Source organism: Streptomyces sp. NPDC043996 (assembly GCF_056435225.1).
Genome location: NZ_JBWKEY010000022.1, coordinates 1 through 57,400, shown reverse-complemented (window position 1 = coordinate 57,400; position 57,400 = coordinate 1). Strand labels below are relative to the sequence as shown.

General features: G+C 73.0%; 47 protein-coding genes and 1 pseudogene (1 of these 48 cut by a window edge). 15 read left to right on the top strand and 33 right to left on the bottom strand.

Annotation, left to right across the window (positions count from 1 at the left end):
* The 3 genes from AC07A4_RS39375 to AC07A4_RS39365 all read left to right on the top strand — a co-directional run.
* A protein-coding gene (locus tag AC07A4_RS39375) for an acetate--CoA ligase family protein (protein ID WP_478608863.1) crosses the window boundary here: on the top strand, positions 1-404 show its final stretch. The gene continues 1,783 nt to the left of window position 1, outside the view; only the last 404 of its 2,187 coding nucleotides appear in the window; its start codon lies off the left edge, out of view; its stop codon occupies positions 402-404.
* Between the two features lie 121 nt (positions 405-525).
* Entirely contained in the window at positions 526-1,914 is a 1,389-nt protein-coding gene (locus AC07A4_RS39370; protein WP_478608861.1) for an OFA family MFS transporter, read from the top strand.
* Position 1,915: 1 nt separating this feature from the next.
* A complete protein-coding gene (locus AC07A4_RS39365; protein WP_478608859.1) occupies positions 1,916-3,307 on the top strand; it encodes an OFA family MFS transporter in 1,392 nt (463 codons plus the stop codon).
* Between the two features lie 83 nt (positions 3,308-3,390).
* Here AC07A4_RS39365 and AC07A4_RS39360 read toward each other — a convergent pair whose 3' ends face one another.
* From AC07A4_RS39360 to AC07A4_RS39260, 21 genes and pseudogenes are all read right to left on the bottom strand, one after another.
* Positions 3,391-4,458 (bottom strand): sugar phosphate isomerase/epimerase family protein, encoded by a 1,068-nt coding sequence (locus AC07A4_RS39360; RefSeq protein ID WP_478608857.1) that lies wholly within the window; start codon positions 4,456-4,458, stop codon positions 3,391-3,393.
* A 259-nt stretch (positions 4,459-4,717) separates the two neighbouring features.
* The gene (locus tag AC07A4_RS39355; RefSeq protein WP_478608855.1) at positions 4,718-6,118 is read right to left on the bottom strand and encodes an alkaline phosphatase family protein; all 1,401 of its coding nucleotides are present in this window, start codon (positions 6,116-6,118) and stop codon (positions 4,718-4,720) included.
* Positions 6,115-7,323, bottom strand: coding sequence for a metabolite traffic protein EboE (gene eboE, locus AC07A4_RS39350; protein ID WP_478608852.1), 1,209 nt, complete (start codon positions 7,321-7,323; stop codon positions 6,115-6,117). The genes AC07A4_RS39355 and eboE overlap by 4 nt, the downstream gene beginning before the upstream one ends.
* Positions 7,324-7,326: 3 nt before the next feature.
* Positions 7,327-8,175: a TatD family hydrolase gene (locus AC07A4_RS39345; protein ID WP_478608850.1), complete on the bottom strand. Its 849-nt coding sequence runs from the start codon at positions 8,173-8,175 to the stop codon at positions 7,327-7,329.
* Positions 8,175-8,942: an EboA domain-containing protein gene (locus AC07A4_RS39340; RefSeq protein ID WP_478608848.1), complete on the bottom strand. Its 768-nt coding sequence runs from the start codon at positions 8,940-8,942 to the stop codon at positions 8,175-8,177. The genes AC07A4_RS39345 and AC07A4_RS39340 overlap by 1 nt, the downstream gene beginning before the upstream one ends.
* Complete coding sequence (locus AC07A4_RS39335; RefSeq protein ID WP_478608971.1) at positions 8,939-9,913, bottom strand: sugar phosphate isomerase/epimerase family protein; 975 nt, start codon at positions 9,911-9,913, stop codon at positions 8,939-8,941. Before AC07A4_RS39335 ends, AC07A4_RS39340 begins: the two co-directional genes overlap by 4 nt.
* A 473-nt stretch (positions 9,914-10,386) precedes the next feature.
* Positions 10,387-11,664, bottom strand: a complete 1,278-nt coding sequence (locus tag AC07A4_RS39330) for an SCO3242 family prenyltransferase (protein ID WP_478608969.1) — start codon at positions 11,662-11,664, stop codon at positions 10,387-10,389.
* Between the two features lie 286 nt (positions 11,665-11,950).
* Complete coding sequence (locus tag AC07A4_RS39325) at positions 11,951-13,156, bottom strand: inositol-3-phosphate synthase (RefSeq protein ID WP_478608966.1); 1,206 nt, start codon at positions 13,154-13,156, stop codon at positions 11,951-11,953.
* A gap of 21 nt (positions 13,157-13,177) precedes the next feature.
* Positions 13,178-13,633 (bottom strand): annotated as a pseudogene (locus tag AC07A4_RS39320) (inositol-3-phosphate synthase); the annotation flags it as partial.
* Positions 13,634-13,729: 96 nt separating this feature from the next.
* A complete protein-coding gene (locus AC07A4_RS39315) occupies positions 13,730-15,172 on the bottom strand; it encodes a ThuA domain-containing protein (RefSeq protein ID WP_478608845.1) in 1,443 nt (480 codons plus the stop codon).
* Positions 15,173-15,186: 14 nt separating this feature from the next.
* Positions 15,187-17,682, bottom strand: a complete 2,496-nt coding sequence (locus AC07A4_RS39310; RefSeq protein WP_478608842.1) for a PQQ-dependent sugar dehydrogenase — start codon at positions 17,680-17,682, stop codon at positions 15,187-15,189.
* Positions 17,683-18,005: 323 nt separating this feature from the next.
* On the bottom strand, positions 18,006-19,004 hold the full coding sequence (locus tag AC07A4_RS39305) for a sugar phosphate isomerase/epimerase family protein (protein WP_478608839.1): 999 nt from the start codon (positions 19,002-19,004) through the stop codon (positions 18,006-18,008).
* A 55-nt stretch (positions 19,005-19,059) separates the two neighbouring features.
* Positions 19,060-20,463 carry a Gfo/Idh/MocA family protein gene (locus AC07A4_RS39300; RefSeq protein WP_478608836.1) on the bottom strand — a complete coding sequence of 468 codons (1,404 nt, stop codon included), beginning with the start codon at positions 20,461-20,463 and terminating at the stop codon, positions 19,060-19,062.
* Between the two features lie 116 nt (positions 20,464-20,579).
* The gene (locus tag AC07A4_RS39295; RefSeq protein WP_478608833.1) at positions 20,580-21,623 is read right to left on the bottom strand and encodes a substrate-binding domain-containing protein; all 1,044 of its coding nucleotides are present in this window, start codon (positions 21,621-21,623) and stop codon (positions 20,580-20,582) included.
* A 13-nt stretch (positions 21,624-21,636) separates the two neighbouring features.
* Entirely contained in the window at positions 21,637-22,656 is a 1,020-nt protein-coding gene (locus AC07A4_RS39290; protein ID WP_478608831.1) for an ABC transporter permease, read from the bottom strand.
* Entirely contained in the window at positions 22,653-24,263 is a 1,611-nt protein-coding gene (locus AC07A4_RS39285; RefSeq protein ID WP_478608828.1) for a sugar ABC transporter ATP-binding protein, read from the bottom strand. Before AC07A4_RS39285 ends, AC07A4_RS39290 begins: the two co-directional genes overlap by 4 nt.
* A 123-nt stretch (positions 24,264-24,386) precedes the next feature.
* Positions 24,387-25,568, bottom strand: coding sequence for an ROK family transcriptional regulator (locus tag AC07A4_RS39280; protein WP_478608826.1), 1,182 nt, complete (start codon positions 25,566-25,568; stop codon positions 24,387-24,389).
* 318 nt (positions 25,569-25,886) lie between these two features.
* A complete protein-coding gene (locus tag AC07A4_RS39275; RefSeq protein WP_478608823.1) occupies positions 25,887-26,564 on the bottom strand; it encodes a GntR family transcriptional regulator in 678 nt (225 codons plus the stop codon).
* An 88-nt stretch (positions 26,565-26,652) separates the two neighbouring features.
* On the bottom strand, positions 26,653-27,600 hold the full coding sequence (locus tag AC07A4_RS39270) for a beta-ketoacyl-ACP synthase III (protein WP_478608821.1): 948 nt from the start codon (positions 27,598-27,600) through the stop codon (positions 26,653-26,655).
* Between the two features lie 124 nt (positions 27,601-27,724).
* A complete protein-coding gene (locus AC07A4_RS39265) occupies positions 27,725-27,883 on the bottom strand; it encodes an MFS transporter small subunit (protein ID WP_478608819.1) in 159 nt (52 codons plus the stop codon).
* On the bottom strand, positions 27,852-29,195 hold the full coding sequence (locus AC07A4_RS39260; protein WP_478608817.1) for an OFA family MFS transporter: 1,344 nt from the start codon (positions 29,193-29,195) through the stop codon (positions 27,852-27,854). The genes AC07A4_RS39265 and AC07A4_RS39260 overlap by 32 nt, the downstream gene beginning before the upstream one ends.
* Before the next feature lie 237 nt (positions 29,196-29,432).
* Between AC07A4_RS39260 and AC07A4_RS39255 the strand changes: the two genes are divergently transcribed.
* From AC07A4_RS39255 to fdhD, 5 genes are read left to right on the top strand one after another with little or no spacing between them, the layout of a single operon-like run.
* Positions 29,433-30,413: a 2-dehydropantoate 2-reductase gene (locus tag AC07A4_RS39255; protein WP_478608814.1), complete on the top strand. Its 981-nt coding sequence runs from the start codon at positions 29,433-29,435 to the stop codon at positions 30,411-30,413.
* Positions 30,410-32,374, top strand: a complete 1,965-nt coding sequence (locus AC07A4_RS39250) for a molybdopterin oxidoreductase family protein (protein ID WP_478608812.1) — start codon at positions 30,410-30,412, stop codon at positions 32,372-32,374. Before AC07A4_RS39255 ends, AC07A4_RS39250 begins: the two co-directional genes overlap by 4 nt.
* A gap of 6 nt (positions 32,375-32,380) precedes the next feature.
* Positions 32,381-34,348, top strand: coding sequence for an NADH-ubiquinone oxidoreductase-F iron-sulfur binding region domain-containing protein (locus AC07A4_RS39245; RefSeq protein ID WP_478608810.1), 1,968 nt, complete (start codon positions 32,381-32,383; stop codon positions 34,346-34,348).
* A complete protein-coding gene (locus tag AC07A4_RS39240; RefSeq protein WP_478608808.1) occupies positions 34,345-35,223 on the top strand; it encodes a 2Fe-2S iron-sulfur cluster-binding protein in 879 nt (292 codons plus the stop codon). The genes AC07A4_RS39245 and AC07A4_RS39240 overlap by 4 nt, the downstream gene beginning before the upstream one ends.
* Positions 35,224-35,228: 5 nt before the next feature.
* Positions 35,229-36,089 carry a formate dehydrogenase accessory sulfurtransferase FdhD gene (gene fdhD / locus AC07A4_RS39235; RefSeq protein ID WP_478608805.1) on the top strand — a complete coding sequence of 287 codons (861 nt, stop codon included), beginning with the start codon at positions 35,229-35,231 and terminating at the stop codon, positions 36,087-36,089.
* 184 nt (positions 36,090-36,273) lie between these two features.
* Here the strand turns inward: fdhD and AC07A4_RS39230 are convergent, their stop codons facing one another.
* A complete protein-coding gene (locus AC07A4_RS39230) occupies positions 36,274-36,711 on the bottom strand; it encodes a MarR family winged helix-turn-helix transcriptional regulator (RefSeq protein WP_478608802.1) in 438 nt (145 codons plus the stop codon).
* Positions 36,712-36,800: 89 nt separating this feature from the next.
* Here AC07A4_RS39230 and AC07A4_RS39225 point away from each other — a divergent pair, with 89 nt between their 5' ends.
* From AC07A4_RS39225 to AC07A4_RS39215, 3 genes are all read left to right on the top strand, one after another.
* Positions 36,801-37,724: a quinone oxidoreductase family protein gene (locus tag AC07A4_RS39225; RefSeq protein ID WP_478608800.1), complete on the top strand. Its 924-nt coding sequence runs from the start codon at positions 36,801-36,803 to the stop codon at positions 37,722-37,724.
* Positions 37,725-37,869: 145 nt separating this feature from the next.
* Positions 37,870-39,891 (top strand): exo-alpha-sialidase, encoded by a 2,022-nt coding sequence (locus tag AC07A4_RS39220; protein ID WP_478608797.1) that lies wholly within the window; start codon positions 37,870-37,872, stop codon positions 39,889-39,891.
* A 97-nt stretch (positions 39,892-39,988) separates the two neighbouring features.
* Positions 39,989-41,182 carry a DUF4185 domain-containing protein gene (locus AC07A4_RS39215; RefSeq protein ID WP_478608963.1) on the top strand — a complete coding sequence of 398 codons (1,194 nt, stop codon included), beginning with the start codon at positions 39,989-39,991 and terminating at the stop codon, positions 41,180-41,182.
* Here AC07A4_RS39215 and AC07A4_RS39210 read toward each other — a convergent pair.
* Positions 41,118-42,155, bottom strand: a complete 1,038-nt coding sequence (locus tag AC07A4_RS39210; protein ID WP_478608794.1) for a bile acid:sodium symporter family protein — start codon at positions 42,153-42,155, stop codon at positions 41,118-41,120. The genes AC07A4_RS39215 and AC07A4_RS39210 overlap by 65 nt on opposite strands.
* 175 nt (positions 42,156-42,330) lie before the next feature.
* Between AC07A4_RS39210 and AC07A4_RS39205 the strand changes: the two genes are divergently transcribed.
* Positions 42,331-43,206 carry a LysR substrate-binding domain-containing protein gene (locus AC07A4_RS39205; protein WP_478608791.1) on the top strand — a complete coding sequence of 292 codons (876 nt, stop codon included), beginning with the start codon at positions 42,331-42,333 and terminating at the stop codon, positions 43,204-43,206.
* 28 nt (positions 43,207-43,234) lie between these two features.
* Here the strand turns inward: AC07A4_RS39205 and AC07A4_RS39200 are convergent, their stop codons facing one another.
* Entirely contained in the window at positions 43,235-44,227 is a 993-nt protein-coding gene (locus AC07A4_RS39200) for an Lrp/AsnC family transcriptional regulator (protein WP_478608788.1), read from the bottom strand.
* Between the two features lie 114 nt (positions 44,228-44,341).
* Here AC07A4_RS39200 and AC07A4_RS39195 point away from each other — a divergent pair, with 114 nt between their 5' ends.
* Both AC07A4_RS39195 and AC07A4_RS39190 read left to right on the top strand, forming a co-directional pair.
* Entirely contained in the window at positions 44,342-45,847 is a 1,506-nt protein-coding gene (locus AC07A4_RS39195) for an MFS transporter (protein ID WP_478608785.1), read from the top strand.
* Between the two features lie 225 nt (positions 45,848-46,072).
* A complete protein-coding gene (locus AC07A4_RS39190) occupies positions 46,073-47,893 on the top strand; it encodes an AMP-dependent synthetase/ligase (protein WP_478608783.1) in 1,821 nt (606 codons plus the stop codon).
* A gap of 8 nt (positions 47,894-47,901) precedes the next feature.
* On the opposite strand, the gene AC07A4_RS39185 is transcribed toward AC07A4_RS39190, so the two are convergent.
* From AC07A4_RS39185 to pqqA, 9 genes are all read right to left on the bottom strand, one after another.
* A complete protein-coding gene (locus AC07A4_RS39185) occupies positions 47,902-49,497 on the bottom strand; it encodes a glycoside hydrolase family 28 protein (RefSeq protein WP_478608780.1) in 1,596 nt (531 codons plus the stop codon).
* Between the two features lie 34 nt (positions 49,498-49,531).
* Entirely contained in the window at positions 49,532-50,632 is a 1,101-nt protein-coding gene (locus AC07A4_RS39180) for a PQQ-dependent sugar dehydrogenase (RefSeq protein WP_478608778.1), read from the bottom strand.
* A 53-nt stretch (positions 50,633-50,685) separates the two neighbouring features.
* Complete coding sequence (locus AC07A4_RS39175; protein ID WP_478608775.1) at positions 50,686-51,480, bottom strand: Tat pathway signal sequence domain protein; 795 nt, start codon at positions 51,478-51,480, stop codon at positions 50,686-50,688.
* A 7-nt stretch (positions 51,481-51,487) separates the two neighbouring features.
* Complete coding sequence (locus AC07A4_RS39170; RefSeq protein WP_478608773.1) at positions 51,488-52,654, bottom strand: glycoside hydrolase family 88/105 protein; 1,167 nt, start codon at positions 52,652-52,654, stop codon at positions 51,488-51,490.
* Positions 52,651-53,964, bottom strand: a complete 1,314-nt coding sequence (gene pqqE, locus AC07A4_RS39165) for a pyrroloquinoline quinone biosynthesis protein PqqE (RefSeq protein WP_478608771.1) — start codon at positions 53,962-53,964, stop codon at positions 52,651-52,653. Before pqqE ends, AC07A4_RS39170 begins: the two co-directional genes overlap by 4 nt.
* Before the next feature lie 116 nt (positions 53,965-54,080).
* A complete protein-coding gene (gene pqqD, locus AC07A4_RS39160) occupies positions 54,081-54,353 on the bottom strand; it encodes a pyrroloquinoline quinone biosynthesis peptide chaperone PqqD (protein ID WP_478608768.1) in 273 nt (90 codons plus the stop codon).
* Positions 54,346-55,089, bottom strand: a complete 744-nt coding sequence (gene pqqC / locus AC07A4_RS39155) for a pyrroloquinoline-quinone synthase PqqC (protein ID WP_478608766.1) — start codon at positions 55,087-55,089, stop codon at positions 54,346-54,348. Before pqqC ends, pqqD begins: the two co-directional genes overlap by 8 nt.
* Entirely contained in the window at positions 55,086-56,012 is a 927-nt protein-coding gene (pqqB, locus tag AC07A4_RS39150) for a pyrroloquinoline quinone biosynthesis protein PqqB (RefSeq protein WP_478608763.1), read from the bottom strand. The genes pqqC and pqqB overlap by 4 nt, the downstream gene beginning before the upstream one ends.
* 9 nt (positions 56,013-56,021) lie before the next feature.
* Positions 56,022-56,153, bottom strand: a complete 132-nt coding sequence (gene pqqA, locus AC07A4_RS39145) for a pyrroloquinoline quinone precursor peptide PqqA (protein WP_478608760.1) — start codon at positions 56,151-56,153, stop codon at positions 56,022-56,024.
* A 326-nt stretch (positions 56,154-56,479) separates the two neighbouring features.
* On the opposite strand from pqqA, the gene AC07A4_RS39140 reads away from it, so the two are divergent.
* Entirely contained in the window at positions 56,480-57,271 is a 792-nt protein-coding gene (locus AC07A4_RS39140; protein WP_478608961.1) for an aldo/keto reductase, read from the top strand.
* The last annotated feature ends 129 nt before the right edge of the window (positions 57,272-57,400 follow it).

Sequence of the window (57,400 nt, the reverse complement as noted above, 5' to 3'; positions counted from 1 at the left end):
TGGACGCGGCGTTCCGCGCGTTCATCCCGCCGTTCGGCGCTGCGGGCAACCCCGTGGACATCACCGGCGGCGAGCCCCCGTCGACGTACGAGGCGACGATCCGGCTCGGCCTGGAGGACCCGCGCGTCCACGCGCTCGTCCTGGGCTACTGGCACACCATCGTCACCCCTCCCATGGTCTTCGCCGAACTAACGGCCCGCGTGGTCGCCGAGTTCCGCGAGCGCGGCATCGACAAGCCCGTCGTGGCCTCACTCGCGGGCGATGTCGAGGTGGAGCAGGCCTGCCAGTACCTCTTCGAGCACGGTGTCGTCGCCTACCCGTACACCACGGAGAAGCCGGTCGCGGTCCTCGGGGCGAAGTACCAGTGGGCTCGCGCCGCGGGGCTGTTGGGGGGCCGTCGATGAGGTGACCGGTGCTCGGGACGGACGGCGGTGCGTGTCGGCCGCCCCAGGACCCGTACGCGCACGAAGGAACGGACAGGGGGCGCTGGCCAGCTCTTTCGAACGCAAGGGGTGCAACACGACCATGACAACCACCGACCTCTCGACGTCCGTCCCCTTCAGGGAGGTGACGGACCGCAACGGCCGCCTGTACCGCATCGGTGAGACCGACCTGGACATCATGGGGCGGCCACGCCGCACCATGGTGCTCTTCCCCTGGATGGGCATGCTCGGCATCAGCTCGTCGGAGTACGCGTTCACCTCCGCCGAGGACACGCTGCACGACGCGCACCTGTGGAGCAGCGGGCACATCTTCTGGCTGATGGGCGTCTGGGTGTTCTTCCAGGCGGCCGTCGCCTTCCCCGCCGGGCAACTGCGCGAGAGCGGCAGGCTGCCCGCGCGGTACGCCATGTTCCTCGGCGCGCTGGGCACGGTCTGCGGCTATCTCGCCCTCGCGTACGCGCCGCACGTGACCGTCGCCTACATCGGCTTCGGCATGTTCAGCGGCATCGGCGCCGGCCTGGTCTACGCGACCTGCGTGAACATGGTCGGCAAGTGGTACCCCGAGCGGAAGGGCGGCAAGACCGGCCTGGTGAACGGCGGCTTCGCCTATGGCTCGGTGCCGTTCGTGTTCCTCTTCACGTCGTACATGGACGTGGGCAACTACCAGGGCGTCCTGGTCTTCGTAGGCGTCCTGTGCGCCTGCGTCGTGGCGGTCGCCGGATGGTTCTTCAAGGACCCGCCCAAGGGCTGGTGGCCGCCGCACGTCGACCCCCTGAAGGTGTCCGACGACCCCCGCATCCGGCGGGCCCTGGAGAAGAACCCGCCCGCCGTGAAGCAGTACACCCCTAGGGAGGCCGCCCGTACTCCTGTGCTCTGGATGATGTGGTTCTGCCTGTTGTGCACGGCCGGGATCAATATCTTCGGGATCGCCTTCCAGGTGCCCTTCGGCAAGGACATGGGGTTCGCGGGCGGCATCGTGGCCACGGCGATGTCCCTGAAGGCGATCGTCAACGGCACGGGCCGGGGAGTGATCGGCTGGATCTCCGACCGCTGCGGACGGCGCAACACCCTCGTCATCGTCTGTCTCGTCCTCGGCACCGCCCAGTTCGGCGTCCTGGTGTCGGGCTCCATGGGCAGCATGCCGTTCTTCCTGTTCTGCTCCATGGTCTCCGGTTTCGGCGGCGGGGCGATCTTCCCGCTGTTCGCCGCGATGACGGCCGACTACTTCGGTGAGAACAACAACGCCACCAATTACGGCATGGTCTACAGCTCGAAGCTGGTCTCCGGGCTCGTCGGCTCCGGCATGGGGGCCGTCGTGGTGGACGCGTGGGACTACGAGGGCGCGTTCGTCATCGCCGGGTGCATCGGCATCGCCTCCGCCGTGCTCGCACTGTTCCTGAAGGCGCCGGGCAGGCCCCACCCCCGGCGCGTCGTACCCAACCCACACCCTCTAGGTGAGGAGATGGCTTGACATGACGGCGGAGCCCTTCGCCGAACACCCCGCGTCCGGTCGCGCGGACGCGTCGTCACGACGGTATCGAGAGCTCACGGACGCGCGCGGCCGCGTCTACCGGGTCGGCGAGACCGACCGTGACATCCTCGGCCGCCCGCGCTGGACGATGGTCGCCCTCCCCTGGGTGGCCATGGTCGCCATCAGTGTCTTCGAGTACGCCTACGGAGCCGCCGAGGACACCCTGTCGGCGGCACACCACTGGACGTCGTCCAACACCTTCTGGGTGCTGAGCGTGTGGATCTTCTTCCAGGCGGGTGTCTCCTTCCCCGCCGGGAAGCTCCGCGAGAAGGGCGTCCTGACCAGCCGCGCGGCGATGCTCCTGGGGTCCGTCCTGTCGCTGCTCGGCTTCGTGAGCCTCAGCCACGCCCCCAACCTGGTGGCCGCGATGGCGGGCTTCGGGCTGCTCGGCGGCGTCGGCTCCGGGCTCATCTACTCGACGTGCGTCAACATGGTCGGCAAGTGGTATCCGGAGCGGCGCGGCGGCAAGACGGGCTTCGTCAACGGAGGCTTCGCCTACGGGGCGGTGCCGTTCATCTTCCTGTTCTCGTACGGCTTCGACACCTCCAACTACCGCACCGTGCTGGACCTCGTCGGCTTCTACGTGCTCGCGGTGACCCTGGTGGCGGGCCTGTTCTTCAAGGACCCGCCGAAGAACTGGTGGCCCGCCCACGTCGACCCGCTGCGGCGTGCGGCCGACCCGCGCACGTCCGTCTCGCTCGCGAGGAACCCGCCCGCCGTCCGGCAGTTCACCCCGGAGGAGGCGCTGCGCACCGGTGTCGTGCCGCTGATGTGGGTGTGCATGCTGTGCTGCGCCGGGGTGTCGATCTTCGGGATCTCCTTCCAGGTTCCGTTCGCCAAGGAGATGGGCTTCGGGCCGCTGATCGCGGCGTCCTCCATGGGCGTCATGTCGGTGATCAACGGAACGGGGCGCGGCGTCGTCGGCTGGCTCTCGGACCGTCTGGGACGGCGCCCGACGCTGACCTACGTGTGTCTGGTCCTGGCGGTGGCGCAGTTCGGTGTCCTGGGGGCGGGCGAGATGCGCAACGAGCCGCTCTTCCTGTTCTTCGCCTTCCTGTCCGGCTTCGCGGGCGGCGCCTTCTACCCGCTGTTCGCCGCTCTGGTGCCGGACTACTTCGGGGAGAACAACAACGCCTCGAACTACGGCATGGTCTACAGCGCGAAAGTGGTGAGCGGCCTGTTCGGCGGTGGCCTCGGCGCGATGGTCGTGCACTCCTGGGGCTACGTGGGCGCCTACACGACGGCGGGGGCGGTGTCCTTGCTCGCGGCGGCGCTGTCCTTGCTGCTGCACCAGCCGGGTGCGGCACGCGCGCGTGGAGCCGCGGTCCGGTAGGGCTGGCCGCGGCTCCCGGCCAGGGGAGGGGCCCCGGCCGTCCCTCGTGACGGTCGGAGCCCTCCCCCGCGCCGCGGCTCCGTTCAGTCTCCGCAGCGCTCGCGCAGCGCGTGCAGATGGGCACTCGACTTACGGGCGAAGGCGAAGGACTCGGCCGGGTTGTCGTGCTCGGCCTGCCAGTGGTGGTAGCGCCGGCCGCCGTGGGTACGGGCGGTCACCTTGGACAGGAACCTCTTGTAGTCGATGTCTCCGTCGCCGACGTCCACCATGCGGTACCCGTCGCGCGTGGAGTCGTCGCGGATGCCGTCCTTGACGTGGAACAGCGGGTAGCGGTGCGGGCGCCTGAGGACGTAGTCCAGCGGGTCGAAGGGCCGGGGTGTGCCGTCCGTCTGCTTGCCGAAGCGGAACTGCGCGCAGTACGCCCAGTAGATGTCCATCTCCAGGTACACGAGGTCCGGGTCGGTCTCGGCGAGCAGCACGTCGTAGAGGCGCACGCTCGGCTTGTCCGTGGCGAAGGAGAACTCCTCGGCGTGGTTGTGCTGGTAGAACTTCATCCCCCGCGCACGGGCCGCTGCTCCGTAGGTGTTGAAGTCCTCGGCGGCGCGCTTCCACGCGTCGACGGTGGCGCCGTGGCGAAAGGGCCCCGAAGCGGTGCCGATGTGCTTCAGTCCGAGGGCCTCGGCGTCGTCGAGCACCTTGGTGAGGTTCTGCGCGAAGGTGTAGGCGTCGGGGTTGCCGTTGTCGTAGTAGCCGACGTGGCTGCCGATGGGGCGCAGGCCGTGGTCGCGGGTCAGCCGCTTGAGCCGGTCGAGGGTGATGGGGCCCGCGGAGCCTTGGGTGTATCCGGCGAACTCGATCTCGTCGTAGCCGTACTTCTTCAGCTCGCCGAAGACGGTGGCGAAGCCGAGCGTGGAGACCTTGTCGCGGAGGCTGTACAGCTGGACGCCCAGGCGGCCGGGCGGCAGGACGGGTCGGCCCCGAACCTTGCCCGGTGCCGGGGCGGCGGAGGTGGTGGTGGCGGAGGCCGGGGTGGCAGCGGCGGCGCTGCCGACGAAGGCCGCCGCGGTAGTGCCCGCGGCGACGCCCAGCACGCCGCGCCTGCTGAGTCTGCGGTCGAGCTCGGCGTCGGCTGCTGTGTGCTTGCGGCTCATGTGGGTCTCCCGGATTGGGATGAGGGGGCGGGGAGGTCGGAGGGATGGTGGTGGACGGGGGATGGTGGTGGACGGGGCGGGTCAGGGTGAGGTCAGGGATGGGTTCGAAAGGCGCGTCGGGGTGAGGTCAGGGGTGAACCCTGATGGCAGGGCCGGCGCGCTCTGGTTGAGTGGATTGCACGCGGACGGGGCGGCGTGGACGACGTCGCCGCCGTGCGGGGCGCGGACGGTGCCGCGTCCGCGTGAGCGCTCGCGGGGCTCAGTGCAGTCCGGCGAGTTCGAGCAGCAGTGACTTCACATCGGTGGCCGCGACGCGGCCGGTGACAGCGCGGGGGGTGGAGCACAGAATGAGCGGTCCGGAATCAGCGTCCTCGCTCGTGGGGAGGCGGCCATGGCTGCCGCGAATAGGTGAGGGGTCGAGGGGCACGACCGCCATGCGGTAGCGCATGCCGAGCTTCTTGCGGGCCAGGGCGCCCGCGGCCTTGAGCCGCACATAGGGGTCCTCTGGGTCCATGAAGAGCTCGACCGGGTCGTAGCCGGGTTTGCGGTGGATCTCGACGAGCTGCGCGAAGTCGGGCGCGCGGGCGTCGTCGAGCCAGTAGTAGTACGTGAACCAGGCGTCCGGTTCGGCGACCGCGACGAGCTCCCCGGAGCGAGGGTGGTCCAGGTGGTGGGCCTTCTTCCCCTCGTCGTCCAGGAGTCGCTCGATGCCGGGCAGGCCGGCGAGGGCGGCACGGGTCGCCTCCAGGTCTTCGGGGCGGCGCACGTAGACGTGGGCGATCTGGTGGTCGGCGACGGCGAACGCGCGCGATGCCATCGCGTCGAGGTACTCCATGCCGTCCTGGGTGTGCACGTCGAGGAGTCCGGCGCGGCGCAGCGCGCGGTTGATGTCGACGGGGCGGCTGACGCGGGTGATGCCGTACTCGGACAGTGCGACGACGGTGCGCCCCTCGGCTCGGGCGTCGTCTAGGAGCGGCGCGATGACCGCGTCCAGATCGGCGGCGGCGCGGTGGGAGCGAGGGTCGTCGGGGCCGTAGCGCTGCAGGTCGTAGTCGAGGTGAGGGAGGTAGCACAGGGCCAGGTCGGGGTGGCGGGTGGTGAGGATGTGCCGGGTGGCGTCCACGATCCATCGGCTGGAGACGAGGTCCGCGCCGGGGCCCCAGAAGTGGAACAGGGGGAACGTGCCGAATTTCTCGGTGAGTTCGTCGTGCAGGGCCGGTGGGCGGGTGTAGCAGTCGGGCTCCTTGCGGCCATCGGCGTAGTACACGGGACGGGGGGTGATGGTGAAGTCGGTGTCGGCGCCCATGGCGTACCACCAGCAGATGTTGGCGACGGTGTAGCCGGGGTGCGCGCGGCGGGCGGCGTCCCACAGCTTGTCGCCCGCGACGAGACCGTTGTGCTGCCGCCACAGCAGGACCTCGCCGAGCTCGCGGAAGTACCAGCCGTTGCCGACGATGCCGTGCTCGGCGGGGGTGGTGCCGGTGAGGAACGTCGACTGGGCGGCGCAGGTGACCGCCGGCAGGACCGTGCCGAGCGCGGCGCGTGAGCCCGCCTCGCCGAGGGCGGTCAGGTGCGGCATATGGGCCAGGAGTTGGGGGGTGAGGCCGACGACGTCGAGGACGAGCAGCGGAGTCGGCCGCTCCGCGGATGGAGGTGTCATGGCAGTTCCTTCAGGCCGAGGTCTGTCAGCAGGTCGCGGGCGAGGGTGAGTTCGGCGGCGATGCCGTCGGCGAGCTGGGGGCGGGCGCGCGGGCGCAGCTCGGGCGGAAGGGCCTGCCAGGTGTAGGTCTCGACTTCGAGGTGGCGTGTGCGTGGGTGTGGTCCGCCGACGAGGCGGGCGAGCGTGTCGGTGAGGACCGGAAGGGTGGAGGTGAGGGGTGGAGCGGGTGCCGCGTGCAGCGGCACATGGAAGTGGGAGCGCCAGGGGGCCGTGTCGGGCAGGGCGTCGGCGGTGAGGGCCTCGCCCAGGTCGTCGGTGCCGCGCAGGGCGGTGGCGACGAGGGTTCCGCCGCTGGTCGGCGCGGTCCGGTCGCGGGGCAGGGTGCGGGTCTGGTGCAGGAAGCGGGGTTCGTCGAAGGCGGCGAGGGCCGCGCGTACTTCGGGGAGGTGGGGGTGTTCGGCGTGCAGAGCGGCGGAGAGCTGGGACTTGACGACGGGGATGCCCGCGGCGGCGAGGGTGTCGAGCGCGGTGCGCGGGTCCTCGAAGGAGGTGGCGAGGTGACAGGTGTCGACGCAGACGCCGATGCGGTCGTGGCCGATCGCGGTGAGGGGGGCGATGGCGTCGCTGGTGGTCTCCACCGTGCAGCCGGGTTCGGGTTCGAGGCCGACGCGGATGGACCGGCCGGTCAGCTCGGCGAGGGCGTCGAGGCGCTGGGCGAGAGTGATCAGGGCGCCGCGGGCCTCGGCCGCGCGGGCCGTGCCGAAGGTGGTGCGCCAGGCCAGCGGCAGCGTGGAGATGGTGCCCTCGGTGACATCGTCGGGCAGCAGCTGGGCGAGAACGCGGGCCAGGGAGGTGGTGTGCTCAAGGCGTTCGGGGTCGGCCCAGTCGGGTTTGTAGACGCGGTACTTGACTTCTCCGGAGCCGAAGCCTTCATACGGGAAGCCGTTGAGGGTGACCACTTCCAGTCCGCGCCGGTCGAGTTCGGTGCGCAGTCCGCGCAGGGCGGCCGGGTCGGTGACGAGGGCGTGGGCGGCGTCCTTGGCGAGCCACAGTCCGATGCCGATGCGGTCGCGGCCGAGGCGTCTGCGTACGGGTTCGCAGTGGTCGCGCAGCTGGGCGAGGACCCCGTCGAGGGTTTCGGCCGGGTGGACGTTGGTGCAGTAGGCGAGGTGGACGGTGGAGCCGTCGGGGTGGCGGAAGCGCATGGGTCACGCCCCTCCGCGCTGGATGGAGTTGCCCTCGTGGGTGGTGGCGGTGTCCACGACGTCGAGGTCGAGGCGGCCGCTGAGCCCGTAGAAGGCGACGGGGTTGCGCCACAGCACGCGGTCGACGTCGTCGTCGGTGAATCCGGCGTCAAGCATCGCGTCGCCGACCTTGCGGGTCTTGAGCGGGTCGCTCTTGCCCCAGTCGGCTGCCGAGTTGACGAGGACGCGCGCGGGTCCGTGCTCCCGCAGGATCGCGACCATCCGATCTTCGTCCATCTTGGTGTCCGGATAGACGGAGAAGCCGAGCCAGCAGCCCGCGTCCTTGGCTTCCTTGACGGTGGTTTCGTTGAGGTGGTCGATCAGGACCCGGTCCGCGGGGAGCGCGGACTCGGCGACGACGTCCAGGGTGCGGCGCAGGCCCGTGAGCTTGTCGCGGTGCGGGGTGTGCACCAGCGCGGGCAGCTCGTGGTCGGCGGCCAGCTGGAGCTGGGCCGCGAACGCCGAGTCCTCGGCGGGCGTCATCGAGTCGTAGCCGATCTCGCCGACGGCGACGACGTTGTCCTTCACCAGATAGCGCGGCAGCAGGTCGAGGACGGGGGTGCAGCGCGGGTCGTTCGCCTCCTTGGGGTTGAGGGCGATGGTGCAGTGGTGGGCGATGCCGTACTGGGCGGCGCGGAAGGGCTCCCAGCCGAGGAGGGAGTCGAAGTAGTCGACGAAGGACGCGGCCGAGGTGCGCGGCTGCCCCAGCCAGAAGGAGGGTTCGACGACGGCGCGCACGCCCGCGGCGTGCATGGCCTGGTAGTCGTCGGTGGTGCGGGAGGTCATGTGGATGTGCGGGTCGAAGATGCGCATCAGGACTCCTGCTCCTCGCCGGTGGGGGTCGACTGGGCCGCGGCGGTGGCGGGCGCCGCCGGGGCGGGGCGGTCAGGGGGTTCTGGTGGCGCGGCCAGGGCGAGCACGCGGTGCAGATCGCCGGGGACGGCGCGGCCCGCGGCGGTGCGTTCGTCCGCGTAGTCGGCGAGCATGCGGGCCAGCTCGGCGTCGGCGCGGGCGCGGTCCTCCAGGTCGGCGACGGTGTCCACGGGTACGCCGGTGAACAGGCACTTGAGGACGGCGTGCCGCCAGGCGTGCGGGGGAAGGTGGGCGGCGGCGTACGGGCCGAGGGCGGCGGCGACGAGACGGGTGTCGTTGGTGCGCAGGGCGTCCTCGACGAGCGGCAGCGCGGTGGGGCCGGGCACCAGGAGCGGCAGGGCGCGCAGGATGGCGCGGCGTTCGGCGGCGGTGCCCTGGTGGTAGAGCCGGGCGAGGGTGGCCGTGTCGGCGCGGGCGGTGTGCAGCAGGAGCAGGCGGGCGGCATCCGCGTGTGCGGCTCCACAGCGGCGGCCCGCTTCGGCGAAGCGCAGCTCCCAAGGAGGCGCACCTACGAGCTGGTCGTCCTGGTGCTCGTCTCGGTGTGTGTCCCGGTGTGTGTCCCGGTGTGTGTCCCGGTGTGTGTCCCGGTGCGCGTTCCGGTGCTCGGTGGCTTCGGCGGTGGCCTGGTCGAGCCAGGCGCGGGCCCCGCCGTCGAGACCGGCTTCGAGGCGGGAGCGGAGGTCGGCGACTGCATGGGTGTCGGTCACGGGGTTCCTCCTTGGGATGAGGCCTCCGGGGCCGCGCCCGGGGTGGCGGCGGGAAGGGGGCTGGGAGCGCGGAGGTGTGCCGGGTCGGCGGCGCGGTGGAGGAAGTCCAGGGACTCGGCCGCGAGTCGGGGGCCCGCGTGGGAGTGGCGGGGCAGTTCCACGACGGTCAGGCCCTGGTAGCCGGTGTCGGCGAGGGCGCGGAGGACGGGCGGGAAGTCGATCTCGCCCTCGCCGAACGGCAGATGCTCGTGGACGCCCCTGCGCATGTCCTCGATCTGGACGTGCCGCAGCCAAGGGGCGGCGGCGCGGACGCAGTCGACCGGTGAGTCGGGTTCAAGGCACTGGCAGTGGCCGATGTCGAGAGTCAGGCCGAGGGGCTCGGGGTCACCGAGCAGACGACGGAGGTGGTGGAAGTCGGCGAGTGTGGCGAGGAGGTGTCCGGGCTCGGGTTCTACGGCAAGGGGCATGTGTGCGCCGGAGGCGGCGTCGAGGACGGGGCCGAGCGTGTCGGCGAGGCGGTCCCAGGCCGTGGCCGTGGAGGTGCCGTCGGGCGTGGTGCCGCTGAAGCAGTGGACGGCGTGGGCGCCGAGATCCGTGGCGACCTGCACCGCACGGATGAGGAGGCGGACGCGGTCGGCGCGGCGCTGGGGATCGGGATCGAGAAGGGAGGGGCCGTGCTTGTGGCGCGGGTCGAGGATGTAGCGGGCGCCCGTCTCCACGGTGACCGTCAGCCCGAGGCGGTCCAGACGGTGGGCCAGACGCCGGGTGCGAGCGGCCAGATCGGGGGCGAGTGGATCGAGGTGCATGTGGTCGAGGGTGAGGCCGACTCCGGAGTAGCCGAGGTCGGCGAGAAGGCCGAGGGCGTCGTCGAGACGCAGGTCGGTGAGGCCGTTGGTGCCGTAGCCGAAGTGAAGGCGGGCGGGGGCGCCTTGCGGTGGGCGGCCCGGCCCGAGGGTGCGATCAGTGGGCAGGGCCTGGCCGCCTCGGGGGTGCACCGTGAGCTGTCCGTGCTGGGCACGGGTGCCTTCAGACCGGGCGCCTTGGGGGTCGGCGAGTTTGAGACGGTCGACTTGGGAGCGGACGGCTTGGGGGTGGACAACTTGAGGGTGGACAACTTGGGCGGGGAGGTCATCGGCTGGCACGTGCGCAGCCTGGGAGCCCGTGGCCGGTCCGCCCTGAGCAGAGGAGTCCGCAGGGCAGGCGCCCTCAGTGGGGGCGGCTTGGGCAGGGATGCCAGGAGACGGCGCACGCCCGGCCCAAGAATCTGCGGCCGGTCCGTTCCGGGCGGAAGCGCCCTCAGACCAGACGTCCCGAGGGTGGGTAACTCGGCGTGGGCTGTCGCTAGTTGGCGCGGGCCCAGCCCAGGGGCCTGCGGTCTGCCCGCTCTCGGCGGGGGTGCCTTGGGGAGCGGTGCGGTGAGGGCCAGGCCCTTGGTCCGGGGTGTTCATGTGACGCTCACTCTCCGGGCGAAGCGGCGGGCCGCCGGGGCGAGGACGACTGTGAGAAGGGCACTGGCGAAGGCGCCGGACCGCGCGGCGAGCGCGGCCTGGAGGGGGATCAGGGCGCGGATGCCGCCGCCGACGGCGCGCTGGGTCAAGGGAGGTGAGGGGTTCAGGGCGGCGTGCAGGAAGCCGCGTCCGGCCGTGGCGAAGTAGGTGGCGGCGAGGGACGCGCGGGCGAGTTCGGCGGTGCCGAGGCCTCCCGGCGGCCACGGTGGGCGGGTGGTGCTCGCTGGGCGGAGGTGAGTCGCCGCGTCTTGGCCTGCCGGGAGCGGCTGGGACCCGTTCGCAGCCGGGGACGGGCGGGCCAGCGCGTGGGCGAGGGCGAGGGTCGTGGCGAGAGCGCTCAGTGGTGCGGCGGTGGAACCGCCTTGGGTCTCATGACGGGAAACGGAGGTGATGGCATGGGTGTGCACGGCGAGGGCAGCGGCGGCGGGCAGGGCCGAGGCGATGCGTGCCGTTCCCGAGCGGGGATCTCTCTGCCGGTGGGCGCGGGGGCCGCCTCCCCGGCGCGCGCGGTCAATCGCCCCGCTCGGAGCGACGGCCGGACGCCTCCAGCCGCTGGCACCCGCGCTGTCGCGGGCACCCACGCCCACAACCGCGCCCGCGCCCACACCGGCACCGGCACCGGCACCGGCACCGGCACCGGCGACTCTGGCCATTCCGTCGCCGCCGCTTCCCGCCACGTCACCTCCCGCCACGCCACTCTTTGCGCTCCGCGCGCCGTGGCTCCACATGCCGCGCCTTCGCATGCCGTGGCTTCGCATGCCACGGCTCCGCGTGCCGTGGCCTCGGCGGGGAGCGGTAGCCGTTGCCGTCGCGCCGAGGAGGAGGTCGAGGCCTCGGGCCGTGGCCATGGCTGCGGGGCCCGCCTTGGTGTGCTTCAGGGCGAGGTCGTAGGCCCAGACGGTGCTCGCGAGGGCGGTGGCCACGGTGAGGGCGGGGCGGCCCGCGCGGGCGGCAAGGGCGAGGCCCGTGGCCGTCAGGGCGACGGCTGCCGTGAGGGCGGCGGCGGGGGCGACGCGGCCGGACGGGATCGGGCGGTGGGGGCGGTCCACGGCGTCCTCGTCCCGGTCGGCCCAGTCGTTGAGGGCCATGCCCGCTTCGTACAGGCAGAGCGAGGAGGTGAGGGCGAGGGCGGTGCCCCGGCCGGGGCGCAGTCCGGTCGCGGCGGCACCGGCGAGGGCGTCGCCGGGGACCGTGAACAGGGCTGGAAGGCGCAGGAGTTCGGCCCAGGCGCGCGCCTGCTCCCGGACGCCGGACGGCCGCGACCGCCCTCGGTTCTGGGACCGCCACGCAGCTCCCGGGCGCTCCTCCCGCCGTACGGCTCCCTGGCTCGGGGACAGGTGCTCACCACTCCCCTGGCCCGAGGCTCGCCGAGTCCCGCCCTCGCCGTCGGGTCTCCGCACCCGGCCCCGGCCCCGGAGCCACCGGGGGAGCCCACCACCAGAGCCGCCCGTGGACCGGCCCGTCCCACCACGCGGCCCATCACCGGGACCCTCGCCGATGTCAGCGCTCACGTCGGGCCTCATCTCGTCCGGTGAGCCGGGTCGCGAAGGCGAGGAGGGCGGTGTGCTGGTCGGAGAGTGACGAGGAGGCGCCGGGGTCGGGGTCCTTGAAGTAGAAGGCGAGTTCGGGGCGGGGGCCGGTGAGGCCCTGACGATGGGCGGCGGAGAGGAGGCGGGCCAGGTCGAGGATCAGGGGGGCGGCGAGGGCGGAGTCGCAGCCTTGCCAGGTGGTCTGGAGGGTCATGCGGGTGCCGAGGAAGCCGTCGAAGGCGATGTGGTCCCAGGCGGTCTTCCAGTCGCCGAGGGCGGGCACGTCGTCGATGTGGACCTCGCCCTGGGGGACGGCGCCGAGGGTGTCGGCGAGGACGCGTTCCTTGCCCGCGTTCTTGGCGGCGGCCGCGTGCGGGTCGGCGAGGGCGGCGCCGTCACCACCGCCGAGAAGGTTGGTGCCGGACCAGGCGCGGACGTCCAGGGCGCGCTGGGCGAACATCGGGCCGAGTACGGAGCGGAGCAGGGTCTGGCCGGTCTTGCCGTCGCGCCCGGCGTAGGGAAGGCCGCTGGAGGCGGCGAGGTCGGCGAGGGCCGGGTGGTGCAGGCCGGTCGAGGGGGTGAAGTTCACATAGGGGCAGCCCGCGCGCAGGGCAGCAGCCGCGTAGAGGGAGCTCGCGGGCAGCCGGGCGCCGGGGGCGCCCCCGGAACCGAGGCCCGTCCCAGAGGCGTGGCCCGCCTCGGAGGCATCGCCCACCCCCGAGGCAGGCACCGCACCGGAGGCAGGCACCACACCGGGGGCAGCCGCCGTACCCGAGGCAGGCTCCACGCCCGGGGCAGGCGCCCCACCCGGAGCAGGCCCCACACCCAGGGCAAGCGCCGCACTCGCGGCAGCCGCCATCCCCGGGGTGACGGTGGTCCCCGGGGCAACCGCCGCCCCCGGGACGACGGTGGTCCCCGGCGGGACGGTGCTCCCCGGAACGACGGCAGTCCCCGGCGGAACAGCGGCCCCCGGGGCGACAGCGGGCCCCGACCTGACGGCAGCCCCCGGCAGAACAGCGCTCCCCGGAACGACGGCAGTCCCCGGCGAAACGGCGACCCCCGCAGCGACAGCGGGCCCCGACCTGACGGCAGCCCCCGGGACGGCGGCGGGACCCGGCGGAACACCACTCCCCGGACCGACGGCAGTCCCCGGCGAAACGGCGGCCCCCGGGGCCACAGCGGCCCCCGGCGTGAGGAACGGCCCCGGTTCCGTGGTGGCCACGTTCAGGACGATCGCGCGGGCTAGGCCCCGGCGGTGGATGAAGTCGAGGATTTCGGAGGTGAACGCGGTGATCAGGTCCTCGTCGGTGCGGGTGTCGCCGGGCAGGGGGCCGCCGATGCGGATCTCGGCGTCGGCGGCGGCGAGTTCGGCGCGGATGGCTGTGGGCAGTCCGTGGGGCAGTACGCCGCCGGCGGCGAGTTGCTCGGCGCGCTTGGGCAGGGGGCACTCGACGGTGTCGTGGCCGCCGAAGACGAGGGAGGACAGGGCGGGCAGCGCGGCGTGCGCGAACGGCGGGGTCTCGGTGACCATGCCGGTGGGCGGGTGGAGGCCCGCCGCCATCGCCGCGCAGCCCGCGACGGCCGTCGTCGCGACGGACCCCCGGGCCCCGATCAGCCACACCCCCGTGGGGCCCGTGGTTGCAGTACTCGACACGGCTGCCTCCTGTCGTTCGGCACGCTCGGACGGCCCTCGCGGTGCGAGGGCGGGAAGACGGTGGGCGGAGGTCCGGCGTCCTCCGCCCACCGCCGCTCAGGGGGCGCCGTCGGTGGACGGGCGCCCGGGGGCGGGCAGTTCCTTGACGCGGACGTCGCGGAGGGTGACCTGGTCGTCGGCGCCGTGGTTCTGGATGCCGACGTGGCCGTCGCGCAGGCTTCGCGCGGGGTCCGTGTTGGTGTAGTCGTTGATCAGGACGCCGTTGAGGAGGACCCGTAGGCGTTCGCCCTCGACGCGGAGCTCGTAGGTGTTCCACTCCCCCGGCGGGTTGAGTGCCTTGTCGCGGGCGGCGAGGTCGGCGGACTGGAAGCCGTACACGGCGCCGGTCGTCTTCTCCGGGACGTCGGTGGCGTCGATCTGGATCTCATAGCCGTTGTTGACGGCCGACCAGGGGTCGTCGGAGGGAGGGAAGCCCACGAAGATCCCGGAGTTGTCGTCCTTGTCGGGGCCGGTCATCTTCCAGTCGAGCTTGAGGGAGTAGGAGGCGAAGGAGCGGTCGGCGTACCAGAGCATGCCCATGCCGCCGACGGTGGTGAGGGTGCCGTCGGCGTTCAGGGCGAAGGAGCCGGGACCGGCCTGTTTCCACTTGGCCAGGGAGGCGGCCGTGCCGTCGAAGAGGGGGACGTAGCCCTGCTCGGGGCGGCAGTCGGCCCGGGCGGTGCCGAGGGCGTAGCGGATGCCGCCGAGGAGGTGCGAGCGGAAGGCGGGTTCGGCGAAGGAGGCCTTGGTGTGGCCGCCGCCGGTGTAGAAGGAGCGGCCCGCGCCGCCGTCGACGGAGCCCTGGCACCAGGCGATGGGATGGTCGCCGCCCATGGTGCCGCCGCTGTAGGACGACTCGTCGAGGGAGGCGAGGACGCGGGCGCGTTCGCGGGGGTTGGAGCGGTAGTTGTACCACTCGTCGGTGCGGTCCCAGCCCGCGCCGAGGTGGGCCATCGCCGGGTGGGCGTGGTCCTCGACCTTGATCTTCGCGGGCTGGATCGCCGGGTGGGACTGGAAGTGGGCGCCCGCGAGGCGGCCGTAGAAGGGCCAGTCGTACTCGGTGTCGGCGGCCGCGTGGACGCCGACGTAGCCGCCGCCCGCGCGGACGTAGCGCTCGAAGGCGCCCTGCTGCGTGGGGTTCAGGACGTCGCCGGTGGTGGAGAGCCAGACGACGGCGTCGTAGCGGGACAGGTTCTTCGGGGTGAAGGCCCCGGCGTTCTCCGTCGCGTCGACGGCGAAGCCGTGGGCGGCGCCGAGTTCCCTGACGGCGGCGATGCCGTCGGGGATGGAGTCGTGGCGGAAGCCGGCGGTCTTGGAGAAGACCAGGACGCGCTCGCCGTCCTCGCCGTGCCCGGGACGCTCCGGACCCGAAAGCCTCGCCCCCGGCCCCTCCGGACCCGAACGCTCCGCCCCGGCCGTCGAGGACGCCGGTCCCGACACGCAGCCGATCAGCAGGGTGGCGGCCGCCGTGGCGAGGGTGAGCCGTGCTCGTGCGCGCATTGCGGTACCCCCTCTCAGCTCGTGGTGAAGGTGAAGTCGTCGACGTCGTACAGGGCGCCGCCGCCTTCGCCCTTGAAGACCAGATAGAGCGTCGTCGTCCCGGCGGGCGCGCCCGCGATGGCCGTGCTGACGTCCGTGAACGTCTCCCAGCCGCCGGTCGGGTCGACCTTGGCGCTGCCGAGCAGGGCCCCGTCGGCCGTGCCCGCGCGGACCTCCAGGGTGCCGCCGGAACCGGCGGAGGAGACGCGGGCGGTCAGCTTGGTGGCGTCGGAGAGGACGTACGGCTTGAAGGAGACCCAGTCGCCGTGGTGGATGTCGCCGACCGTCTTGCCGCCGTGCGCCGGGGGGTGGTTGATGATGTTCACGCCCTTGGAGTCGCCGTAGTGCTCGGCCTGGCGGTGCCGGGTCTGGGTGACGCTCTGGTCGTGGGTGGCCAGCGGCGGCTGGCCGTTCGCGCCCTTGTCGGTGTACTCGGCGTCGAAGACGCCGAAGATGTTCGCGTTGGGGTCGTGCTCGCTGTCGGCGGACGTCTGGAGGGTGCCCTCGCAGCCGTTGGCGGAGGTCACCGGGTGGCCGTGGCTGTCGTGGCCGAGGATGTGGGTGACCTTGACCTTGGAGCAGTCGACGGTGCCGTCAGGGCTGTCTTCGGGATCGGTGACGGTCACCTTGAACGGCACCTTGTCGCCGAAGGTGAACAGCTGCCCGTCGGCGGGGAGTTCGAGCTTCACGGTGGGCGCGGTGTTGCCGACGGTCACATGCGCGCTGGCGGTGCCGGTGCGGCCCGAGGGGTCCTTGGCGGTGACGGTCGCGGTGTACGTGCCGTTCTTGTCGTACGTGTGGCTGGGGTTCTGCTCGGTGGAGGCGGTGCCGTCGCCGAACTCCCAGCGGTACGTCAGGGCGTCGCCGTCGGCGTCCGTGCCCTTGGCGGTGAACTGGGTCTTCAGCGGGGCCTGGCCGCTGGTCACCGACGCCGCGGCCTCGACGACGGGCGAGGCGCCGCCGGTGGAGTTCTCGATGCGGTACAGGGCGGAGTTCACGTCGCCGTTGAAGTAGCCGGTGCCGTAGTCGAGGACGTACAGGGCGCCGTCCGGGCCGAACTCCATGTCCATCACCTGGGTGCCCTTCCACGGGAAGGCGTTGATGGACTTCACGGTGCCGTCCGCGCCCTGGTCGACGCGTTTGATCCAGCGCCGTCCGAACTCACCGGCGAAGTAGTTCCCGTCGTACGCCTGGGGGAACTTCACGGGCGAGTCCAGGTTCGCGTCGTAGCGGTAGACGGGGCCGCCCATGGGCGACTCGGAGCCGGTGCCGAACTCCGGGACGGAGCCGCCGTCGTACGGGATCCACGCGGGCTGCGCGGGCGGCAGCGCGGTCAGGCCGGTGTGGTGCGGGGACTCGTTCCGCGGGGCGGCGCAGTCGAAGGCGGAACCGGAGGCGCCGGTCGCGAAGTCGTAGTCGACGTACGCCTCGTTCTTGCCCACGCAGTACGGCCAGCCGAAGTTGCCGGGCTTGGTCACGCGAGTGAACTCGACCTGCCCGGACGGGCCGCGCTTGGGGTTGGCGGCGCCCGCGTCGGGGCCGTAGTCGCCGACGTACACGATGCCGGTGGGCTTGTCGACGCTCATCCGGAAGGGGTTGCGGAAGCCCATGGCGTAGATCTCGGCGCGGGTCTTCTTGGTGCCCCTGGCGAAGAGGTTGCCCTGCGGTATGGAGTACGAGCCGTCGCTCCTGACCTTGATGCGGAGGATCTTGCCGCGCAGGTCGTTGGTGTTGGCGGCGGTGCGCTGGGCGTCGTACGCCGGGTTGCGGGTGGGGCGCTCGTCGATGGGGGTGAACCCGTCGGAGGCGAAGGGGTTGGAGTCGTCGCCGGTCGACAGATAGAGGTTGCCCTGCTTGTCGAAGTCGATGTCGCCGCCGACGTGACAGCAGATGCCGCGGCTCGCGGGGACGTCGAGGACCTTCTTCTCGCTGGCGGCGTCGAGCGTGCCGTCGGCCTTGAGGACGAAGCGGGAGAGGCGGTTCACGCCGTCGAACTTCTTGAAGTCGGCGGCGGTGCCGGTGTTCGGGGCGTCGCCCGCGGGGGTGTTCAGGGGCGGGGCGTAATAGAGGTAGAACGCCCTGTTCTTACGGAAGTTCGGGTCGGCGGCCACGCCTTGGAGGCCCTCTTCGTCATGGCTGTAGACCGGGATCTTCCCGGCGACCTTCGTGACGCCCGCGGCGTTGGTGAGGCGGACGGTGCCGTCGCGGGAGGTGTGCAGGACGGAGCGGTCCGGGAGCACGGCGAGCGTCATGGGCTCGCCCATCTCCGGCTCGCCCTTGGCGAGCGTGACCTGCTGGAAGTTCTCGGCGGTCGGCCTGGGGGCCGCGGCGGCCGGCTGGGGGTCCCCTGCGGCGCGGGCCGGGTCGGTGGGGGCGGCGACGGTGAGGGTGGCGGCGGCGAGGAGGGTGCCGGTGAGCAGGGCCAGGGCCTTGCGGGTGCCCTCTCGGGTTCCTGGGCGCGTTCTGTGCACGGGGTCCTCCGGTGGGGGACGGTGGTGCGCGGGGGTGTGTGGCGCCCGGGGTGCGCCGTCACCCCGGGAGGGGCTATGTCCTGTACACATCAGGGACGGTAGCCATGATTGTCCGTCGCGGATAGTCCTTGTGGGTGGGTTGTGTGGGGCTTTTTCCTTGGGCGGGACAAAGTGGGGGGCCGGGGTGTCCTCGCGGTGCGCCCCAGGCCCGCCCCTTCCCGAAACCGGGGGCTGCCGCCCCCGTTCCCCCGCTCAACTGCGTTGGCGCTTCGCGCCTCGTCCTCAAACGCCGGACGGGCTGGATACTCGCCGGACGGGCTACGTCACCGCGCGAACGCCGCGTCGAAGGACGCCGTGGGGGGCTCGAAGTCGTAGGCCTTCAGGCGGCGTAGCGCCTCTGGTGCGCCCTGGAGGCGGTCCATGCCCGCGTCCTCCCACTCGACCGAGACCGGGCCCTCGTACGCGATGGACCGGAGCATGCGGAAGACGTCCTCCCAGGGCACGTCGCCGTGGCCCGCCGAGACGAAGTCCCAGCCCCGGCGGGGGTCGCCCCACGGCAGGTGGGAGCCTAGGCGGCCGTTGCGGCCGTCGAGGCGGCGGCGGGCCTCCTTGCAGTCGACGTGGTAGATCCGGTCCCGGAAGTCCCAGAGGAAGCCCACCGGGTCCAGGTCCTGCCACACGAAGTGCGAGGGGTCGAAGTTGAGGCCGAAGGCGGAGCGGTGGTCGACGGCGGCGAGGGCCTGGTGCGTGGTCCAGTAGTCGTAGGCGATCTCGCTCGGGTGCACCTCGTGCGCGAAGCGGACGCCCTCGGTGTCGAACACGTCCAGGACGGGGTTCCAGCGCTTCGCGAAGTCCTCGTAGCCGCGCGCGATCATGTGTTCCGGGACGGGCGGGAACATCGCCACCAGGTGCCAGATCGCGGAGCCGGTGAAGCCGACGACGGTGTCCACGCCGAAGGCCGCGGCGGCGCGCGCCGTGTCGGCCATCTCGGCGGCGGCCCGGCGGCGCACGCCCTCCGCGTCGCCGTCGCCCCAGATGCGGGCGGGCAGGATCGCCTGGTGGCGCTCGTCGATGAGGGCGTCGCACACCGCCTGGCCGACCAGGTGGTTGGAGATGGCCCAGCACTTCAGGCCGTACTTGTCGAGCAGTGCGTGGCGGCCGTCGACGTACGCGGGGTCGGCGAGCGCCTTGTCGACCTCGAAGTGGTCGCCCCAGCAGGCGAGTTCCAGGCCGTCGTAGCCGAAGTCGCGGGCCAGCGCGCAGACCTCTTCGAGCGGCAGGTCCGCCCACTGGCCGGTGAAGAGCGTGAACGAGCGGGGCATGTACGGGCCTCCTCAGGGGGTACGGGAAACTCCTTGCGGCTCGGCGGCGGCGCCGCTACGGGGCCACCGGCGTGTACACGGAGTTCTTCTCCGCGCTCTCCTCCACGGCCGCGAGCACCCGCTGCACCGCGAGCCCGTCGGCGAAGGACGGCTCGGCGGGGGTGCCCGTGGCGATGGCGTGGAGCAGGTCGCGGGCCTGGTGCGCGAAGGTGTGCTCGTAGCCGAGGGCGTGGCCGGGCGGCCACCACGCCTCCAGGTAGGGGTGGTCCGGTTCGGTGACGAGGATGCGGCGGAAGCCGGACGACGCGGCGGGTTCGGTGTGGTCGTGGAAGTCGAGTTCGTTGAGGCGTTCCATGTCGAACGCCAACGACCCGGCGGAGCCGTTGAGTTCGACGCGGAGCGCGTTCTTGCGGCCCGCCGCGAAGCGGGTGGCCTCGAACGTGGCGAGGGCCCCGGAGGGGAAGCGGGCGGTGAAGACGGCCGCGTCGTCGACGGTGACCTGGCCGACGCCCGGCGCGCCGGGACCGCCTGTCGCACCGCCGCCGCCGACACCGCCGCCGACGCCACCGCCCGCCACGCCGACACCGCCCGCCGCACCAACGCCACCCGTCGCACCGAGACCGCCGGCGGCACCCGCCCCCGCGCTAACGCCAAGGCCCGCACCCGCACCCGCACCCGCACCCGCACCCGCACCCGCACCCGCACCCGCCTCCAACGGCCGCTCCCGCACGAACGTCTCCGTCAGCGCGGACACCCCCGCGACGGTCTCGCCGGTCAGGTACTGCGCCAGGTCCACGATGTGCGCGCCGAGGTCGCCGAGCGCCCCCGAGCCCGCCCGGTCCTTGCGCAGCCGCCACGTCAGCGGGAAGCCGGGGTCGACGAGCCAGTCCTGGAGGTAGGCGAGGCGCACGTGCCGCAGCACGCCGAGCCGCCCCTCGGCGACGAAGCGGCGGGCGAGCGCGAGCGCGGGCACCCGGCGGTAGTTGAAGCCGACCATCGCCACCTGCCCCCGGGCGCGGGCCCGGACGGCGGCGGCCGCCATCGCCTCCGCCTCCGCGACGGTGTTGGCGAGCGGCTTCTCGCACAGCACGTGCTTGCCCGCGTCGAGCGCGGCGACGGCGATCTCCGCATGGCTGTCGCCGGGCGTGCAGATGTCGACGAGGTCGACGTCGTCCCGCGCGATGAGCGCGCGCCAGTCGGTCTCGGCGGCGGCCCAGCCGAGCCGGTCGGCGGCGGCCCGCACGGCGGCGCCGTCACGGCCGCAGACGGCCGCGAGGGCCGGGGCGAGCGGCAGGTCGAAGACCCGTCCGACGGTGCGCCACCCCTGGGAGTGGGCGGCGCCCATGAACGCGTAACCGACCATGCCCACGCCCAGGCGCCGCGCCCTGCCCGCGCCCGGGCGCCGTTCCCCGCCCCCGCCCAGACGTCGCTGCCCGGCGTCGTGCTCCGTCTCACTCATGCGGTCACTCCTCCTGGTCAACGCGTCCCTCAGGGCTACGCGTCCTTCGCGAAACGTCCGCGCTCGGTACGTACGTACGGCAGCGGGTACGGCCGTACGCACGGCCGGTGGACCCGTCACTTGAAGCCGGTGGACATGTATTGGTCGACGTTGTCCTTGTCGACGACCGCCGAGTAGAGCGTGAGGGACGCCGGGATCTCGTACTCGGCCATGCCCCGGATGCCCTTGCCCTGGCCGAGGGCGCGCGCGAGGTCGATCGCGGACGCGGCCATCGTCGGCGGATACAGGACGGTGGCCTTGAGGACGCCCCGGTCGGCCTTGATCTCCTGGAAGGCGGAGAGCGCGCCCGCGCCCCCGACCATCAGGAAGTCGTCGCGGCCCGCCTGCTTGATGGCGCGCAGGGCGCCGACCCCCTGGTCGTCGTCGTGGTTCCACAGCGCGTCGAAGTCCTTCTGCGCCTGGAGCAGCTGCGACATCTTCGACTGCCCGGACTCCACGGTGAACTCGGCGGCCTGCCGGGCGACCTTCTCGATGTTGGGGTAGTTCTTCAGGGCGTCGTCGAAGCCGTTCGTACGCTGCTTGGTGAGCTCCAGGTTGTCGAGCCCGGCGAGCTCCACGACCTTGGCGTTCTTCGTGTCCTTGAGCTTCTCGCCGATGTAGTGCCCGGCGCTCAGGCCCATGCCGTAGTTGTCGCCGCCGATCCAGCAGCGGTAGGCCTGCGCGGAGGCGAAGATCCGGTCGAGGTTGACGACGGGGATGCCCGCCTTCATGGCCTTCAGGCCGACCCGGGTGAGGGCCTTGCCGTCGGCGGGCAGGATGACGAGGACGTCGACCTTCCTATTGATGAGGGTCTCGACCTGGCCGATCTGGGCGGCGGTGTCGTTGGAGCCCTCGGTGGCCTCCAGGGTGACGTCCTGGTACTTCTTCGCCCGCTGCCTGGCGTTGTCGTTGATGGCGTTCAGCCAGCCGTGGTCGGCCTGGGGGCCCGCGAAGCCGATGGTGACCTCCTTGCCTGGCTTGTCGTCGGCGGGCTGGTTGTTCGCCCGGGAGTCGTTGTCGTCATCGTCTGACTCGTTGCTGGTGCAGCCCGTCAGGACGGCACCCGCGGACACGGCGGCCGCCCCGAAGAGCAGTCCTCTGCGGCTCGTGCTGTGTGACATGGCGGTGACCCCTTCAGGTGGTGGCCGTTCGGCGCTGCACCAGGACGGCGGCGACGATGATCGCCCCCTTGGCGATCTGCTGGACGGCGGTCTCCAGGTTGTTGAGCGCGAAGATGTTGGTGATCGTGGTGAAGATCAGGACGCCGAGCACGGAGCCGGTGATGGTGCCGCGCCCGCCGCTGAGCAGGGTGCCGCCGATGATCGCGGCGGCGATGGCGTCGAGTTCGTACAGGTTGCCGTTGGTGTTCTGGCCTGAGCCGGACAGGATGATCAGCAGGAAGGCCGCGATGCCGCAGCACAGGCCGGACAGCAGATACAGGTAGAGCCGCTGCCTGCGCACATCGATGCCCGCGAGGCGCGCGGCCTCGGCGTTGCCGCCGACGGCGACCGAGCGGCGCCCGAAGGTGGTGCGGTTGAGCAGGAGCCAGCCGACGGCCGTCACGGCCGCGAAGACGATCACCAGGGGCGGTACGCCGAGTACGTACGCGTCCCGCTCCCCCAGCTTCAGCACGCCGTCGACGGTGACCATCTGGGTCTTGCCGTCGGTGATCTCCAGGGCGAGGCCGCGGCCCGAGGCCAGCATGGCGAGCGTCGCGATGAAGGGGACCATGCCGCCGTACGCGATCAGCAGCCCGTTCACGAGGCCGCAGCCGAGGCCCACGACGACGGCCGTGAACAGGATGCCCGCGAAGCCGTACTCCTGGGTGGCGACCGTGGTCGCCCACACGGAGGCGAGCGCGACGATGGCGCCGACGGACAGGTCGATGCCGCCGGAGATGATGACGAAGGTCATGCCGACGGTGACGACGCCGATGACGGACGCCTGGGTGAGGATCAGCTGGACGTTGTCGGTGTCGAGGAACGAGTCGGGCTGGGTGACGCCGCCGATCGCGACGAGGGCGGCGAGGACGCCGAGCAGGGACGCGGTCCGCAGGTCGGCGCGGGCGGCCAGGGCCCGCAGGGGTCCCGGCGTGGCGTCCGCCGGCGGGCTCTTCTCGGTGACGGTCCTGCCGGGCGATGCGGGCTGCGTCATGACGCCGGGCTTCCTTCCGTGGGGAGGGTGTCCTCCGGTGCGGCGGCCGCCGCGGCGGGCGCGCCCGAGGCGAGGACGAGGTCGAGCACGCGGTGCTCGTCGAGCTCGCGCGCGGGCGCCGTGTGCACGACGTGGCCCTCGCGGAGCACCAGGACGCGGTCGGCGAGGCCGAGGACCTCGGGCACCTCGCTGGAGACGAGCAGCACGGCGAGGCCCTCGTCGGCGAGGCGGCGCACCACGGCGTACAGCTCGGCGCGGGCGCCGACGTCGACGCCGCGCGTGGGCTCGTCGAGCAGCAGCACCCGGCAGCCGCGCAGCAGCCAGCGCGCGAGCACGGCCTTCTGCTGGTTGCCACCGGACAGCGTCCGTACGGGAACTGACGGGTCGCCAGGCCGCAGGGAGAGCTCCTGGGTGGCGGCCCGCGCGGCCTCGCGCTCCTTCGCGCGGTCCAGCCAGCCGCCGCGCGAGAAGCGGGACAGCGTCGAGACCGAGACGTTGCGCGTGACGGACTCCAGCATCAGCAGGGCCTGGGCCTTGCGCTCCTCGGGGGCGAGGCCGAGTCCGGCGCGCACGGCGGCGCGGACGCTGCCGGGGCGCAGCCGGACGCCGCCCACGCTGACGTGTCCCGCGGTCGGCTTGCGCGCGCCGTAGATGGTCTCCAGGATCTCGGAGCGCCCGGAGCCGACGAGGCCCGCGAGCCCGACGATCTCACCGGGGCGCAAGTCCAGGTCGAAGGGCGCGAACTCGCCGTCGCGGGCGAGCCCGCGGACGACGAGCACGGGGTCCACGGGGGCCGCGTCCAACTCGCCCTGACTGTCTGGCTGTTGGTCCTGCCGCCCCGGGCCGCGCGGGGGGAAGACGTACTCGACGTCGCGCCCCGTCATCAGGGCGATGACCTCGCGGGTCGGGGTGTCCTTCGCGGGCAGGCCGACGGCGACGGCACGGCCGTCCTTGAGGACGGTGACGCGGTCGCCGATGCGGCGGATCTCCTCCAGGCGGTGGGAGATGTAGACGACGGCGACTCCGGCGGCCGTGAGGTCGCCGACGATGCGGAAGAGGTTGTCGACCTCGTCCGGGTCGAGGGCGGCGGACGGCTCGTCCATGACGATGAGGCGTACGTCGTGGGAGAGCGCCCGGGCCATCGACACGATCTGCCGCTGCGCGGCGGAGAGGTCGCCGACGAGCCGCCCCGGATCGATCTCCGGATGCCCGAGCCGCTGGAGCAGCGCGCTGGTCGACTCGCGCGCGGCGCGCCCCCTGACGACGAACCCGGCCGTGGTCGGCTCGTGCCCGAGGTGGACGTTCTCGGCGACGGAGAGGCCCTCCACCAGGTCGAGTTCCTGGTAGATGGTGGCGATGCCGCGCCGCATCGCGGAGATCGGCGAGCGCAGCGTGATCCGCTCGCCGCGCCAGGCGACGGTGCCGCCGTCGGGCTGGTGGGCGCCCGCGAGGACCTTGATGAGCGTGGATTTGCCCGCGCCGTTCTGGCCGAGCAGGCAGTGCACTTCACCGGCCCGTACGTGCAGGTCGACGCCGTCGAGCGCGCGGACGCCGGGGAAGGACTTGGTGATGCCGTCCATGCTGAGCAGGGGTTCTTCTGGTGCCATGGTGGTTCCCCTCGGCGGGCGTGCGGGCCGGTGTCAGGGCAGGGCAAGCAGGGTGAACGGGACAGGGCGGAGCGGCGCGCCGTACTGGTGGTCCGTGGCGGAGGCGACGAGGTGCGGGTGCGGTTACGCGGGCGAGAACAGGTGGTCGCTGATGAGCCGGGCGCCGCCGGTGACCCCGGCGGTCGGGCCCAGTTCGCCGAGGACGATGGGGAGGTTGCCGGTCGCGAGGGGCAGGGACTGGCGGTAGACCTGGGTGCGGATCGCGGCGAGCAGGGTGTGGCCGAGGCCCGTGACGCCGCCGCCGATCACCACGAGGCCCGGGTTGAAGAAGCTGACGAGACCGGCGATGACCTGGCCGGTGCGGTTGCCGCCCGCCCGGATCAGATCGAGCGCGGTGGCGTCCCCGGCGGCGGCCGCGGCGGCGACGTCGACGGCCGTGAGGGCGCCCGCGGCCTCGAAGCGGGTGGCGAGCTCGGGCGAGCGGCCCAGGTGCGCGGCCTCCTGCGCGTCGCGGGCGAGGGCCGCGCCGCTGAAGTAGGCCTCCAGGCAGCCCTTGTTGCCGCAGGCGCAGGGGCGGCCTTCGGGCTCCACCTGGATGTGGCCGATGTCGCCCGCGCTGCCGGTGGTCCCCCGGTACACCTCGCCGCCGACGACGATGCCGCAGCCGATGCCGGTGCCGATCTTGACGCAGAGGAAGTCGCCCACGGAGCGGGCCACGCCCGCGTGCTGCTCCCCCATCGCCATCAGGTTCACGTCGTTGTCGACCATGACGGGGCAGCCGAGTTCCTGACTGAGGGCCTCCCGTACGGGAAAGCCGTCCCACCCGGGCATGATCGGCGGGGCGACGGGGACGCCCTCGGGGAAGCGGACCGGGCCGGGGACGCCGATGCCCGCCCCGTCGAACCCCTCCGCGAGCCCCGAGCTCCGCAGCTTGGCGGCCATGGCGAGGACTTGCTCGAAGACCGCGACCGGCCCCTCGCGGACGTCCATGGGCTGGTTGATGTGCCCCAGGACCTCCAGCTCGGCGTTGGTGACGGCGACGTCGACCGAGGTGGCGCCGATGTCCACGCCGAGGAAGCGGAGGTTCGGGGCGAGGCGGATGTTGTGGGAGCGGCGGCCGCCGCGGGACGCGGCGAGGCCGTCGGCGACCACGAGTCCGGTGTCCAGGAGGCGGTCCACCTCCACGGCCAGCTTGGACCGTGACAGGTCGACCTGGTCGCCCAGCTGGGCGCGGGAGTTGGGGCCGCCGTCACGCAGCAGGCGCAGGAGCCGCGCCTGGTGCGCGTTGGCGGGTCGAGCCGTCATGCGTCTCACGCGCCCCTCCCGCCTCGTCGGCCTTGCCCTTCGAAGTCGCTCGAAGTCCTGTGTACGTGTTGGGCTTTCGAGGGGAACGTAGCAGTGGGTGCCGGGAGTGGGAAGAACTTGCGCGTGGTTTGCCTATAACTTTCGCCACCCACAGGACAAAGAAGGAGCGGCCGGAAGGTGATTAAGCCCGTCCGGCGTTTGAGGACGAGGCGCGGAGCGCCGATGGGAGGCGGGTGGGTGGGAGAAGAGGGCGCCCGCCCCGGCCGGGGGCCAGGGAGGCGGGAGGCCAGGGAGGCGGGAGGTCAGGGAGGCGGGAGGTCAGGGGGCCGCACGGTTGTGGTAGGTGCGGCGCGTGTGCTCCGTGTGGGCCCGCATCACCGCCGTGGCCCCCGCCTCGTCCCCCGACGAGATGGCGGCGATCAGCTCCCGGTGCTCCTGCCAGGACTGGCGCCCGCGCTGCCGGGCCACCGGCGTGTAGTACCAGCGCACCCGCCGGTCCACCCGCCCCGCGAGCTCCGCGAGGACCACGTTGCCCGCGAGTTCCATGACCTTGGCGTGGAAGGCGGCGTTCGCGGCGACGACGCGGTCCACGTCCTCGGCGTCGACCGCCGACTCCCCTTGCGCGCACAGCTCTTCGAGCGCGCCGACTCCGGCGGCGTCGGCGCGCGCCGCGGCGAGGCGGGCCGCCTCCGCCTCCAGGAGGGTGCGGACGGTGAGCAGTTGGTCCGCCTCCTCCTCCGTCGGCTCGTGCACGAAGGCGCCCTGCGCGGGCCGCAGGTCCACCCAGCCCTCGGTGTTGAGCCGCTGCAGCGCCTCGCGCACGGGCTGCCGGGATACCCCGAGGTGCCCGGCGAGCTCGCTCTCGACGAGGTGCTGGCCCGGCTGGAGGGCGCGCGTGGTGATGAGTTCGAGCAGCGCCTCGTACACCCGCTCGCGCAGCGGTCCTGGCCGCTCCAGCCTGGGCACGGTCCCTTGCGGCAGTCCTGCGGACAACATGCGGGTCCCCCTCCTGCGCCATCTGAGCATTGGCTTTTGTCTACAGTTTACCGAGCACCAGGGCCAGCACCAGAGGCAGTTGGGGCCGTCACGGACAGCGCACGACCTGCCCCGCGTACGACAGGTTCCCGCCGAAGCCGAACAGGAGCACCGGGTCGCCGGTGCTGATCTCGCCGCGTTCCACCAGCTTGGAAAGGGCGAGCGGCACGGAGGCGGCCGAGGTGTTGCCGGACTCGACCACGTCGCGGGCGACGACGGCGTTCACGGCGCCGATGCGCTCGGCGAGGGGTTCGACGATGCGCAGGTTGGCCTGGTGCAGGACGACCGCCTTGAGGTCGGCGGGCGTGAGCCCGGCCCGCTCGCAGGCGGCGCGGGCCAGCGGCGGCAGCCGCGTGGTGGCCCAGCGGTAGACGCTCTGCCCCTCCTGCGCGAACCGCGCGGGCTGCCCCTCGATGCGCACCGCGTGCCCCATCTCCGGCACCGACCCCCACAGCACAGGAGAGATCCCGGGCTCCTCGCCGGGCCCGCACGCCTCCACGACGGCCGCGCCCGCCCCGTCGCCGACCAGGACGCACGTGGTGCGGTCCGTCCAGTCGGTCACCGCGGACATCTTGTCGGCGCCGATGACGACCGCCCGGCGCGCGGCCCCGGCCCGCACGGCGTGGTCGGCGGTGGCGAGGGCGTGCGTGAAGCCCGCGCAGACGACGTTGACGTCCAGGGCCGCGGGCGAGGGCAGGCCGAGGCGGGCGGCGACCCGGGCGGCCATGTTCGGGGAGCGGTCGACGGCCGTGGAGGTGGCGACGACGACCAGGTCCACGGTCTCGGGCGAGTGGCCCGCCGCCGCGAGCGCCTTGGCGGCGGCGTGCGCGGCGAGCTCGTCGACGGGTTCCTCGGGGCCCGCGATGTGACGGGTGCGGATGCCGACCCGGGAGGTGATCCACTCGTCGCTGGTGTCGACCATGCCGGCCAGGTCGTCGTTGGTCATTACCCTGGCGGGCTGGTAGTGGCCGACGGCGGCGATGCGTGAGCCGGGCATATGGGCGGTCCCCTCGTGGTGCCGGATGTACGGGACCGTCCAGTCTGCTTAGCGACTCACGGGTACGAGGTGAGGTAATGCGACAGGATTGGGACCGCTCGTTTGGATGCTTCTCATCATCGCGTCACCCGGTGAAGAGCTGTGTGGCCTTGTGTACGAGTTCGTAGACGCCGTATGCCAGCGGCACGGTCACCCACAGCCAGGCGCCGAGGATCAGCGCGCGGCGGCGCGGGGCCGGTGCGGCGGCGGGGTCAGGTGGCGGCGGGCTCTGCGGCGCCGTCATCGGCGGCCTCCTTCGGGGCGGGGACGTGGTGGCGGGGGTGGACGGGACGTACCAGCTCGTTGGCGACGAAGCCGACCGCGAGCAGACCGATCATGATCGACAGTGAGACGCCGTAGAGATCGGCGCCCTCCTTGCCGGCCTCCTCCTGGCGGTCGGCCACCCAGTTGACGATCAGGGGCCCCAGGACACCGGCCAGCGACCAGGCGGTGAGCAGCCTGCCGTGGATGGCGCCGACCTGGTAGGTGCCGAAGAGGTCCTTCAGATACGCGGGGATCGTGGCGAAGCCGCCGCCGTAGAAGGACAGGATGACCAGGGCGCAGACCACGAACAGGGGCTTGGACTCGTCGCCGAAGCGGGCGATCAGCAGGTACATGACCGCGCCCGCGCCGAGGTACAGGCGGTAGACGTTCTTGCGGCCGAGCCGGTCGGACGCGGACGACCAGCCGATGCGGCCCGCCATGTTCGCGGCGGAGAGCAGGGCCACGAAGCCCGCGGCGGCGGAGGCGGAGACCGGCGCCGCGGAGTCCGCGAAGAAGTCGCCGATCATCGGCGCGGCCTTCTCCAGGATGCCGATCCCGGCGGTCACGTTCATGCACAGGACGACCCACAGGCACCAGAACTGGGGGGTGCGGATCGCCTGCCTCGCCGAGACCTGCGGTCCCGCCGGGGCGCTGGAGCCGCCCGGGGACCCCGCCCCGGGCCCTGGGGAAGCCCTCGGCACCCGTACGAGCAGCACCCCAAGGATCATGAACACCGCGTACGACAGGCCGTGCACCAGGAACGCCAGGGCGATGCCGCCGCTGTCCCTGCCGAACGCGTCCAGCATCTGGGCGCTCCACGGCGAGGCGATCAGCGCGCCGCCGCCGAAGCCCATGATCGCGATGCCGGTGGCCATGCCGGGCCGGTCGGGGAACCACTTGATCAGTGTGGACACCGGGGAGATGTAGCCGATGCCGAGCCCGATGCCGCCGACGCAGCCGTATCCGAAGACGATCAGCCAGTACTGCCGGGTCGCGGCGCCGAGCGCGGCGAGCAGGAAGCCCGAGGAGAAGCAGACGAGGGCGACGGACATGGCCCAGCGCGGGCCGTTGCGCTCCACGAACGTGCCGCCGAGCGCGGCGGACAGGCCGAGCATGACGATGCCGAGCTGGAACGGCAGCGCGCTCTGGGTGCCGCTGAGGTCGAGCGCGGACTCCAGGGGCGGTTTGAAGACGCTCCAGGCGTAGGCCTGGCCGATGGAGAGGTGCACCGACAGGGCGGCAGGCGGCACGAGCCAGCGGCTCCAGCCGGGGGGTGCGACGGGGGGCCTCATGATCCCGAACGGTAGGAACCCGGAGGGCCGTTGGGAAGGGGGCGGGCGGCGATTCGTCGACGGTATGCGATGTGCCGAACCACCACGTACCGAAGTGCCGCACGAGCCCTCCGAAGTGCCGCACGAACCCTTGTCGGCCCAACTTCCATACTGTAGACAGTATTCCATCCACGCTGCGTGGCCGTCCGGCCAGCACGGCGGTCCCGTCGGAACCCTCGACCGAACGGAGCGCCCCTCGTGAAAGTCGCAGTCCTGGGCGCCGGTGCGATCGGCGCCTATGTCGGAGCCGCGCTGCACCGCGCGGGCGCCGACGTCCATCTCATCGCCCGCGGCCCCCACTTGGCGGCCCTGCGGCGGCACGGCGTGCGGGTCCGCAGCCCGCGCGGGGACTTCACCGCCCGCGCCCGCGCCACCGACGACCCGCGCGAGGCCGGCCCCGCCGACGTCGTCTTCCTCGGCCTGAAGGCCACCTCGTACGCGGCGTGCGGGCCGCTCCTCGCGCCGCTCCTCAAGGCCGACACGGCGGTGGTCGCGGCCCAGAACGGCATCCCCTGGTGGTACTTCCACCGGCACGGCGGCCCGCACGACGGCCACCGGCTCGACAGCGTCGACCCGGGCGGCGCGGTCAGCGCCGTGCTCGCCCCCGAGCGCGCCATCGGCTGTGTGGTGTACGCGGCGACGGAGCTGGCCGAGCCCGGCGTCGTCCGCCACCTGGAGGGGACCCGCTTCGCCATCGGCGAGCCGGACCGCGGCCGCTCCGCGCGCTGTCTCGACTTCAGCGCGGCGATGCGCGCGGGCGGCCTCAAGTGCCCGGTGGAACACGACGTGCGCCGCGACGTCTGGATCAAGCTGCTCGGCAACATCTCCTTCAACCCGATCAGCGCGCTCGCCCGGGCCACGATGCGCGAGATGTGCCGCCACGGCGGCACCCGGCGCGTCATCGAGATCATGATGGCCGAGACCCTCGCGGTCGCCGCGGCCCTCGGCTGCGAGCCGGACATCTCCATCGAGCGGCGGCTCGCGGGCGCCGAGCGCGTCGGCGACCACCGCACCTCCACCCTGCAGGACCTGGAGCGCGGCAGGCCGCTCGAACTCGATGTGCTGCTGGCCGCCGTCGTCGAGCTCGCGGAGATCACTGGTGTGCGCGTGCCCACGCTGCGGACCGTGCACGCCCTGTCGGACCTGCTCGCCCACGGCACGAGGAGCGCCGCCGCATGACGGAGCGAGACCGCACCCCGACGCCGCGCCGCCGCACTCCGCCGCGGCGCGGCCGCGCCCCGAAGTCGTACACCCGCCTCACCCGCCCCCTCGTCCGGGACACGAGGAGCGGCCCGCTGCGCGAGGCGAGCTGGGAGGAGGCCCTGGAGCGGGCCGCCGACGGCTTTAGGCGCGCCCGCGCGGCGCACGGCCCGGACGCCTTCGCGATGCTCTCCTGCGCCCGCGCCACCAACGAGATGAACTACGTGGCGCAGAAGTTCACCCGCGTGGTGATGGGCACGAACAACGTCGACTCCTGCAACCGCACCTGCCACGCGCCGAGCGTCGCCGGGCTTACCGCGGTGTTCGGCTCGGGCGGCGGCACCTCCTCGTACGAGGAGGTCGAGCACACCGACCTGATCGTGCTGTGGGGCTCCAACGCCCGCTTCGCGCACCCGATCTTCTTCCAGCACGTCCTCAAGGGCGTCCGGGGCGGCGCGCGGCTGTACGCGGTGGACCCGCGCCGCACCGCGACCGCCGAGTGGGCCGAGGGCTGGCTCGGCCTGAACGTGGGCACCGATATCCCGCTCGCCCACGCCGTCGGCCGCGAGATCATCCGCGCGGGGCTGCACAACGAGGCGTTCGTCGAGCGCGCCACCTCCGGCTTCGAGGACTACGCGGCGCTGGTCGCGCCGTGGACGCCGACGCTCGCCGAGCGGGTCACCGGCGTGCCCGCCGCCGCCATCCGCGACCTGGCGCACGCCTACGCCACCGCCGAGCGCGCCCAGCTGTGCTGGACGCTCGGCATCACCGAGCACCACAACGGCACCGACAACGTCCGCGCCCTGATCAACCTGGCGCTGCTCACCGGGCACGTGGGCCGCTACGGCGCCGGGGTGCAGCCGCTGCGCGGGCAGAACAACGTCCAGGGCGGCGGCGACATGGGCGCCATCCCCAACCGCCTGCCCGGCTTCCAGGACCTCCTCGACGACACCGGCCGCGCCGCGTTCGAACGCGCCTGGGGCGCCACGATCCCGCCGCGGTACGGGATGACGCTCACCGAGATGTTCGAGGCGATGGAGTCGGGCGCGCTGCGGGCCGTGTACTGCGTCGGTGAGAACCCCGCGCAGTCGGAGGCCGACAGCGAGCAGGCCGTGCGCCGCCTGGGCGCGCTCGACCACCTCGTCGTCCAGGACATCTTCCTGACCCGGACCGCCGAGCTCGCGGACGTGGTGCTGCCCGCGACCGCCTCCTGGGCCGAGACCGAGGGCACCACCACCAACAGCGAGCGCCGGGTGCAGCGCGTGCGCGCGGCGCTGCGGCCGCCGGGCGAGGCCCGCGAGGACATCGACATCATCTGCGCCGTCGCCGCCCGCCTCGGCCACCCCTGGCAGTACGCCGACGCGCGGGCCGTCTGGGACGAGCTGCGGACGCTGTCCCCCGCCCACTTCGGGATGACGTACGAGCGGCTCGAGGCCCACCACGGCCTCCAGTGGCCCTGCCCCGACCTGACCGCGCTCCCCGCGAGCTTCCTGCACGGGCGGCTGTGGGAGACCGACCCCGGGCTCCGGGGCCCGCGGGCGCCCTTCGGCCTCGTCGCGCACGACCCGCCGGTGGACGTCACCGACGAGCGCTACCCGCTGCGCCTGACGACGGGCCGCCGCCTCGACTCGTACAACACCGGCGTCCAGAGCGGCGGTTTCGCCTCTCCGCTGCGGCGCGGCGAGTACGTGGAGCTGTGCCCGGAAGACGCGCGGCGGTACGGCGTCGCCGTGGGCGAGCGGGTGCGGGTGGCCTCGCGGCGGGGTGCCGTCGTCGCCCCGGTGTGGGTGGACCCCGGCCTTCGCCCCGGGCTCGCCTTCATGACCATGCACTTTCCGGACGAGGTCGACACCAACCAGCTGACGATCGAGGCGAACTGCCCGATCGCGGGGACGGCCGAGTTCAAGGCGTCGGCGATACGCATCGAGAAGATGGGGTGAGGTCGGGTGGACCTGCGCTTCGGCGACGCCGAGCCGTCCGGCGGGGAACGGGCCGCCGTGGACGACCTGTTGGGGCCCGCGCCCTCGGCCTGGGGGGGCGCGGGCGACCGGCCGTCCGCCGACCTGCGCTGGGCGCGGGGCGGGCGGGCCGCCCGGGAGCGGCGGGACCTGCTCCTTCCGGGCCTGCACGCGCTCAACGACCGCGTGGGCTGGATCAGCGCGGGGGGCCTCGCCTATCTGTGCCGCCGCCTGACGGTGCCGCCCGCGGAGGCGTACGGCGTGGCCACGTTCTACTCCCTGTTCTCTGTGCGGGAGCGGGAGCGGACGGTGGTGCGGGTCTGCACGGATCTGGTGTGCGCGGGGCGCGGGGCCGCGGCCCTGCGCGAGGCGCCCGGCGTCGAGACGGAGGCCAGCCCCTGCCTCGGGCTCTGCGAGCGGGCACCGGCGGCGTGGGTGGTACGGGCGGGTGCCCTCGCGGGGGCGCCCCAGACCCGCCCCTTCCCGAACTGGGGCTCCGCCCCAGACCCCGCTCCTCAAACGCCGGAGGGGCTAGAACTGTCGCAGCCACGGCCGGGAGATCAAGCCCGTCCGGCGTTTGAGGACGAGGCGCGGAGCGCCGATTACGGGGTCCGGGGCGGAGCTCCGGTTTCGGGAAGGGGCGGGCTTGGGGACCACGCGGTAGCGGTCGTCGCGCCCGCCACCCCCGACGCCCTCAGCGAAGCCACCCGCACCCCCGACACCGCCCCCGCCGAACCCCCGCCGGAGGCCGCCGTGCCGCAGACGGGCACCCCCGGCCTGGTGCTGCTGCGGCGCGTCGGCGTCGCGGACCCCGCCCGCCTCGACGACTACCGCGCGCACGGCGGCTACACCGCCCTGCGCCGCGCCCTGGCCATCGGCCCGGACGCGGTGATCCGCGCGGTGGAGGAGTCGGGCCTCCTCGGCAGGGGCGGCGCCGCCTTCCCCACCGGCCGCAAGTGGCGGGCGACGGCGGCGCGGCCGGAGCACCCGCACTACCTCGTGTGCAACGCCGACGAATCGGAGCCCGGCACCTTCAAGGACCGCGTGGTCATGGAGGGCGATCCGTACGCGGTGATCGAGGCGATGACGATCGCCGGGTACGCGATCGGCGCCCACCGCGGCTATCTGTACGTCCGCGGCGAGTACCCGCGGGCGACCGCGCGCCTGGAGCACGCGATCGCGCGGGCCCGCGCCCGCGGCTTCCTCGGCCCGGACGTCCTCGGCCAGGGCGACGCCTTCGACGTCGAGATCCGGCGCGGCGCGGGCGCGTACATCTGCGGCGAGGAGACCGCCCTGTTCAACTCCATCGAGGGCCATCGCGGCGAGCCCCGCACGAAGCCGCCGTTCCCGGTGGAGCGGGGCCTGTTCGGCAAGCCGACGGCCGCCAACAACGTGGAGACCCTCGTCAACGTGCCGCCGATCCTCACCGGCCGAGCCAAGGAGACCAAGCTCTTCTGCGTCTCGGGCGGCGTCGCCCGGCCCGGCGTGTACGAGCTGGAGCTCGGCGCCACGCTCGGCGAACTCCTCGACCTCGCCGTCCCCGTGGGCACCCCGCGCGCCGTCCTGCTCGGCGGCGCGGCGGGCGGATTCGTACGCCCCGACGAGCGGGACATCCCGCTGACCTTCGAGGGGACCCGCGCCGCGGGCACCACCCTCGGGTCGGGTGTCGTGCTCGTCCTTGACGACTCGGTGCCGCTGCCGCGCGTGCTGCTGCGGATCGCGGAGTTCTTCCGCGACGAGTCGTGCGGGCAGTGCGTGCCCTGCCGGGTGGGCACCGTACGGCAGGAGGAGGCCCTGCGGCGGCTGCTCGACCTGCGCGGCGCCGCGGCCGACGACGACGTCGCGCTGCTGCGCGAGGTGGGCCAGGTCCTGCGCGACGCGTCGATCTGCGGTCTGGGGCAGACCGCGTGGAACGCCGTGGAATCCGCGATCGACCGCCTGGGGGTCTACCGATGACCAGCGTCGACCTGGGCATGCCGCACATGCCACACGTGCCGCACCGGACGGTCGAGTTCACGCTCGACGGCGATGAGGTCCGGGTGCCTGAGGGCGCGACGCTCCTCGACGCCTGCCGCGCCGCGGGCAAGGACGTGCCGACGCTGTGCGCGGGCGACACGCTGCGGCCCCGCAACGCCTGCCGGGTGTGCGTCGTGGAGGTCGAGGGCGCGCGCACCCTCGCCCCGGCGTGCTCGCGGCGCGCCGAGCCCGGCATGGTGGTGCGCACGGACACCGGCCGTACCCGGCACAGCCGCCGCCTCGTCCTCGAACTCCTCGCCTCGTCCGTCGACTTGTCGACGACACCACAGATCGACGTCTGGCTGAAGGAGTACGGCGCGCGGCCGGACCGCTTCGGCCCCGGCGCGGCCCGCCTGGACGAGGCGCCGCGCGTCGACAACGACCTGTACGTGCGCGAGTACGACAAGTGCGTGCTCTGCTACAAGTGCGTGGACGCCTGCGGCGAGCAGTGGCAGAACAGCTTCGCCATCGCCGTCGTGGGCCGCGGCTTCGACGCCCGCATCGCCGTCGAGCACGACGGGCCGCTGACCGAGTCGGCGTGCGTGTACTGCGGCAACTGCGTGGAGGTGTGCCCGACGGGCGCGCTCAGCTTCAAGCGCGAGTACGACCTGCGCGCGGCCGGGGCCTGGGACGAGGCCGCGCAGGAGCGGACGACCACCGTGTGCGCGTACTGCGGAGTCGGCTGCGAGCTGACGCTGCACGTGCAGGACAATGAGATCGTGAAGGTCACCTCGCCGCACGACAGCCCGGTGACCCACGGCAACCTCTGCATCAAGGGCCGCTTCGGCTACCAGCACGTACAGAACCGGGACTGATCGACATGGGACGAGTCACGGAGCGCCGCCGCGTCCTCCGCATCCGCGACGGCGCGGTCAGCGAGCGGCCCGACACGCTCGTCGCCGAGGAGCCGCTGGAGATCCGCCTGAACGGCAAGCCGCTGGCGATCACCATGCGCACGCCGGGCGACGACTTCGCGCTCGCGGCGGGGTTCCTCGTCAGCGAGGGCGTCCTCGGCGCCGCGGCCGAGCTGCGGAGCATCGTGTACTGCGCGGGCGCCACCGAGGACGGCTCGAACACGTACAACGTGGTCGACGTGACGACCGCCCCGGACGTCGTCCTGCCGGACATCACCCTGGAGCGCAACGTCTACACGACGTCGTCGTGCGGCCTGTGCGGCAAGGCCAGCCTGGACGCGGTGCGTACGACGGCCCGCTGGCCCATCGACGACACCGCCGACGGCGGCGAGGCGCTGCGCCTGACGCCGGAGCTGCTCGCCGCCCTGCCCGACCGGCTGCGCGCCGCCCAGCGCGTCTTCGACCGGACCGGCGGGCTGCACGCGGCCGCGCTGTTCACCGAGGACGGCGAACTGCTCGACGTGCGCGAGGACGTCGGGCGGCACAACGCCGTGGACAAGCTGGTCGGGCGGGCCCTGCAGAGCGGGCGGCTGCCGCTCGCGCGCACGGTCCTGCTCGTGTCCGGGCGGGCCTCCTTCGAGCTGGCGCAGAAGGCCGTGATGGCGGGCGTCCCGGTGCTCGCCGCGGTCTCCGCGCCGTCGTCGCTCGCCGTCGACCTGGCCGCCGAGACGGGTCTGACGCTGGTGGGCTTCCTGCGCGGCGCCTCCATGAACGTGTACGCGGGCGAGCACCGGGTGGCCCTGCGGGCCGCGGCCGACCTGGGGTGACCGGTGCGGGGCCGCGCGGCGCGGTGGTCTGGGCCCGGTCGGCGGGGAGCGCCCCCTGCGCCGGCCGGGCCCACGGCTGCGCTCCGCTGGGGGCGGGGTTCGTCGCGCTGCGCGCTCGTCCTCAAACGCCGGACCGGCTTGATCTGTCGCCGCTCCGCGGCTCGTCCTCAAACGCCGGACGGGCTTAAAGCCCCACTACTCGCGTCAGCATGTCGATGAATCGGTCCCGCTCCTCGGGGGTCAGCGGGGCCAGGAGTTCCGCGTTCGCCCGGTGCGCCGCCTGAGTGCAGCGGTCGAGGAGGCGGCGGCCCTCGGACGTGATCGTGACCGCGTTCTTGCGGCGGTCGCGGGGGTCGGGGGTGCGTTCGATGAGGGCCGCGTCCTGGAGGTCGTTGAGGACGCCGACCATGTCCTTGGGGTCGAGCGACACGCTGCGGCCCAGCTCCGCCTGGGCGACGGGGCCGAGGTCGGCGACGGCCGCCAGGACCACGTGGTGCCACATCCTCATGCCCTCGGCGGCCAGCGCGTCGGCGACCAGGGCGCGGCCCCGGGCGGCGGCGCGGCCGAGCAGCCAGCTGGGGAGCGTGCGGATGGTGGAGGGGGCGGGCGGAGTCTCGGGCATGGGGGAAGCCTAGCGAAGAATCATTGGACTCCCCAACGAAAGCGCGGTTATCGTTGGGAGCACCAATGGTTCCGCGTCAGGAGGTACGCATGCGTCGCGTCCGGTACGAGCACCGCGGTGGGCCCGAAGTCCTGCGGCTCGAAGAGGTCCCGGTGCCCGCGCCAGGCCCCGGTGAGCTGCTCGTGCGGGTCGAGGCCGTCGGCGTGACCCTGCCGGTCGTGCGCAAGGTGCGCGAGTCCCGCGAGCCGGTCGCGCTCGGCGGCGAGGTCGCGGGCGAGGTGGCCGCGCTCGGCCCGGGCGTCACCGGCTTCGCGCCCGGCGACCGCGTCACCGGCCTGACCTTCGGGCACGGCTACGCGGACTACGCGCCGCTGCTCGCCCAGATGGCCTCCCCGGTGCCGGACGGCGCGAGCGCGGCCGACGCCGTGGCCCTGGTCCGCAGCGGCCTGGTCGCCCTCGGGGCGCTGGAAGCCGCCAGGCCCGCGCCCGGCGAGGCCGCGCTGATCACGGCGGCGGCGAGCGGCGTCGGCCAGCTGGCGGTGCGCCTCGCCGCGCTCCGGGGCGCCGGGCGCGTCGTGGGCGCCGTGTCGGACGCCGCCAAGGCGGACTTCGTGCGCGCGCGGGGCGCGGACGAGGTGGTCACCTACGGCGCGGCCAGCTGGGGCGAGCCCGTCGACTACTGCCTGGACGCGGTCGGCGGCGACCTGCTCGCCCCGGCCCTGGCCGCGCTCGCCCCGCACGGCCGCCTGGTGGCGTACAGCTCGGGCGGCGGCACCGTCAGCGCGTACGACCTGCTGGTCGGCGCCAAGTCGGTGACGGGATTTCAGATGGCCCTCATCGCGCGGGAGCGCCCCGACACCTACGAGGCGTGGCGCAAGGAGCTGTGGCGGCTGTTCGGGACGGGCGAGCTGCGGCCCGCCGTGCACGCCCGCTACCCCTTGGAGGAGGCGGCGAAGGCCCACGAGGCCATCGAATCCCGTGCCAACCTGGGCAAGGTCATTCTCACCCCTTAGGGGGGTTGATTCCGGACCCGCTCGCCCGTATGGCTTCAGCTTCGCGCACAGTTCTTGTGCGTCCCCAGTGGCCCAAGTAGCGTCGGCGCCCCGCACCTTGGACATGGGATGTCCATATGTCCGGTCGATACGAAGGGCCCATCGCATGCCGTCGAGACCTCGTGCGCGCCACAGACCGACCCGGCTCAGCCCTTTCCTCCCCCGCCGCCCCTTCCCGCACGCGCGCTCCCTTCTCCCGCCCCGCTCCCCCTTCTCTGCCCGTTCCCGCTTCTCTACCCGTTCCCGTACGACGCGGCGCACCCTCGCCGCGCTGACCACCGCCGCCCTCGCCGCCCTGGCCCTGCCGCCCGCCCTGAGCGGCTCCGCCACGGCGGCCGACAGCGCGGCGGCCCCCTTCGACCAGCAGATCCTCTTCAAGGCTCCCCAGGATCCCGGCTACACGTGCTTCCGTATACCCGCCATCGTGAAGACGGCGAAGGGAACGCTGCTCGCCTTCGCCGAGGGACGCGTCAACGACTGCAGCGACGCGGGGGACATCGACCTGGTCCTCAAGCGGTCCCACGACGGCGGCCGCACCTGGGGCCCGATGAAGGTCATCAACGAGGGCCGGGGCGACACCCACGGCAACCCGACCCCGATCGTCGACCGTGAGACCGGCCGCGTCCTGCTCGCGGAGACGTATAACACGGGCCGCACGGACGGCAAGAACTGCGACGTGCCCTGCGACCGCACCCCCCACATGCAGTACAGCGACGACGACGGGGAGACCTGGTCGACGCCGCGCGACCTCAGCTCCGAGATCCTGCCCGCGCACTGGAACTCCTGGTACGCGACCGGGCCCGTGCACGGCATCCAGCTGAGCCGCGGCCGCCACAAGGGCCGCCTCGTCTTCGCCGTGAACGCCGAGACGTTCCGCGGCGGCCGCGTCACCGAGAACCACGCCGCGCTCGTCGTCAGCGACGACGGCGGCGACCACTGGCGCATCGGCGCCACCGACTCCTATCCCGTCGACGCCGCGGACGGCACGTTCCGGCAGAAGCCGTCCGAGATGACCGTCACCGAGCGGCACGACGGCTCGATCTACGTCAGCGGCCGCGAACAGGACGGCACCGACCTCGGCCATCGCGACCACACCGTCAGCTACGACGGCGGCGACAGCTTCGTCGCGCCGTTCCGCGCCATCCCCGACCTGTACTGCCCGCAGGTGCAGGGCTCGACGCTGCGGTTCGGCGAGCGGCTGCTGCTCGCCTGCCCCGGCGACCCCGACCGGCGCCGGACCATGACCATCCGCTCCTCCTACGACGGCGGCCGCACCTGGGAGAGCTTCGACCGGGGCACGGTCGTCACCCACGACTGGTCCGGCTACTCGGACATGGTGCTCGCCGACGGCGAGCACGTGGGCCTGATGTACGAGGGCGGCCCTGTCGACGCCCGCGACGAGATCCGCTTCGCGCGCTTCACCGAGGACTGGCTGCGGCCCCGGCGCGGACCCGACCCGAAGACCAGCGACTGGGCGCCGGGCGCGCGCTCCGCCGCCGTCCTCGGCGACGCCAAACCGACCGACGGCGTCACCGGCGGCGCGCTCGCCTTCGACGGCACGGACGACGCGGTGCGGCTGCCGTTCCGGGACCGCCTGCCGCTGGGCGCCCGGGACTTCACCGCCTCCCTGTGGTTCCGCTACACCGCCACCAGCGGCGAGCAGCCACTGCTGTGGATGGGCGGCGTGGGCACCAACCAGCCCCAGGTGTGGCTGCGCGCCGAGCCCCTCAACAACCGCGTCACCGGCCTGATCACCACCCGTGAGGGCGGCACCCCGCCCCGCTCGGCGTCCCTGAGCGCACCCGGCGCCCACAACGACGGCGAGTGGCACCACGTCGTCCTTCGCCGGGGCGGCGGCCAGCTCACGCTGTTCCTCGACGGCACCCCGCTGACCAGGCAGGACGTGCCGGGCACGGTGAGCCGCAACGCGCCGTTCGGGGTGCACGTGGGGCAGCGCATGGACAGCAGGGCCCACTTCAGCGGCGCCATCGACGACGTACGGGTCTACCGGCGGGCCCTCAGCGACGAGGAGGTCGCCCGCGTCGGGCAGGGCCACCGCACCCGCGGCGCTGTGACACACGACACCGTCGTCTGGCTCCCCATGGACCGCGTGCGCCCGAGGAACTAGCGTCCCGGGCGTGTCCCAAGCCACACGCCCGCACCCCGGCCCGCAGACGGACGAGCGGCGGGGCGGCCCCAGCTCACCCGTGCTGTGGCTCGCCCCGCTGCTCGTACTCGCCTGCGTGGCCCTGCTCCTGACGGCCCTTCCGGACGACGAGGACGACCGGAAGGCCCCGGCGGCGTGCACGGCCCGCACCGTCGGGTCCTGGCAGCCCGAGCCCAACCTGACGAACGCGTTCGCGGCGTACGGCGACGGCGGCGCCCGCGACGACGACTGGAGCGGCGGCGACGGCACCCACTCGGTGCGGCTGCCCGACGGGCGCGTCCTGTGGCTGTTCTCCGACACCTTCCTCGGCCGGGTGCACCCACCGCCCAACCAGCGGGGCGAGCCCCACAAGTGGCGCGACGGCGGCGCCCCGATGGTGCGCAACTCCGCCGTGGTGACCTCCCGCTCGGGCGCCCTGGAGCGGACCCTGCCCACGCCCCTGTTCCACGATCCCGCCGCCGGCCAGTGGCGCTGGCCGGTCGCGGCGAAGGTGGAGCCGCGCGAGCCCGGCGGCGACGAGGACGTCCTGCGCGTGCTGCTGTGGACCCGTGCGACGGGCCCCGCGCCGTGGATCTTCGGGGTGCCCGCCGCCACCGAGGTCGCCACGCTCACCCTGCCCGACCTCGCCCTCGAAGGCATCAACCTGATCCAGGACCAGCGCGGCGTCGCCGACCCCGAACGGCGGGTGCTGTACGGCACGACGACCGTCGACGACGGCGACTGGACGTACGTCTTCGGCGGCAACGACGCGCAGACCGCGTCGCGCCCCTCCTCCTACGCCTACGTCGCCCGCGTCCCGCACGGCGGCCTCGCCAACCCCGCGGCCTGGCGCTACTGGGACGGCCGCACCTGGTCGCGCGCCGGTGCCAAGCCGCGCCGGGTGCTCGGCGACGGCGACCAGAAGGGGGTTGGCAGCGCGTTCACGGTGGTCCGCCACGGCGGCACGTACGTGCTGTTCACGATGGCGGCGGGCGCGCGGGGCCTGACCACCGTCACGTCGTACTGGGCGTGCTCGCCCAGCGGGCCCTGGCACGGCCCCGCCAAGGGCTTCGCCCCGCCGCTTCCGCGGGACACGGCCGCGTACAACCCGCAGGCGCACCCCGCCGTGAGCGGTGACGGGCGGCTCGTCCTGAGCTACGACGTGAACGCGCCGGACGCCACGGCGACGGCGGGCGGGCAGGCGAACGTCAACCGGAACGTGGAGCTGTACCGGCCGCGGTTCGTGACGGTGCGGCTGACGCGGCCCCAGTGAACTCCACCGGATCGCGGGAGCGGCGCTTGGCGATCACCGCGCACACCATGAGCTGCATCTGGTGGAACAGCATCAGGGGCAGCACCGCGAGGGAGGCGTCCGCGCCGAACAGGACGCTCGCCATGGGCAGTCCGGCCGCCAGGGACTTCTTCGACCCGGCGAACTGGATCGCGATCCGGTCCGCGCGGCCGAAGCCGAGCCGCCCCGCCCCGTACCAGGTCAGGGTCAGCATCAGCGCGAGCAGCGCCGCCTCGACGCCGATCAGGGCGCCGAGCCGGGCCGGGGTGACCTGGTGCCAGATGCCCTGCACCATGCCCTGGCTGAACGCGGCGTAGACGACGAGCAGGATCGAGGAGCGGTCGACCAGGCCGAGCACCGTCTTGTGGCGCGCGAGGAAGGCGCCGACCCAGCGGCGCAGCAGCTGCCCCGCGACGAACGGCACGAGCAGCTGGAGCACGATCTTCCACAGCGAGTCGGCGGCGAAGCCGCCCGCGTCGCCGCCGATGAGGGCCGCCGCGAGCAGCGGCGTGAGCACGATCCCGGCGAGGGAGGAGAAGGAGCCCGCGCAGATCGCGGCGGGCACGTTGCCGCGCGCCATGGAGGTGAAGGCGATCGACGACTGGACCGTCGACGGCACCACCGTCAGGAACAGGAAGCCGCTGTACAGGGCCGGGGTCAGGACGTACGGGACGAGGCCCTTGGCGGCGAGGCCGAGCAGCGGGAAGAGGGCGAACGTGCAGAGCAGGACGGTCAGGTGCAGCCGCCAGTGGCGCAGCCCGTCCAGCGCCTCGCGGGTGGAGAGCCGGGCGCCGTAGAGGAAGAAGAGCAGGGCGACGGCCGTGGTGGAGGCGCCGGAGGCGACGTCAGCGGCCGTGCCGCGCGCGGGCAGCAGCGCGGCGATGCCCACGGTGCCGAGCAGGGCCACGATGTACGGGTCGACCGGCATCCAGGACGGCCAGGACGGGCGTTTCACGGCGCTCCATGCTCTCGGTGCCCGCAGTGCTTGCGGTGCTTGCGGTTTTCCGGGGTGTTCCCGGACGGGGTCGGGCGTGCCCTCTCCATGGTCCTCCTGTTCGGCGCGATCGGGAATCCCGTATGCCGCTCTGACTGTCATCATGTAGCGCGATGACCCGCGATAGCCTGGGAGGGTGTACGAACCCGCTCAGCTGCGTACGTTCCTCGCGGTGGCCCAGACGTTGAGCTTCACGCAGGCCGCGCGCCGCCTCGGCCTGCGGCAGTCGACGGTCAGCCAGCACGTGCGCCGTCTGGAGGACGCGACCGGGCGGCCGCTGTTCGCGCGGGACACCCACAGCGTGGAGCTCACCGAGGACGGCGAGGCGATGCTCGGCTTCGCCCGCCGCATCCTGGAGGTGCACGAGCAGGCCACGGCCCACTTCACCGGCGCCCGCCTGGGCGGGCGGCTGCGGTTCGGCGCGTCCGAGGACTTCGTCCTGACCCGGCTCACCGACATCCTGGAGTCCTTCCGGCGCGGCCACCCGGAGGTCGACCTGGAGCTGACGGTCGAGCTGTCCGGCACGCTGCACGAGCGCCTGGACGCGGGCAAGCTCGACCTCGTCCTCGCCAAGCGGCGCCCCGAGGACCCGCGCGGCGAACTGGTCCGGCGCGACGACCTGGTGTGGATCGGCGCGCCCCGGCTGCGCCTTGACCCCGAGCGCCCGGTGCCGCTCATCGTGTACCCGCCGCCCGGCATCACACGCGCCCGCGCCATCGAGGCCCTTGACCGCCACGGCCGCCCCTGGCGGATCACGTGCACGAGCGGCAGCCTCAACGGCCTGGTCGCGGCGGCCCGCGCGGGCCTCGGCGTGATGGCGCACTCGCGCGGCCTGATCCCGCCGGGCCTGGCGCGGGTGCGCGCGCCGGAGCGCGCGGGCCTGCCCGAGCTCGGGTCGGTGGACTTCGTCCTGCTGCACGGGCCCACCGTGCGCGACGTCGCCCGGGACGCGGCCGACGCCCTGGCCCGCGCCATCCTCACCGGCGGCGACCGCCTGCACCGGGGCGGCTAGCGCGGGCGGCGGCTGGCGCGGGCGGCGGTCAGCGCGGCGGCCGCAGGTGCGTGAGCTGCTTGTAGCGGCGCAGATACGGGGACGCCTCGACGTGCTGCACACCGTCCAGCCCGCCGAGTTCGTCGCTCAGATAGGCGTAGAGCTCCTCGGTGTCACGGGTCAGGACGCTCGCCATGAGGTTGGAGGGGCCGGTCGTCGCGGAGACGTGGCAGACCGCGCGGTGCCCGGCCATCGCCTCGCCGACCGCGCGCAGATGGCGGGGCGCGACGGTGATCCAGAGCATCGCGGCCGTGCGGAAGCCGAACCACTCGGCGTCGTACTCGGTGTCCATGTAGAGCGCCCCGGAGTCGATCAGCTGGGCGAGGCGGCGCTTGACGGCGGACTCCGAGCGCCCGGTGGCGCGCGCCAGTTCGGGGTAGGTGGCGCGCCCGTCGGCCTTGAGCGCGGCGATCAGCGGATCGTCGTCGGGCGTGATCCTCGCGGCGTCGGGGTGCGGCGCGGCGGCCGGGCGGGCCGGGGTGAGCGCGGCGGCCTCGTCGGGGTCGAGCGGCCCGTGCTTGCCGATCCAGCCGGTGCTGCCGCCGAAGAAGCGGTGCAGGCGCTGGTGCGCGCGGACCTCGACGATGTGCGGGGTGCGCAGCAGCTTGCCGAACATCAGCTCGTCGTAGTCCCCGGGGTCGCGCGGCAGCGTCATGCAGACCACCTCCGTGCCCGCCGAGGTGATGTGGATCCACGCCGTGTCGGGCCGCCGGGCCAGGGCGGAGGCGATGGAGTCGGCGCTGTCGGGGGTGCAGCGCAGCCGAAGCAGCCAGACCTCCTCGCGCTCGCGGACGGCGACGATCCGCAGCCGGGCCTCGGCGCGCAGCTTGCGGAAGCGGCGCGCGACGGTCTGGTCGGAGACGCCGAGGGCCGCCGCGACGCGGGCGAAGGGGGCGCGGCCGTCGAGCTCCAGGGCGTGCAGCAGCTTCAGGTCGAGCGCGTCCGCGACACCGGATTCCTCCCGCGTGGTGGATTCCGCCACCTCTTCCCCTCCTCAGGTCGGTTTCCTGCGCTCCGTCGGTGCTGACTCACGGTTCCGTCCGGCGCCACCCCATCGTACGAGGGCACTTTCACCTGCCGCACAAGGAGTTCGACGATGCGTAGATGGGGACCGCTGACGGCGGTCTGTCTGGGGACGTTCATGCTGCTGCTGGACGTGACGATCGTGGTCGTGGCGCTGCCCGACATGGCGCGGGCGCTGGACGCCGACCTGAGCGATCTGCAGTGGGTCATCGACGCCTACGCGCTCGCGCTCGCCGCGCTGCTGCTCGGGGTCGGCGCGGCCGCCGACATCCTGGGGCGGCGGCGCGTGCAGATCGTGGGCACCGTCGTCTTCGCGCTCGCCTCGCTCGGCTGCGGGCTCGCGGGGGACGCGCAGCTCCTCGTGGCGGCGCGGGCCGTCCAGGGGCTCGGGGCCGCCGCGATGTTCGCGACCACGCTGCCGCTGCTCGGCGCCGCCTACCAGGGCAAGGAGCGCTCGGTGGCGCTCGGCGTGTGGGGCGCGGTGAGCGGGGCCGCGGCCGCGCTCGGCCCCGTCGTCGGCGGGGTGCTCACCCAGGGGCCCGGCTGGCGCTGGATCTTCTTCATCAACCTGCCGGTGAGCGTGGCCGCGGTGTGGCTGACGCTGCGCGCGGTGCCGGAGTCGCGGGGGCAGGCGGGACGGCGCGTGGACTGGGCGGGCACGGCCCTGTTCGCGCTGTTCGCGGGCGCGCTGACCTACGGCTCGGTGCGGGCGTCGGCGGTGGGCTGGACCTCCGGGCGCACCGCGGTGACCTTCGCGGTCGCCGCGCTCGCCCTGGTGGCGTTCGCCGCAGTGGAGCGCCGCGTCGCGCATCCGCTGATCGACCTGGGGCTGCTGCGCAAGCCCGCGTTCACGGGCGTCCTGATCGGCGCGGTCGGCTACAACGCGGCCGCGTTCGGCGTGATCCCCTACCTCTCGATCTGGCTGCAGACGGTGCTCGGGATGAGCCCGGTGCGCGGCAGCCTGGTGCTGCTGCCGCTGGCGGCCATGTCGTTCGTGGTGGCCGCGGTCGGCGGGCGGCTGCTGCACGGGGTGGCGGGGCGGTACGTCATCGGCGTCGGGCTGCTCCTCATCGGCGCGGGCGGCCTGGCGATGGGGGCGCTGGACGCGGACTCGACCTGGCGGGCGCTCGTCCCCGGCCTGGTGCTCGCGGGCATCGGCACCGGCCTGGTCTCGCCGGGGCTCGCGGGCGCGGCCCTCGCGGCGGTGCCGCCCGCGAACGCGGGCATGGCGGGCGGCGCGGTGAACACCTTCCGCCAGCTCGGGTACGCGCTCGGCGTGGCCGTGTTCGGCACCGTCCTGACCTCGGGCATGGCGGACACGCTCGGCCAGGACGGGGCGCACACGGCGGCGGGCGGCGGCGCCCCGGCCCTTGGCACCGCCTTCTCCGAGCACCAGGTACGGGCGGCGTTCGCCTCCGGCCTGGGCGACGCCTCGCTCACGGCGGGCGCGGTGGGCCTGGTGGCGGGGATCGCCGTCCTCGTCATGGTCCGGCCCCAGCGGACGGCCGGTGCGGGTCAGGGGCCCGCCGCCAGCTCCGGCGCGCCCGCGCCGCAGCCACGGGAGCGCCTCGGGGCGTAACCCCCACGACTCGGGGCGTAACTCCCGCGTACAGATTCGGTGGAGATTGCGCCACCGAAACTTACTCATCCGTCAGGAAAGTGTCCGGCCCTTCCCCTTGTGGCCGCATTTCACCGGCTGACCTGTGACGATCGTGCCAGTTGGCGCGTTCCCCACCCCCCTCCCGCGAGGGACTGGGGTGGGGTACCGTCACCGGCGCTGTGCGGAGCGCCACAAGGAGCACCATTGCGCGAGTTCACGATCCCTCCCCTGGCGTCGGCTCCTCGGGTGGGCGGCCTTGCCGACGCCGTCTTCGACCATGCCCTCGAGGATCCGGTCCGCGTAGTGTTCGGCCGCAAGGTGAACGGCGCCTGGCGGGACGTCACGTCGGCGGAGTTCCGCGACGAGGTCCTCGCGCTCGCCAAGGGGCTGCTCGCCCAGGGCGTGCGGTTCGGCGACCGGGTCGCCATCATGTGCCGCACCCGCTACGAGTGGACACTGTTCGACTACGCCCTGTGGACGGTGGGCGCGCAGGTCGTGCCCGTGTATCCGACGTCGTCGGCCGAGCAGGTCTTCTGGATGCTGCACGACGCGCAGGTGACGGCGGCGATGGTCGAGCACGAGGACCACGCGATGACGATCGGCTCGGTCGTGGACCGCCTTCCGCTGCTGCGCCGCCTGTGGCAGCTCGACGGGGACGCGGTGCGCGAACTGGGCGAGGCGGGCCGCGACCTGGACGACGAGGTGGTGCACCGCCACCGCCGGGCCGTGACGCCGGACTCCGTCGCCACCGTCATCTACACCTCCGGCACCACGGGGCGCCCCAAGGGCTGTGTCCTGACCCACGCGAACTTCCTGTTCGAGGTGGACACGGTCATCGAGCGCTGGGAGCCGGTCTTCCACTCCAAGCGCGGCGACGAGGCCGCCACGCTGCTGTTCCTGCCGCTCGCGCACGTCTTCGGCCGCATGGTGCAGGTGGCGGCGGTGCGGGGCCGGGTCAAGCTCGGCCACCAGCCGAGCCTGAGCGCTTCGGAGCTGCTCCCCGACCTGGCCGCGTTCCAGCCGACGTTCTTCCTCGCCGTGCCATACGTCTTCGAGAAGGTCTTCCACGCGGCCCGCCGCAAGGCCGAGCGCGAGGGCAGGGAAGGACCGTTCGACCGGGCCGTGGACGTGGCCGTGAAGTACGCCGACGCGATGGAGGCCAAGGCCTTCGGCACCGGCCCCGGTCCTTCGGCCGGCCTGCGCGTGCAGCACCAGCTCTTCGACAAGCTGGTGTACGCCAAGGTGCGCGAGGCGATGGGCGGCCGGGTGCGGCACGCGATGTCCGGCGGCTCGGCCATGGACCGGCGCCTCGGCCTGTTCTTCGCGGGCGCGGGCGTCACCGTCTTCGAGGGGTACGGCCTCACCGAGTCGTCGGCCGCCGCCACCGCCAACCCGCCCGAGCGCACCCGCTACGGCACGGTCGGCCAGCCCGTCCCCGGCACCACCGTGCACCTGGCGGACGACGGCGAGGTGTGGCTGAAGGGCCCCCATGTCTTCCAGGGCTACCTCAACGACCCGAAGGCGACCGACGCGGTCCTGCAGGACGGCTGGCTCGCGACCGGCGACCTGGGGTCCCTCGACGAGGACGGCTACCTCACGATCACCGGCCGCAAGAAGGAGATCCTGGTGACCTCCGGCGGCAAGAGCGTCTCCCCCGTGCAGCTGGAGGAGCGGGTGCGCGACCATCCGCTGGTCGCGCAGTGCATCGTCGTCGGCAACGACCGCCCGTACGTCGCCGCCCTGGTCACGCTGGACGCGGACGCCGTCGAGCACTGGATCGCCATGCGCGACAAGGTGCCGCTGCCCGCCGTGGACCTGGTGCGCGACCCGGACCTGGAGACCGAGGTGCGGCGCGCGGTGGTCGCCGCCAACACCCTGGTCTCACAGGCCGAGTCGATCCGTACGTTCCGCATCCTGGCGCATCAGTTCACCGAGGAGCACGGCCTGCTCACGCCGTCGTTGAAGCTGAAGCGCAAGGCCATCGAGCAGGCGTACGCCGATGAGGTCGAGGCCCTTTACCCGTGACGGGCGGGTTACCCGTGACGGGCGGGCGCGCCGCAGTCCTGGCTCGACCCGGTCTGGGTGACGCGCAGGGCGCCGCCGCCGGTGTTGGCGCTGTCCCGCACGCAGTAGCCCTTCGTCGACTGGAAGACCAGGTCGGCGGGGCTGTTGGCGCCGCGCTGCGCGGTGAACCCCTGGAAGCGGACGCCGGTGCTTTCGTTGGCGATGACGGCGGGGCGGCCGTCGCCCGCGGCGAACCGCACCTCGCTGTCGACGAAGGTGACGCGGTCGGCGCGGCGGATGTACCAGCCGTAGCCGGGCCGGGTGCCGATGCTCTTCGGGTTGTACTCCTTGGACTGGTTGCTCGGCACGTCGGTGGACATGGTGCTGTTGCCGCCGGGCACCGTGATGTCCACGTCGGTGAAGGTGACGTCCTTGACGCGGCCGGTGCCTGACTCACCCCACAGGGTCGGCGAGAAGGACGGCGCGGAGCCGGTCGCCTTGATGTTGGTGTAAGTGACGTTGCTGATGGAGCCCACGCCCGGGTTGTTGCCGCAGCGTTTGCGGTTGCCGACCTTCTGCATGATCGGGGAGCGGACGCCGGTCATGGTGATGTCCTGGTAGTGGACGTCGGAGATCTTGGCACCGTCCATGGACACCATGCCGAGGCCGGACTTGTCGGAGCCCTCGATCCTGATCCGCTCGAAGCGGTAGTCGGTGAAGTCGCCGCAGGTCTCGGAGCCGAACATGAGCGCGTTGCAGCACCCGGCGGACAGATATGAATCGCTCACGCGCACCCTGCCGTTGGACAGCTTCGCGCCGAGGGCGTAGTCGCTCTTGAACGCGAGCGCGTCGTCGTTGGCGTCGAGGTGGGCGCGGGTGATGGTGACGTCGGTGGTGGAGATGACGTTCCAGCCGTCGCGGTCCATCGCCGTGTCGATGGTGAGCCGGTCGGAGACGACGTCGTCGCAGCCGTTGATGAGCGCCGCGAAGTGGCCGCCCTCGCGCAGCGTGAGCCCGTCGCCCAGGCGCAGGTCCTGGCACCGCGTCAGCGAGATGATCTTGTCGGCCTCGCCGGGCTTCGGGTTGCCGGTGGTCAGGGCGCCGTCGCCGTCGATGACGCCCTCGCCGACGAAGCCGATGTCGCTGAGCCGGTCGCCGTAGATCATGGCGTTGTGGAAGTGGCTGTGGCCGTAGTCCTGGTAGTCGTCCCACTCGTTGGGCTCGGGCGGGTCGTAGTCGTCGGCGCCGCTGCCGGACAGGGTGGCGCCCTTGTCCAGCTGGAGCGTCACGCCGCTCTTCATGTGCAGCGTGTTCTTCGACTCGTAGGTGGGGCCCCCGCCGCCGGGGAAGCGCACGGTGCCGCCGCCCGCGCGGGCGGCGGCGTCGATGGCCTTCTGCACGGCGGGGCTGTCGTTGGTGGCGCCGTCGCCCTTGGCTCCGTAGGCGCGTACGTCGAACTCGGCGGCGGGCAGGGGCGGTGGGGGTGCCGCCACGGTCCGCGCGACGGGCGCCGTGCCGTCGGCGGACGGCGGCGCGCCCGCCGGGCGCCCGTCGAAGACGGCCAGCACCGCGAGCGCCGCGAGTCCCGCGACGAGCGCCCCTGTCCGCCTGGTTGATCGACTCATGTCCCGTCCTCTCGCGTGCGGTGCCCGGAGGGGGTCAGCCGATGGAGACGCGGAAGATCTTGTCCGCGCCGTCCGGCTGGCCGCCGTTGTTGTCGGCGTTGGTGGTGGACAGCCAGAGCGCTTTGGCGCCGGGCACCGTGGTCACGGACCGCAGGCGGCCGTAGGCCCCGACGTAGAACGCCTTGGCGGAGCCGACGTTCTCGCTGTCGCTGTTGAGCGGGATGCGCCACAGGCGCTGGCCCTTGAGGGCCGCCATGTAGACCGCGCCGTCGACGACGGCGATGCCGCTCGGCGAGGCCTCGGCGACGCCCCAGGTCTTCTTGGGGTTGGTCATCCCGGACACGGTGCAGTTGCCCTCGCAGGTGGGCCAGCCGTAGTTCTTGCCGGGCTTGATGAGGTTCAGCTCGTCCCGTGTCGCGTCCCCGAACTCGGCCTCCCACAGGCGGCCTTGGGGGTCGAAGGCGATGCCCTGCGGGTTGCGGTGGCCGAGGCTGTAGACGAGCGTGCCGAAGGGGTTGCCGGGCGCGGGGTCGCCGTCGCGGGTCAGGCGCAGGATCTTGCCGTTGAGGGAGTTCTTGTCCTGCGCGAGGCCCCGTTCCTGGGCGTCGCCGGTGGTGGCGTACAGGAAGCCGTCGGGGCCGAAGGCGAGGCGGCCGCCGTTGTGGTACTTGGCCTTCTTGATGCCCTTGACCAGGACCGTGTAGCCGCTGAGCGAGGTGCCGTCGTAGGTCATGCGGGCGACGCGGTTGCCCTCGGACGAGGTGTGCATGACGTAGACGTAGTGGTTGGACTCCCACCGCGGGTCGACGGCGAGGCCCATGAGGCCGCCTTCGCCGCCGGTGGTCTGGGACTCGGGCACCGTGCCGACCCGCTTCTTCGCGGAGCCGTCGGCCGCCACCGACCAGACGCCGAAGCCGTCCCGCTCGGTGACGAGCGCGGACTTGCCGTCGGGCAGCCAGGAGGTGCCCCACGGGATGGTCCAGCCGTTCGAGATGGTCTTGATGCCGGTGGGCTCACCGGCCGGGGCGGGCGGCGCGGCCACCGCCGGGGGGACGTGGGTCACGAGCCCCGCGGTGAGGGCGGCGGCCGCCGCCAGGGCCGCCCTCCGGGCCGTCGACGTGCGCTTGCCGTGCATGGGTGCCTCCTGGGGGGGTGGGAACGCGCTGGGGAACGGGGGTGGAGGTCGTGTCAGACGAGCTGGTAGGCGCGCAGGTCGGTGAGGAGCAGGTACGTGTCGCTCAGTGATCCCGAGGTGTCGCCGAGGGAGCGGTAGATGCCCCACTTGGGCCGCACGCGGTCGGCGAGGAAGGTGTCGACGCCGGACTTCGCCCGGTCGATGACCGTCGTACTGCCGCTCTTGAGGATCCAGCGCACGGCGCCCGCCGAACCGTCGCCGATCGTGATCTGGAAGTCGACGTCGGTCCAGCGGTCGTGCAGCGGCCCCAGGTCCGTGCGGCCGACGAGGATGTCCTGCTCGAAGACCTTCAGCTCGATGGTCTGCGCGCCGCCGACGCGGCGCAGCGACTGCACGACGAGGGGCGCGCTGCCCGTGCCGGGCTGTTTCATCTGCATGATGTGCGTGAACGTCGTCGTCGCCCTCAGCGAACTAGGCAGGTACATGCGGTAGGTGAGCCGCCAGGTCTCGCCCTTGCGCCACTTCAGATAGGTGTCGCCGTCGCGGCATCCGGTGACCTCCTGGCGCTGGCGGTCGGTGCTGGTGTCCCGGTCGACGGTGTGGATGTCGAAGCGGAAGGAGTCGCCTTCGGCGCGGATGTGGGGCTTCGCCGCCGGGTGCGAATTAGCGCGGTCGTCCTCCAGGGTCTCGAAGGCACGGGTGCCGACGGCGCGGGCGGAGGGGGACCAGCGCAGCTGCCACGCGGCGGCGGGCGCCGCCGCCGCGGCGGGGAGTCCCGCGGCGGTCGCGGCCGCGCCCGCTCCGGCTCCGAGTGCCGCTCCAAGGAGGGCCCTTCGCGAGGGGGTCATGCCCATCTCACCTCAGCTTCCGCAGCTGTTCGTTCATGATCAGGAAGGCGCCGAGCCCGTGGAAGTCGTTGGTCTGCCGGGGCCGGGCGATGTAGAAGGCGTAGTCGCCGACGTTCGTGCCGATGGAGATGTCGGTGAGGTTGGTCAGGCCGTCAGGGCCGCGTGAGATCTTCGCCAGGACGCCTTGGTAGCCGCGCCGGGCGACCTCGCGGTAGCGCGGCGGTACGTAGCCCTTCTCGGCGGCCCGCGCGAGGGCGTAGGTGAACATGGAGGAGCAGGACGTCTCGGTCCAGTTCCCCTCCTGGCCGCCCTTGTCGGCGACCTGGAACCAGCGGCCGGTGTCCGGGTCCTGGGCGCGGGCGATCCCCGCGGCCAGCTTCCGCACGACGGCGAGGAGTTCGCCGCGCCCCTTGAGGTGGGAGGGGGTGGCGTCGAGGACGTTCACGGCGGCCATGGAGTACCAGCCGATGGCCCGGCACCACTGCTCGGGCGCCCGGCCCGTGTCCTTGTCGGCCCACGGGGCGGCGCGCGCCTCGTCGTAGGCGTGCTGGAACAGGCCGTTGGGCGCCTGGAGGTGGCGCGCGTACGTGGTGAGCTGGGCGAGGGCCTCGGGGTCGGTGTAGGCCTCGTCGTCGAACTCCTTGCCGTACTCCACCAGGAACGGCGTGACCATGTAGACGCCGTCGGACCACAGTTGGTGGGCGCGGCTCGCGGTGTCGGCGTGCCAGAAGCCGCCGTCCTGGGTGCGCGGGTACGTCTTCAGGCGCTCGCGGATCTTCCTCGCGGCGATCCGGTAGCGGTCCTCGCCGGTCTCGTGGTGCAGGATCACCAACAGCCGCCCCGCCTGCATGCTGTCGAGGTTGTTGAACTTCTGCCCGATGGCCCCGTCCGGGCCGACGAAGCGGTCGACGTAGCTCTTGATGTACGTCAGGTAGCGCTCGTCGTGGGTGCGTTGGTACGTGCGGTACTGGCCGTAGAGGTACAGGCCGACGGGGTACGACCAGCCGCCGATGGAGGTCGGGGTGTGGCGGGTGGTCGTGGAGTCGACCAGGGCGACGGACCAGTCCTCGGCGGGCGCGGGCCGGGGCGGGGCGGCCGGGGCCGCGGGGGCGAGGGTGGCCGTGCCCGCCAGGGCGAGGGCACCGGCGACCAGAGGTATGAGGGGGCGTTTCATGATCCTCCTTCGCGGTAGGCGTAGGCGGCGCCGTCGCGCGCGGGCCCGCGGGCCGCGTCGACCAGGGCCTTTACGAGTCCGTGGTCGGGTGCGCGGTGGCAGGCGGGGTCCGTGCGGGCGGCGTCGCCGGTGAGGGCGTGGGCCTGGCAGCGGCAGCCGCCGAAGTCGAGGGACCGCAGCTCGCAGGAGCGGCAGGGCTCCGGCATCCAGTGCTCGCCGCGGTAGCGGGTGAAGGCGGGCGACGCGCGCCAGATCCAGTCGAGCCGGTGCGCGCGCACGCTGGGCGCGTCGGCGCCGAGCAGGTCCGCGGCGGCCGGGCACGGCAGGACCGTGCCGTCCGGCGCGACGGTCAGGGACACCGCGCCCCAGCCGCCCATGCAGGGCTTGGCGACGCCGTCGACGTAGTCGGGCGCGACCCACACCAGTTCCATGCGCCCGCCGAGGCGGGCCCGCCAGCGCTCGACGGTGACGCGGGCGCGGGCGACCTGTGCGGGGTCGGGGAGCAGCGCGTCGCGGTTGCGCAGGGCCCAGCCGTAGAACTGGGTGTTGGCCAGCTCGATCCTCTCGGCGCCCCACTCCAGGGCGAGTTCCACCAGGGAGTCGAGGGCGTCGAGGTTGGCGCGGTGCAGGACGGCGTTCAGGCCGAGCGGCAGCCCCGCGTCGCGGACCACGCGGGCGGCGCGCTCCTTGGCGCGCAGGGCGCGCGCCCCCGCGATGCGCTGGGCCGCGTCGGGGTCGGTGTGCTGCACGGACAGCTGGACGCTGCGCAGGCCCGCCCCGACCAGCTCGGCGAGGCGCGCCGCGTGCAGCCCCACCCCGCTGGTGACGAGCTGGGTGTGGATCCCGGCCGCGTCCGCCGCGGCGACGATCCGCGGCAGGTCCCGGCGCAACAGGGGCTCCCCACCGGACAGATGCGTCTGCACGACACCCAGGTCACCCGCCTGGGCGAACACGTCCGCCCATGCGTCCCCGGAGAGCTCAGCTGACCGACCAACCAGTTTGACGGGGTTGGAACAATAGGCACAGCGCAGCGGACAGCCATGCGTGAGCTCAGCGAGCAGCGCCCAGGGCGGGTCGGGGGCGGGCGCGCGCGGCGCATCGGGAGCGGGGGTGCTGGCCGCACCGGGCGCGGGGGCGGTGGCCGCATCGCGCGCGGGGGCGGTGGCCGCGTCGCGCGCGGGGATGCTGGCCGCATCAGGCACGGAGTTGCCCGGCAGACCGGGAGGGGGAGCGGCTGCCGCGTCGCGCGCGGGGATGCTGGCCGCATCGGGCACGGAGCTGCCCGCCGCACCGGGCGCGGAGGCGGTCACCGCATCGGCTCCGGAGGCACTCGCCGCCCCACCCGTGTGGGCGGTCACCCCATCGACCGCCGGGACGTTCGCCGTCTCATCCGCGCGCACGCTCGTCGGATCAGGTCCGAGGCCCGTCATCGCAGCCAGCCTTCCGTGCGCAACTGCTCAAGGAACAGGGGGACTTCGGTGGTGACGGGGGCGCCGGGGTGGCGGTGGGCGAGTTCCGCCACGATGGCGTCCACGCCGCGTTCGCCGTCGCACAGGGCGACGATGCTTCCGGCGGCGCCGCGCAGGACCACGACGCGTTCGGGCAGGACGAGCAGGTCGACGTCGCGCACCCGGTCGTGACGGAGCATCACGCTGGGGGCGAGGGCGGGGCGCCAGTCGAGGCGTACGGCGTCACTCATCGGCCCCGTCGCCTCCGTCCCGCCCGGCCCGGTCCACGGCGTCGAGCAGGGACCACAGCACGTCGCACTTGAAGGCGAGCGCGGCGACGGCCCGCTCCTGCTGTTCCCGGGTGCGGGCCCAGGCGCGGACGAGGCCGAGCGCCTCGCGGCCGTCGCGGGCGCCCTGTTCCACGCGGCCGCGGAAGTACAGCAGCCCCTCCGGGTCGATCCACGGGTAGTGCTTCTCGAAGGCGGCGACGCGGGTGCGCATCAGGTCCGGCGCCGACAGCTCGGTGAGGGAGGCGGCGACGGCGTCGAGCGCGGGCCGCAGCCGGCAGAAGTTGACGTAGCCGTCGACGGCGAGCCGCACGCCCGGCAGCACGCGGCCGGCGTCGCGCAGCTGGGCGCGCGCGATGCCCGCGGCCTCGCCGAGCCGCAGCCACCGCTCGATGCCGCCCTGCCCCTCGATCTCCCCGTCGTGGTCCCGGATGCGGCGCACCCAGCTCCTGCGCAGCGCGGGGTCGTCGAACTTCGCCAGGATCAGGGCGTCCTTGATGGGGATGTGGCGCTGGTAGTGGAAGCGGTTGGCGATCCAGCGGCGCAGTTCGGCGGGGGTGAGGTCGCCGTCGTGCATGCGGACGTTGAAGGGGTGACGGTCGTGGTAGCGCGAGGCCGAGACGGCGCGCAGCCGCTCGGTGAGCTCGTCGGCGCTCCAGGGCGCGTCCTCGTCGGTGGGGGTCGTGACGGCCGTACTCACAGTTCGATCACCATCCGCTCGGCGGCGACGTCGAGGCCCCACTCGGCGAGCTGCTTGTGCTGTGCGGCGTGGGGGTCGCCGAGGGGGTTGCTGTTGTTCAGATGCGTGTACAGGCAGCGGCCGGGCAGCCGCGCGAGCCGGTGGGCGGTGCCACCCGGACCGGTGACCGGCAGATGGCCCATGCCGGTGGCGGTCCGCCGCGAGAACCCGGCCCGCTGGGGCTCCTCGTCGTCCCAGAAGGTGCCGTCGGCGAAGACGACGTCGGCCGCGCGGGCGGCCTCCTCGAAGGCGTCGGTCCAGGCGGCGATGGCCGGGGCGTACAGGACGGTGGCGCCGGTGGCGGTGTCGTGCAGGCGCAGGGCGACGGACCAGGTGGCCGCGTCCGGTTCCGGTCCTGCGGGGTCGAGGCCGGGGTCGGCGGCGTAGCGCGGCCGCTTGGCCGAAACCGGCACCGCGCTGACGCGCAGCGCCGAACCGTCGTCCAGGGGCACGCCGCCGCCGGTGAGCTCGCGCCAGCGGACGGTGGTGTACGGGCCGAGGACGGCGCCGAGGCCGAGCCGTTCGCGGACGGCGTGCCGCACGGGCGCGGTGGCGAGCACGTCGACGCCGTCGCGGGCCTCGCGCAGGCGGGCGAGGCCAAGGGTGTGGTCGAGTTCGGCGTCGGTGAGCACGACGCCCGCGAGGGGCGAGCGGCGGACGTCCTGGTCGGCGTCGGGCAGCAGTTCGGCGCACCCTTCCAGCTGCTCGCCGATGTCGGGGGTGGCGTTGACGAGGTACCAGCGGCCGGGCCCCGCGCGGACGGCGAGCGAGGCGTGCCTGCGGCGGCGCTCGGGGTGGGCGCGCGCCCCGGAGCAGCCGGGGCACGCGCAGTTCCACTGGGGCAGTCCGCCGCCCGCCGCGGTGCCGAGCACCTGCAGCAGCATCGGGTGCCGCTACCGGTCGGCGAGGCGGTACGCGGTGACCTCCAGCGAGGTCTCGACGACCGTGTACTCGGGGGTCTCCCAGGCCGTGGTACCGCTCGCACCGCCGGGAAGCTCCGACGTCTCCTGCTCATGCGTGTTCATGCGTCTGTGCCAGCCTTCCTGAAAAGTGGGGGGGTCAGGAGCCACTGGGATACACCACTCATAGAGTGCGTAGGGTGTTCACATGGATGGCTTGCGTTCAGTGACGTGCAACAGAGTTGCGGCATGACGGGACGCGGTCAATGGTTCGGACCGATAAGGTCGGAGCTATATCTGGCCATTCTCGGGGGCGGGCGCGGCCCACGGGGCCCCCGCAGGAATGCGGCACCGCCCCTGATCGTTGACCATGGACGTACCACCCGACGACCTCTAAGGATCGAGAGCCCGTGAGCAAGGTCCCCCCGATCATCCTGAACGACGGCATCGAGATGCCCCAGCTCGGCTACGGCGTCTGGCAGGTGCCGGACGACGAGGCGGAGCGGGCGGTCACGACGGCCCTGGAGGCCGGGTACCGCAGCATCGACACGGCGGCCGTCTACGAGAACGAGACGGGCACCGGCAAGGCCATCGCGGCCTCCGACGTGGCCCGCGAGGAGCTCTTCGTCACGACGAAGCTCTGGAACAGCGAGCAGGGGTACGACGCGACGCTGCGCGCCTTCGACGTCTCCCTCGGCAAGCTGGGCCTCGACTACGTCGACCTGTACCTGATCCACTGGCCGATGCCGGACAACGGCACCTACGTCGACACGTACAAGGCCTTCGAGAAGCTTCTCGCCGACGGCCGCGTCAAGTCCATCGGCGTCTCCAACTTCCTTCCGGAGCACCTGGAGCGCCTCATCGAGGAGACCTCGGTGATCCCGGCCGTCAACCAGATCGAGCTGCACCCGCGCCTCCAGCAGCGCGCGGCCCGCGAGTACCACGCGGAGCAGGGCATCGCCACGGAGGCCTGGTCGCCGCTCGGCCAGGGCAAGGGCCTCCTGGAGGTCCCCGCGATCGTCGCGATCGCCCAGAAGCACGGCCGCACCCCGGCGCAGGTCGTCCTGCGCTGGCACCTCCAGCTCGGCAACGTGGTCATCCCCAAGTCGGTGACGCCGTCCCGCATCGTGGAGAACATCACCGTCTTCGACTTCGAGCTCGACCCGGAGGACATGGCGGCGATCAGCGCGCTGAACGAGGACCGGCGCATCGGCCCGGACCCGGCGGAGTTCCACGTCGCCTGAGCGTGTCACGGCCCGCCTGCCCCGCCTCAGCGGTAGGGCAGGCGGGCCCGTTCGCTCTTGAGGTCGACGACCGCGGGGTGGTCGGGGCCGAGCAGCAGGCCGAGCGTGCCCGTCTCCCACTCCAGGAGC

Coding starts and splice junctions, on each gene's coding strand:
- AC07A4_RS39370 (WP_478608861.1), top strand. CDS start 526: ATGACAACCACCGACCTCTCGACGTCCGTCCCCTTCAGGGAGGTGACG.
- AC07A4_RS39365 (WP_478608859.1), top strand. CDS start 1,916: ATGACGGCGGAGCCCTTCGCCGAACACCCCGCGTCCGGTCGCGCGGAC.
- AC07A4_RS39360 (WP_478608857.1), bottom strand. CDS start 4,458: ATGAGCCGCAAGCACACAGCAGCCGACGCCGAGCTCGACCGCAGACTC.
- AC07A4_RS39355 (WP_478608855.1), bottom strand. CDS start 6,118: ATGACACCTCCATCCGCGGAGCGGCCGACTCCGCTGCTCGTCCTCGAC.
- eboE (WP_478608852.1), bottom strand. CDS start 7,323: ATGCGCTTCCGCCACCCCGACGGCTCCACCGTCCACCTCGCCTACTGC.
- AC07A4_RS39345 (WP_478608850.1), bottom strand. CDS start 8,175: ATGCGCATCTTCGACCCGCACATCCACATGACCTCCCGCACCACCGAC.
- AC07A4_RS39315 (WP_478608845.1), bottom strand. CDS start 15,172: ATGCGCGCACGAGCACGGCTCACCCTCGCCACGGCGGCCGCCACCCTG.
- AC07A4_RS39305 (WP_478608839.1), bottom strand. CDS start 19,004: ATGCCCCGCTCGTTCACGCTCTTCACCGGCCAGTGGGCGGACCTGCCG.
- AC07A4_RS39300 (WP_478608836.1), bottom strand. CDS start 20,463: ATGAGTGAGACGGAGCACGACGCCGGGCAGCGACGTCTGGGCGGGGGC.
- AC07A4_RS39295 (WP_478608833.1), bottom strand. CDS start 21,623: ATGTCACACAGCACGAGCCGCAGAGGACTGCTCTTCGGGGCGGCCGCC.
- AC07A4_RS39290 (WP_478608831.1), bottom strand. CDS start 22,656: ATGACGCAGCCCGCATCGCCCGGCAGGACCGTCACCGAGAAGAGCCCG.
- AC07A4_RS39285 (WP_478608828.1), bottom strand. CDS start 24,263: ATGGCACCAGAAGAACCCCTGCTCAGCATGGACGGCATCACCAAGTCC.
- AC07A4_RS39280 (WP_478608826.1), bottom strand. CDS start 25,568: ATGACGGCTCGACCCGCCAACGCGCACCAGGCGCGGCTCCTGCGCCTG.
- AC07A4_RS39275 (WP_478608823.1), bottom strand. CDS start 26,564: ATGTTGTCCGCAGGACTGCCGCAAGGGACCGTGCCCAGGCTGGAGCGG.
- AC07A4_RS39270 (WP_478608821.1), bottom strand. CDS start 27,600: ATGCCCGGCTCACGCATCGCCGCCGTCGGCCACTACCAGCCCGCCAGG.
- AC07A4_RS39265 (WP_478608819.1), bottom strand. CDS start 27,883: ATGACGGCGCCGCAGAGCCCGCCGCCACCTGACCCCGCCGCCGCACCG.
- AC07A4_RS39260 (WP_478608817.1), bottom strand. CDS start 29,195: ATGAGGCCCCCCGTCGCACCCCCCGGCTGGAGCCGCTGGCTCGTGCCG.
- AC07A4_RS39250 (WP_478608812.1), top strand. CDS start 30,410: ATGACGGAGCGAGACCGCACCCCGACGCCGCGCCGCCGCACTCCGCCG.
- AC07A4_RS39240 (WP_478608808.1), top strand. CDS start 34,345: ATGACCAGCGTCGACCTGGGCATGCCGCACATGCCACACGTGCCGCAC.
- fdhD (WP_478608805.1), top strand. CDS start 35,229: ATGGGACGAGTCACGGAGCGCCGCCGCGTCCTCCGCATCCGCGACGGC.
- AC07A4_RS39230 (WP_478608802.1), bottom strand. CDS start 36,711: ATGCCCGAGACTCCGCCCGCCCCCTCCACCATCCGCACGCTCCCCAGC.
- AC07A4_RS39225 (WP_478608800.1), top strand. CDS start 36,801: ATGCGTCGCGTCCGGTACGAGCACCGCGGTGGGCCCGAAGTCCTGCGG.
- AC07A4_RS39220 (WP_478608797.1), top strand. CDS start 37,870: ATGCCGTCGAGACCTCGTGCGCGCCACAGACCGACCCGGCTCAGCCCT.
- AC07A4_RS39195 (WP_478608785.1), top strand. CDS start 44,342: ATGCGTAGATGGGGACCGCTGACGGCGGTCTGTCTGGGGACGTTCATG.
- AC07A4_RS39185 (WP_478608780.1), bottom strand. CDS start 49,497: ATGAGTCGATCAACCAGGCGGACAGGGGCGCTCGTCGCGGGACTCGCG.
- AC07A4_RS39180 (WP_478608778.1), bottom strand. CDS start 50,632: ATGCACGGCAAGCGCACGTCGACGGCCCGGAGGGCGGCCCTGGCGGCG.
- AC07A4_RS39175 (WP_478608775.1), bottom strand. CDS start 51,480: ATGACCCCCTCGCGAAGGGCCCTCCTTGGAGCGGCACTCGGAGCCGGA.
- AC07A4_RS39170 (WP_478608773.1), bottom strand. CDS start 52,654: ATGAAACGCCCCCTCATACCTCTGGTCGCCGGTGCCCTCGCCCTGGCG.
- pqqD (WP_478608768.1), bottom strand. CDS start 54,353: ATGAGTGACGCCGTACGCCTCGACTGGCGCCCCGCCCTCGCCCCCAGC.
- pqqB (WP_478608763.1), bottom strand. CDS start 56,012: ATGCTGCTGCAGGTGCTCGGCACCGCGGCGGGCGGCGGACTGCCCCAG.
- pqqA (WP_478608760.1), bottom strand. CDS start 56,153: ATGAACACGCATGAGCAGGAGACGTCGGAGCTTCCCGGCGGTGCGAGC.
- AC07A4_RS39140 (WP_478608961.1), top strand. CDS start 56,480: ATGCCCCAGCTCGGCTACGGCGTCTGGCAGGTGCCGGACGACGAGGCG.